This window comes from Streptomyces sp. CA-210063 (assembly GCF_024612015.1).
In the GTDB taxonomy this organism is placed as follows: Bacteria; Actinomycetota; Actinomycetes; order Streptomycetales; family Streptomycetaceae; genus Streptomyces.
In genome coordinates this window covers 115,344-173,014 of sequence record NZ_CP102512.1, presented here as the reverse complement: position 1 = coordinate 173,014, position 57,671 = coordinate 115,344, and the positions used below count along the sequence as shown (strand labels likewise).

Here is a 57,671-nt window from a genome sequence, read left to right as displayed (position 1 = left end):
CGGGCGCCTCGCCGCGCGGTTGCAGGCTCATCACGCTCTGGTCCACGGGCTGCTGGAGCAGGGCATGGGAATCCGGGCGGCCGCAAGGGCACGTACACCCTCCGCATCCCGCTCACGGCCGGGGCGGTCCTGGACGGCTGCCCCGAGCTGACCGCCGCCCACCAACTCGTCCGCGACTTCGGGGACATGCTCACCCGGCAGACCGGCGTCCTGCTGCCCACCTGGATCGACGAGACCCTCGCGGCGGACCTGCCCGGCCTGACCGGCTTCGCCCGCGGCCTCACCAATGATCTCGACGCCGTCACCGCCGGGCTCACGCTCCGCTGGAGCTCGGGCGGCACCGAGGGCGCCGTGAACCGCATCAAAAAGATCAAAAGACAGCTGTACGGACGTGCCGAATTCGAACTACTCCGGAAGATGGTCCTGCTTCAGTGACCGCCCGTGACGGCCCCCCGTGATCGCTGCCAGAGCCCACCGCAAAACGTCACGGCCAATCGCGCGACAGATCTTGCCCGCCCATAGCTCAGCGTCAATTTTTCGCCGACCGTCGAATCGGCTGGCTGGGCTGTGATGTGGGCAGACGCGTCACGTACGTGTCCGTGACGTCGTGAGACGTTGCTCCTGAGCAGGACCGGCCCAAGGGGTGTTCCGTAACTGATCTTTGACATGCGGGTAGTTGGGCAGGGCTGATCCTGGTGGCCTCGGTGGGCTTCGCCGCCAGGGTCGCGTCGTCCTCGCGGGCTGTCCGGTTTGATCGCTTGATGTCCGAGATGGCCCAGCGCCTGATGGGGTTGTGGGCAGACCCTCGGAGGACGCGAACGGCAGAATCCCAAGTCCCCTTGGTACGGTGCATCGATGTCCGCGATCAAGAAGTTCCAGGTCACCTTTGACTGCGCAGAACCTGAGCGTCTCGCTCGTTTCTGGTGCGAGGTGTTGGGGTACGTCGTACCACCTCCACCGGAGGGGTTTGCCACGTGGGATGATTACAGGCGCTCGCAGCCGCCTGAGCAGCGGGATTCTTGGTTCGCCTGCATTGATCCCTCAGGTGTGGGCCCGCGGCTGTACTTCCAGCGCGTCCCCGAGGGGAAGGCCGCCAAGAACCGGGTGCATCTTGATGTGCGGGTCGGCACCGGGCTGGTGGGAAAAGAGCGCCTCGCCGCACTTGAGGCCGAATGCGCACGGCTGGTCCCGCTCGGCGCGGTTCACGTGCGAACGCTGTATGACGGCAATGATTCGTGCATCCCGATGCTGGACATCGAGGGCAACGAGTTCTGTATCGACTGAGCGTATGGAGCGGGAGTCATCCCGTGAGGGCGAGGTTGTGCAGCCGGGCGATGCCGAGCATGGCGGTGTGGACGCCGTCGCCGCGCAGGCGGCAATCGCGGAGGATCTTCCAGGTCTTCATGCGGGCGAAGGCGTGCTCGACACGGGTGGGGACCTGTTTGTGGCTCTTGTGGTGGGCCTGCTGCCAGTCCGGCAGTTCCTCGCCCGCGCGGCGGCGGTGCGGCATGACCAGTCCGGTGCCGACGTAGCCGCCGTCGGCGGTCGTGGCGGCCTTCCGACGGCGGCCTCGGCGCCGGACTCAGCCCAGGCCCGGCAGACGTTGCGGTTGCCCGGCAGCGGCCGACCGACCACCACGACCAGGCGGGTATCGGCGTCGATGACTACCTGGTGGTCGGTCGAGTACCGGTAGTTCTTCGACTGCTCGGCGATGGTGTGGTCCCGGGTGGGCACCAGAGTGCCGTCAACAATTAGCACCGCGTCCTTGGCGAACCGCATACGCGGCTGCAGGGCCAACTGGGGTCCGAGGTGGTCGATGACCCGGTCGGCAGCCGACTTGGACACCCCGAACAGCGGGGCCAGTTGCCGCAGGGTGCGGTGTGTCCGCCAATACGCGGTCACCAGCAGCACCCGATCCTCGAGCGGCAGCTTCCACGGACGGCCCCGGCCAGGAACCTCCGCACCCTCGCGGCAGCAGCGTCACCAACTTGCCGAAAGTGCGCGGGCTCAGCCCAGTGAAAGGCTCTGTCCAGGACGGCACCGACGCCGTGATCACACCAGACACGACCAAGATCATCGCTCCGCGAGATCACTTACGGGACTACCACTTAGTAGGGCTGTGTCAGGTTCGTTCGCTGGTGGCGTGTCCGGTTGAGGAGTTGTGTCGTTGACCGGTTTGTGACGCCCGCCTGGGGAGTTGGATGAAGTCCGGTGCCCCCTGGAGGAGTTCGCGGCGGATGTTTCCGAGCCGTTCGCTCGGGCGGATCAGCGTCGGTGGGGCGGGGTGTGTCTGCGGGGACTGCTGCTGGACGGGCAGCGGAAATCTGTGGAGCCGATGGCCGTCCGGCTGGGTGAGGACGGCAACCGTCAGGCCCTGGCCCACTTCATCAGCACCAGCCCGTGGGAGCCGGCGCATGTGCGAGCCCGGCTCGTATGGAAGGTGGCCTCGGCGGTCGGGCCTTTGGCGGCCTACGCGCGTGATGTGGCCTCACGCTGAGCGTGGATTGTCGGCATGTGGCGCTGCCCCCAGGCACTGAGCGGCGACAGCGCGTCATTCAGCTCCACGCCGCGCTCGGTGAGCGAGTACTCCACCCTGGGTGGGACCTCGCGGTACACCTCGCGGTGCACGATGCCGTCCGCCTCCAGTTCGCGCAGCTGCTGGATCAGCATCTTCTCGCTGACGCCGGGCAGTTCACGGCGCAACTCTCCGGTACGGCGGCGGCCCTCGTGCAGGGCCCACAGGATCAGGCCCTTCCACTTGCCGCCGACGACGTCCATGGCCGCGTCGATACCGCAGATGTACGGCCGATGCTTGGCCATGGTCCCAACTTCCCTTCGATGCTTACCAATTGGTGAGTACCACACAGAATAGTGGGTACTTGCCGAGCCTGGCTGCCCGGGAAAGCATCGAGGCCGTGAACACCCGTCAAGAGGGCCGTGCGCAGGTGACGCGGCCGACGGGTCACGCTTTCTCGAGACAGGAGCACTCCATGAGTAATACGTCACCCGTAACCGTCCTTGGCCTCGGAGACATGGGCCGGGCCCTGGCCGCAGCGTTCCTCTCCGCGGAGCGGGCGACCACTGTCTGGAACCGCACCGCCGCCAAGGCCGATGAGCTGATCGCGCTGGGTGCCGTGCGCGCCGGCTCGGTCGCCGAGGCGGTGACCGGAAGCCCTTTGGTGGTGGTCTGCCTGCTGGACTACGGCATCGTGCGGGAGACCTTGGAGCCGGTGGCGGGGCAGCTGCGCGGCAGGACGGTCGTCAACCTCACCAACGGCACTCCGTCACAGGCGTCCGAGATGGCCGCCTGGGTGGCGGGGCACGGTGGGGACTACCTGGACGGCGGCATCATGGCCGTGCCGACGACTGTGGCGACCCCTGAAGCGTTCATCCTCTACAGCGGCGAGCAGCGGATCTTCGACACGTACCGCGGGGTGCTCGGGGAACTCGGCTCGGCGAGATACCTGGGCGACGACATCGGCCTGGCCTCCCTCTATGACCTGGCACTGCTGAGCGGCATGTACCTCATGTTCGACGGGTTCCACCACGCAGTCGCCATGGCCACCTCGCGGGAGGGAGGCAGTGCGTCCGGCTTCACGGAACTGCTGGTGCCCTGGCTGACGAACATGGCGCGCCTGCTGCCCGCCTTCGCCGCGGAGGTCGACGCCGACCTGGCCACGGCGGCGGAGCCCCGGCTCACCCAGGGCCTCGACGTCCAGGTCTCCGGGCTGGCCAACATCATGGACGCGTCCAGGGACGCCGGTGTCAGCACCACGCCGCTGGAGTCCTCCATGGCCGCACTCGAGGCCCTGCTCGCGCATGGGCACAAGGTATGGAGCGCCCCGGCCTCGGTACGGCAGCTCAGGACAGTTTCCTAGCAGGGCTTGGTCAGGGTGGTATCGCCGTGGGTTCTGGGTGGGGCCGTGGTGGCTGACCTGCGTGCATGTCGTCTGTGCAGGTTGGTTGAGCGTGGTGCAAGTCCAGTGGCTGCTACTTGATGCGGTGGGTCAGGTGGTGTCGGGGTTGGTGAGGTCGTCGTGGGTGAGGGTGACGCGGGTGGCTTTGCCGACTTTGCCGGCGGTGGTGGTGGGTGGCAGGACCCGGACGTGGATGAAGAGACGCGGCCCGTCGGAGAGTTCGGTGGGACCGTTGGCGGTACCACCGAAACATGCCCCGACAGCGGCCGTAGCCGAGTACCTGTCCGATGCCCGGTGGGAGTTGATGGAGCCCGTTCTGTCGGCCTGGCGGGCCCAGCGGAGAGGGAAGGGCCTGGGCATAGGCAGGCCACCCGAGCATGACCTGTGGCGGATCATGGACGCCGTCCTGTAGGTCGACCGCACCGGCATCCCCTGGCGGTACCTGCCGCACGACTTCGCGCCGTGGGAGACGGTCTACGGGTACTTCGCCGCCTGGCAGAAGGACGGTGGCTTCGACCGGCTCAACGGAGTGCTGAGGCGGCTGGTGCGGGAAGCCGAGGGTCGCGACGCCGAGCCGAGCGCGTGTGTGCTGGACGCACAGAGCGTCAAGACCTCCGCGAACGCGCCCACGGCAGGTCAGGGACCCGTAGACGTACGGGTCGATTTCGTTGCCCTTCCTGTCGCTGAGGTGGAAGCAGTGGCCGTTGGCCCACACCGTGACCCAATCAGGCCCATGGCCAACCTGAAACGGCTCGTCCCCAAGCTGCGTCCCGGGCCAAGAACCATCTCCCGCAGAGGAATGAGTGACAACGACGCACGTCTCTTTCGGCAAGATCCGATGGACGTCACCCCAGGGCTCCAGCATCAGATCCAGCGGCTCCTCACCGTCGTTGCTGACCACCAGCCGTGCCGCTCTCCCCGCGAACATTTCCGTCACCCCTTTTTGGCCCTTCGGGCACGCGCGTGACAGCCGCCCGCCTCAGTGCGAACACGGCACGATCCTCACATGCACGATCACCCGAACAAAGCGCCTACGCCCGAGTTACCAAACACCCCTGCTGGGACGAAACGCTCTTTCAGCGAGCATCGGCACCGCACAGAGGCTTGCCGCGTACGGACTCGGGTGCGTCCGGCCATGTGTCGACGACGGTGGCTGGGGCGCTCTTGCCCAGCAGATCGCAGGCCCGGGTCAGGACGGCCGCTTTGCTCAGCGGGAAAGTGATGGCGGACGATGTGTCCCCGAAAGTGCGGACGGCCGAACCGTTGTAGTTCAGCGCGGGGGGCAGCAGGTACCGCACCTCCATGTCGACGATCTGCGCGCCGGTTCGGCCGTCGTAGACGGCGATGTGGTAAGGCACGGTGACGACGATCTCGCGTCCGTAGGGCTGTACGACGCCGATGCTGTCTCCCTTTCCGGCGAGCGGGAGTTCGGTCCAGACGTCGTCGCGAGGCCGGTAGACCGCCAGCGCTCCGGTCAGGGTGCTGGCGACCACGCCGCCGTCCTCGAGTGCCTTCGCCTGCATGAACACGCCTGAGCTCAACAGCACGCGGTGGGCCCACGCGTACCGACCCGCGCGGTAGGGCAGCGCGTACAGGTGTTGGTCGGTGGCGACGAACAGCCGCTTGCGGCCCGGGGCCGCGCTGACGGCGACGACCCGCTCCGTGTCGGGCAGGGTGATCGAGTACCGCAGTTCCGGCTGCGTGGGTCGCGCCAGTGAGTAGACGCGGATCTCGTGGGCCCAGGCCGCGTAGAGCTCCCGGTGTGGATCGTCGAACAGGGTGACCGATGCTCTCTGACCTGCTGGTCCGGTCAGCTCGATGGCCGAGCCGAAGGAGAAGGTGGCGGCTTTGACCTGGCGGAGCCGCACAAGGCCGTCGGTGCTCGCGACCGCGACCAGGCGCAGCCGCGCGTTGAAGGCGGAGGGCTGCTTTCCCGAGACGGGACCCATGTCCACGAGTTGCTGTCTGCCCTTGCGTGCCTGCGGGTCGTACACCCCCATGCGGGCGTGCCCGTAGACGCCTGTGACGTAGAGCAGTGACGAGCTGTCGGGGATGCTTTCGACAAGTTGCGCACCAAGGACGTAGAGGTACCGCCTGTCCGGAGCGGAGAGACTGTAGAACACGAGGCCGCCGCTGCTGGACGGTGTCACCAGGTGCTGTCCGTCGCCGCTCACCGCCAGTTGGGAACGTCCGCTGAAGGAGGACGCGAAGTAGTCCGAGGCGGTGGGGCGTTCAGCGGTCGTGCCTTCACTGGAACCCGAGACCAGGTCTTTCGGGTCGGCGGAGTAGGCGGCGATCGTGTTGGTGGCCGCGAGATATAGGGAGGAACGGGCAGCGCTGTAGCCGAGCATGGCCATGTACGGCACATAGACGGACGTGCGTACGACCTTGGCCGTGTCCGGCGCCAGGGTCAGGAGCCGGCCGCCGGACAGTGCGTAGAAGCACTTGCAGCGTGCGGCGTAAAGGAGGTTCCGTGCGGGGGCGGGAAGGTCGGTGGCAGCGCGTTGCGGACGGGCCGTGGTCCGCCAGTCCCACATGCGCACCGCGGTTGCCGTGCCGATCGCCAAGGTGGAGCCCGAGGTGGTGAACGCGAGCGTTGTCGGCCGGCCGTCATCGGCGAGAAGAGTACGACGGCCGGTCTCGCTGGAGCCGGTGTCCTGGACCTCCACAGTGCCGTCGCGGCCACCGATCGCCAGGCGGGTTCCGTCGGCGCTGTAGGCGACCGCGGTCGCCGGGGTATCGGTGCGCCACTGTGGGCCTCCGTCTCCGGCCGGGTCCCATCGTGCGACTCCCTGGTCGGTGGCCACCGCGAGGGCACCGTCGGTCTGCGGGAATCCGATCGTGTTCACCTTCCGGAGCTCCGTCGGCACGGATACCGGCGAGGCCTTGCGGGCGTCCCACACCCACAGTCGCCGCTTCGAGTCGATCCCGGCGACGTAGCGGCCGTTGTGGCTGAGGGCAAGGCTGTGCAGTCCGGTGGCCTTGGTACGGATGACCTTGCTGATGGAGGTCTCACGGTTGACCGCGGACAGCAGGGCGTCACGGCTCCCCGGCGAGTCCGGGGCGAGGGCACGAGCGGTCAGCGCGTCCACGAGGGCCTGGTCCGGCGTACGGGTCTCCCGTTGGAGCGCCCGATCGGCGAGTTCCTCGGCCTTCGTGGCGATGCGATCGCGGTCGGCGCGTTCCCTGCTCTCGCCGCCGTACCAGAGGCCGAACATGGTGACGATGACGGTGAAGGCGCAGGAAGCGGCGACGAACCGCCGGGGCAGCCGCCGCGAGCGACGCAACGCCTGTGTCACGTCCCGTGCTTCGCGTACCTGGTCACGCGGGGCGGCGATCACCGGGCGGGCGTCCCCGTCACCCGGGGCGAACAGCAGTATGTGGCCGGCGGCGAGCGCGTCGTGGACGGCATCCGCCGGGGCGGGCACGGCGTACAGGCGAGCGGGGGGCCGGATGGCGGCGTGCACGACCACGCGTGGGTCCGCGTCATGGGGGTGCTCGCCCGCACGGGTGAACACGCCGCCGCGCCGACGGTGGAGGGCGCGGGCCAAGGCCACCGCGGCGGCGGCGCCTACCTCGGTTCCGGCGGGGATGGCGGCCGCGACGTGGTGCGGACCGCCGAGCCGCCAGCGCATCCCGTGGCCGCGGGGGAAGTGTTCCTGGGCCCGGCCCCAGGAGAACGCTGCGGCCAGTGACGCCTCCAGGCTCTCCAGGCCGGTGGTGAACAGCATGGTGTCCGCGTCCGGCAGGACATCCTCGGCTGCGTCCTGGACCAGGTCCACGGTCAGGACGGCCGTCCCGTCGGGGGTGATGCCGTCGGCGAGCACCTTGGCCGCGACGGACTCGTGGCGGCGGCGCGGTCCGTGCAGACAGCGTTCCACCAACTCCCCGGCCAGCTTCCACGGCAGCTCGGGATGAGTCGCTCGGAAGCCGGCCTGCTCCACATCGACGAGGAGGGCAGGACCGGCGGTGGCGCTGGGGGAGGGGTGGCGGGCCGCCTCGCACCACACGGCCGCCGCCGCGGTCTCGGCGTCGGCCAAGGCGCGGTCGCAGGGCGTGGCTCCCCGCTCCAGTACCGCTGCCCGTGCGGCGTGCCAGATCGCCCGTGCCATGGGGTGGTTGCGCGTCGGTGCCTTGTCGCGCAGCAGACGCAGGGCCGCTGCGACCGGGCCGTCCTCGGGCGGGCCGGTGAGCGGAGAACCGTCCAGGAGCGGTCCGCCGGACTGCGCGGCGGCGGCAGCACAACCGCGCAGCCACGCGCCATCCCGGCACAGCCTGTCCGCGACCGCGGCAGCGGACAGTGTGAGTGAGCCCGTGGACCGGCCCGTGGCGCAGGTGTCCAGCAGAGCGGTCCACTCCGTGAGGTCGTCCTGGTGCTCTTGGCGCCGGGTCATCGGCACGCCTCCGAAAGCTCATCAGCCCGCGTGCGGGCGTCGGTGAGTGCGCACAGGCGCCGGACCAGCTCGTCGCCGTCGAGTGCCAGAGCGGTCAGGTGACCGGTGGTGCTGCCCAGGACCACCCACTTGCCGTCCGGGGTGAAGCCGCCCGCCGACCAAGCCCCGCCGTAGTGGAGGTCGTCGTCGTCCGGATCCTCCGGGCTGGTGGCCCGGAACAGCTCAGCGCCATCGGGCACCTGCTGCAACAGCGCTGTGTAGTCGGCGCTCACGGTCAATAGCTCGGACTCGTCCGGGGACAGCGCGGTGCCCAGGACGGTCTGGCTGTGCCGTTGGGGAAGCTGCTCGCGCAGGCCGATCTTCGGGCCGTACCGGGCGATGCGTCCGTCGCCGAAGCCGGCGAGGTAGCCGTCCTGGTAGGGGACGGCGGCAGCGAGGTCTCCCAGTCCGTCGTCGGTGCCGACGGCCGCGAAGTTCCGGGTAACGGTGGGGCGTGCGGTTCGGGGGTCCAGGATCTCGGCCCATCCGAGCCGGTGCCCCACGAGCAGCCGGGTGCCGTCCGGCCGCCAGGCGAACGTGCCGACCGCACCCGCGTCCCGCTCCGGCTCGGGGGCGACCTTCACCGTCCGGTGCGCCATGCTCCACAGCTGCACCTCGCCGGCCGAGTCACCGGCGGCCAGGGTCCGGTCATCGGGGGAGAAGGCCAGACGGAACACCGGGCTGTCCGTCCGGTGCAGCGGCCGGCCTTTCGGTCTCATCGCCGGATAGTCGTAGAGGGTGATACGGCCGGAGGCGTCGCCCACGGCTAGGGTCCGCCCCCTCCCGTCCACTGCCAGGGCCAGCGTGCCCTGTGAGCCAGCCCTGCGCAGCACCGTCGTATGGCCGTCGCGGGCCCGGTACCGGATCAGCCGGCCGTCGGCGCGGAGCACGAGGACGCTGCCAGGGAGGTGTGGGTCACCGACGACCGCTCCGACCTGTTCCTGTGCATCCGTGCGCTTTGGCGGGGCGTACAGGAATACCCGGCTGCGACTGGAGAGCGGAGCCGAGGCAACGACCGGTGCGCCCGTGACGGGGTGGACGGCCAGGACCGCGGTGAGTGACTCGGTGGCATCGCTGTAGGCGACCCCCAGGCCACGGCCACCGTCGGACATGTCCAGTGCGGTGACCGTCGGGCTGGCGGATGTGGTGTCGACGGGGGCGCGGTACGAGGGCCATTCACGTGTTGCCGCCAGGACCGTGCGCCCGTCAGCGCTCGCCGAGAGGGCGTAGACGTACCCGTCGAGACTCACGCTCTTCTTCAGCCGCAGGGTTCGGGTGTCGTAGACCTGCAGATCGATCCGGGCCCCGCCGACCACCAGTGAGCGCCCCCTGTCGGTGACGGCCATGGCGGAGACGCTCTTCCGCAACAGCCTCATCGCCTTGGTGGCGGTCAGGAGTGTCTTGGGCGAGGCGTTCGCCCGGTCGGCCGGGTAGACCTGCAGGGCGGGGTCGTTGCCGTCCGTCAGGCGTCCCACCGCGAGACGTCCGGCGGGCAGGAACGCCAGGGAGGTGACCAAGGGGTCGGCCGGCCGTACCTGTACTGGGGACTGCGAGCCGGGCCGGGCGACCGCCTCCACTCCGGCATTCGTGGCCCACGCCACCCGGCCGCCGCCCCCCGTGGCCAAGGCCAGGACCGGTTCGTCGGCGTCACGCAGTACCCGAAGGCCGATGTCGTCGCCTTCACCGAGCACCCCGTACAGAACCTCGCCGCGGTCCGTGCCCAGGACGAGACCACGGCTGTCGGCGCTGAAACGAACCTCGGTCACCGCGCCCGCCCGTGCGCTGGTGCGGGCCCGCACGCTGTGGCCGTCGGACCCGTACACCGTGACCTTCCCGCCTGATGCCACCGCCAGCAGACGGCCGTCGGGGCTGTACTGCACGGCCCCCACCTGGTGTCCGGCGTCAATGACACCGGACAGCCGCAGATCGCCGTAGGCCGCCGACAGCATCGCGGCAGTGGTCACGGGGGAGGCGGGGTCCAGGAGATGGGCCTGCAGGGCTGCGCCTGCGGAGCGGTCCGGAGCCGAGCCGTGGTAGGCCCGGGCCTGGGCGCTCAGGCTCTCCACCCGTGCCTGGGTGCGGGCCTCGGCGCGATCGGCTGCGTTCGCGGCGGCCCACACCCCCGTTGCTGTCGCCGCCACGAGGATGACGAAGGCCACCGGTAGCGCGAGGGACCGCCGCAACAGACCGGCTCGTACCGCGTCGGCCACGCTGGTGACGGCCACCGCTTCCGGACGCCCGCTCGACTGCGCGGCCAGCGCCCGTTCATGGGCCGCGCCTGCCACGAGCAGCCTGCCGTGGTCGATGTCGGCCACCAGTGCGGCCTTCTGATCGATGTGGGTCACCGGGCCAAGCAGCCCGAAGGCGTCGACCTCGGCGCTGAGCACCGCGCGCCGATCCAAGGGGCGCCTGCGGGCCAGCGGGGTCAGGCCGAACAGGAACGCCAGCGCGACCGCGAAGGCCCCTCCTACCGAGGCCCCGCCGATCGGCGTCGTCACCTGCGATCCGTCGGCTGTCCGCACCGTCCAGGTGATCAGGCCCCGGGTGGGAAAGCCCGCCTGGCCCTCAGCCCATTTCAGCGCCGTGGCCACTGCCTCGTCGAAGGCCGGGGCGGTGGGAGGCTGCGGATCGAGCCGCTCCAGTACAGCCGGGCCCTCGGCCTTACGGGGGCCGGGCTCGTAGCGCATGACCAGGGTCAGCAGTGCGCAGGACTCACCGACGGCGATCGTGATGCGCACGCTGCGGCGCCATTTCCGTGGGAGAACGGGAAGCCATGAGCGCCCGGATCGGAGCAGGGTCCACAGGAGACGGCGTAGGCGCGAGGAGCTCATGGGCTGTCATCCTTCTTCCGCTGTCGGCGCGGTCAACACCTTCTGGATGGCCTCGCGCGTCCACGAGTCCGCCGCCCGCGCGAGCGAGCGCCGCAGGATCGCCGTACGCCCCGCCGACGGCAGTTCATCGACCGGCTCGGGCACCATGTACCAGTCGAGCGGCACGGATGCCTTTCCCAGCAGAACGGTCGGTTCCGCGCCGGGCCCGGCGTCCACGCCCCTCAGGGGCAGGGCGAAAGTCTTGTACGGCCGGTCGGCTGCCGAGCGTTGCCCCACCAGCACCCAACCGGCAGGAGAACCGGGCACGCGAGGGCGCGCCGTCAACCGCCAGCGGTCCGCGTCGCGTACAGGCTCCAGGAGGAATTCGAGCTGTGGGGTTACGACGCGGTGGTCCTGTTCGGGGCCGGAGGCCGCCGCGTGCAGCAAAACCGGCTGAGGGACCACGACGGCGTCCTCCGGCTCCGCCGACTCCGGGGTGACCAGCCTTGCGGTGGCGGAGCCGGGAAGACTGAACGTCGCCGTCCCCGCATCGGACAGCCGAACCACTTCCATCTGCCAGCCCTCTGCCCTGACGAGGAACAGTCCCAGGCCGGCCCACGCCTTCGTCCCGCCGTGGCTGTCGACCGACAGCATCTGTCCGCCGCCATCGGGCCGGTCGCTCCAGGTCAGAGTGAGCAGCGGGAGGGAGATCGTCCGTTGAAGACCCGCGGTGACCGTGCCGAGCAGGTCCAGCGCCTTGGCCAACACCCGTACGGAAACCGCGTCGTCCGACGCGAGACTCATACCGGAACCGACGGCCGGCGCGTCCTCCGCCACCAGCGGTGTGTGCAGACCGGTGCCGGTGTAGGAGACGAAGGGGTTCGCGGGGTCGGCGGCGAGGAGATACGTGTTCACGGTGTGTGTCGCCGAGGTGAGCCGAGGATCCCACTGGCCGCTCGCGCGATCCGAGCGGCCCAGCCGCTCGAGCGCGGTCCGCAGCAACCGCAACCCCGCGAGATAGACGGGCAGGCCTTGACTGGCCTCCGCAGCCGTGATCAACCGCCCCCTGACCTCCCGGGGCACGGGCCCGTCCTTCTCCAGAAGAAACCAGGCCGCCAACAGCGAGACGTCGTCGGAGGAGGGAAAGGCGTCGGCGAGCAGGTGCACCCACTGGCGTGCGCGGTCATGATCCGGATGGTCCATCAGGTGGTAGGCGACCGCGCAGCCCGCGGCCGGGTCGCCCCGGCCGGCTTCGATCCGGGCGCCGATGCTGCGCACGACGTGATCGGTGATGGCGGCGGCGGCGCCCAGGCGGCCCTGTGCCTGGTAGTCGAGCAGGGCGCGGGCGTCGGGGTCCGCCGGCCGTACTGTCACGTCTCCCTCACCGCCGTCGGGCTGTGCCGGACTGCGGATCCGCCCGACGCAGTTCGCGGGCAGGGACACGAACCGTGCCAGGTGGTCCTGGCCCTGTGTCACGCAAACGTATGTCGAGCGGTCTTCGCCGGCCGCCGGACGGCTGACCACGTACTCGTCCGCCACCTCGACCGGTCTCAGCAAGGTGCCGTCCGTGTCGCAGACGAACAGACCGGTGCCCTGCAACTCCCGGGCTGTGTGCAGTGCTTCGTCGGGCGGGAGCGCTGCCTTCCGCCTGGTCCCGGGCAGCAGGAACCACTTCAGAGGGGAAAGTTTTGCGGGCCGGTCGGTCGGCACGGCCTGGCCGCTGCCCGGTGCGGGGTGGGGATCGTCGAGGGCGAAGTGCACTGTCAGGGCCTCTGAGCCTTCGTGAGGCACCACCACCGTGGCGCTCACGCGCTCCAGACCCGGAGGCGCCAGCCGTACGACGTAGGTGCCCGGGGGGAGTTCGGTCTCGAACGGCTGGCCGGACACCACGACCGCGCTGCGGACGTCCCCCGATTCCGTGTCCAGGACCTCCGCTGCCACGGGAGTACCCGGCGAGAGAGCGACCACCACACGCGTCAGGGTCATCGGACACGCTCCACTGCGACGGTGAACTCCAGATCCGGCGGAAAGAAGGCGTGGACCCCCGCTGGGAACGGGGCCGTGTAGTGGCCGTCGGGAAAGTCCACGCCCACCGCGTACACACCGGCCGACGCGACGGTCCTCCACACCGGGTCGTCCAGTTCGAGGACCGGCCGCTTGTCCCCGGCGCCGCCGAGGGCCGACAGGGAGACGTCGGCCAGACGGGCGGCGGCGTCGGGGTCGCACCGTACGCCGAGGGGCACCTGCGGCGGGCCGTCGAGGACGTGCAGGACCGAGTTCCCGTGCACATTCAACCCCGGCACCTGCACCGGCGGTGCGGTACGGGTCAGTGTGTACACGGCCTCATAGAGGTCCAGGCTGGTCACGCGCCACCGGCCGTCGCGCGTGGAGGCGGCGCGTCCCGCCAGCGCGTCGAGGAGAGCCCGGGTGTAGTCGCTGACTCGGTGCTGGTCCGCGTACGCGCTGCCTCCGGACAGGGCCGCCGGCATCACGGTGAGATCGCTGCGCCGCTCGGGACCGTCCTGGATGTCCAGCAGCGGCAGTGTGTGCGTCTCCCGGAGGCTGGACAGCCGGGCGGTGCGTTCCCGGCAGGAGTCGAGGAAGTAGTACTGGTATCCCGCGCCGCAGGTTCGCATGCCCTGGACGAGGCTCTGCAGGTTGACGGCTGCGTCCAGGATCCGGTTCCTGCTGCGCGCGAAGTCCTCCAGCAGCAGCAACGGGCTGCCGTTGTCGAGACCGTGGCCACTGAAGTAGAAAAGGGCGACGTTGGACGAGTGGCTGTTGCAGCGGCTCACCCACCGGTCGACCGCCCGCTGCACGGCATCCGCCGAGGGCACCTCGACCTCATGGGACCGCCCGTCGGGGTCCAACACCTCGCCCGGAGACAGGAGAACGTCGACGCTGCCGGGCCCCGCTACGGGATGGCGCAGTTCGTCGATGACCCAGCGGGCGAAGGCGAGCGCAGACAGGGGAGGGGAGGTGAGTTGTCGGGTGACCATGGTGTCGTACGGGACGGGATCGGAGCCTCCGCGCAGGTGCCGGTAGGTGCCCACCCCGATGACCAGCGCGTGTACCTGAGGTCCGTCCTGGGCGGCGGTGTCGAGGAGATAGGTCACCGCCACCCGTCCTCGTCGGCGGGGGCCTGCGGCCCGGACCTCAACGGTCCCAGCCGCTCGCCGAGGCGGGCGTAAAAACTCGGAGCCAGGAAGTAGGCACTGTGGGCGCGCAGCCGCCCGGACCGGAAACTGTGGTCCTCCACGCCTTCGAAGACGGGTTCGGCCCGGAACGACAGCAGGTCGTTCATGTCGTAGACGTTCATCCACCTGCGCACCGCAGGCGGCCTCGGCAGCTTGAGGCCCGCCGTGCCGGGGACGTCCGGGGGGTGTGGCGAGAACAGGCTCAGCTCTTCGAAGAAGGCGACCTGCGACCCGGCGGTCACCAAGAGGTCGACTGTGAGGTCCTCACCGGCCAGCGGTCCGGAGAGCAGGTCATAGACGATGTTGCCGCCCATGCTGTGGGCGACCAGGACGAAGGGATCACGCGGACCGCGCAGGGCGTTCGCCTCCCGCAGGACATCCGCGATCTTCCCGCCGATACCGGCGCCCGCTCCGTCGGGCGGCCGCCGCCGATAGTAGGTCAGGACGTCGCCGAGGAACTCGGTGATGCGCGGCGCGAGTTCGGCTCGCAGCCGGTCGGCGACCGGCGACGTCGTACGGTCCGCCAGCGTCTCCCGGATCCGTACGACGCCCTCCTGCACCGCGGCACGGACCTGCCCCACACCGAAGCTCTCCCGGCTGGACCCCGATTCCTCTTCCTGCTCGATGTCCTCCAGCGCCTGGCACAGCCGGACAGCGAACTCCTCGTCGTCGCCGACCTCCGCCAGCCAGGCCGGGGCCGACTCGACCAAGGACGGTGTCAGTGCCGAGGCGGCCGCGAGCTCCTTCGCCCTGTCCGGTGACGCGAGGAGCGCGGCGGTCCACAGCAGATCCAGTGCGTCACCCATCGATGTTCGTGCTGTCGTGAGGAGCCGTTCGTGGATCCGGGCATCGTCGGGTACGACCTGGGCGACGATGTACGACAGCGGGCCGTCGCCAACGCCTTCCCCGAAGCGCTCGGCGACCCGTGCGCTGTTCGGCACGCTCGCTCCGCCCCAGGCCAGGGAGGCGCCGTCACCGCCCCAGTACGGTTGGAGAATCTCGGCCGGTCCGCCGTCCGCGCGTGACCATCCCGCCGTCACATACTGCTCGAACAGCGCCTGCCGGACCCTTGCTTCCTCCACATGCGGGCCGTCGATGCGATTGGCCACCCCATGGACAAAAACCAACGGCATCCGTGGCCCCCTCGCCCCCCATCCGAGCACTTGCGACCCGGAGAAGGACACCGTACAGATTCAGCCTCACTATGTGATGAGTTTTCGCGATAGTCATAATGATGAGGCGATTCCGGCGAAGTCGGCGTCATACAGAGGGCGTTGTGGCCGTGGCGATGTGGTACGGACCGTTTCATACCTCCGGCCGGAGTTGCTCCTGATCGAAGACGACCAGTTCGATCCCCTTGGCCGCGCATGCGGTCCGGGCTGCATTGCGGGTCTGCTCACGGATCTGGGTCGAGGCGCGGTGATGGTGTAGCTCGACATCTGCTGGTCGGATCCGTCTTCCGTGCCTCGAATCCGTCACGGTCTGTAGCGGTCACGCAGTGGGGTGGAAAATTCCGTCGCCTTTGACCAAGACTTCTGGAACGCTGACCGCTATGGACGTGAACCCCGTTGACCTGGCGCGACGCGTTGCCCATGACCGTTTCCCCGATGCGCTGGCCGTGATTCTTGCCGGGTCGACGGCCGCCGGGCGAGCCACTGCCAGTAGTGACCTGGACCTTGCGATACTCATCGGAGACGGCGGCGAGACTCGCCGGGAGACGATCCGGTTCGAGGGCCGTGTCGTGGAGTTCTTCGTCCATACCCGAGCCGGTCTCGTGGACCTCTTCGCTGCGGACGTTGCTGCGCGTCGTGCGGTCCTGCAGAACATGTATGCCACCGGTCTCGTCCTCGTCGATACAAATGGTGAGGCCAGGCGTGCCCGGGCTCTGGCCGAAGCGGACCTCCGTGCGGGTCCGCCGGCGCTGGAACCGCAGACAGTCGAAACGAAGAGGTATGGGCTGACGGACGCGCTGGACGATCTCGCCGACACGAGTGACCGATTCGAGCGTCTTGCGGTGGCCGGGGTCGTTCTCAATGCTGCGGCCGATCTGCTCTGCGACTACCACCACGCCTGGATCGGCGGCGGGAAGTGGCTGCCACGGCGTCTTCTGGAGGCGGACGATCAGCGCGGGGCCGCCCTGCTTGAAGGGCACCTGCACCTGTGCGAGTCGGGAGACCCGACGCCGATGATGGACGCAGTATCGGAGATCCTCGACCTTGTCGGCGGGCCGCTTCGTGAGGGCTATCACCGGACCTGGCGCGGCGTCATTGAATCGGTTTCTGCTCCTATCGGGCGTTGACGGAAGCTGAGGTCAGGACGGGGAGGGTGCCCACTGATCAGCTGGCATCGGCACGTTCGGCCTGGGCTCTGGTTTGGGCGAGGCGGTAGGAGTCGGTGCCGGTCTCGATGATGTCGCCGCCGAAGGTGATGCGGTCGACGATGGCCGCGCAGAGCCAGTCGAGTTCCATGTAGCCGAGTTCATCAATGCATAAAAGGTCGACGCGTCCGTAGCGGGCGATGGTCTTGGCCAGCTGCTTCTCGTCGGCCGCCTCGACCAGCTCGTTGACCAGCTTGGTCACCAGGACGTACTTGACTCGCGGCCTCGGTCCCCAGTGCGATGAGCAGACGGGACTTGCCCGTGCCCGAGTCGCCTATCAGGCAGAGCGGGTGGCCCTTGCGGACCCATTCGCAGTGGCGAGGGTGTTGATGGCCGCGGCGTCGATGTTGGGGTTCGCGTCGTAGTCGAAGGCCCGCAGTGACTTCTCGCGCGGGAAGTCGGCGGCCTTGATGCGCCGCTCCGAGCGTCGGCGAGCCCGGTCGTCGCACTCGGCCAGCAGCAGTACCGCCAGGAAGCCCCGGTACGACATCTGCTCGCGGGACGCCGCCTCGGCGAGGTCGGGGAACTGGCCGCGGATGGTGGGCAGCCGGAGCATCCGGCATGCCTGGTCGATGGCGGTGGTCGCGGCTTCCTCGGTCAGCCCGCGGTTGGGTTTGGCGTTCATGTCGCTTCTCCCTTGCTCGAAGCACTCCCGCCACGGCGGCGTCGCAGCAGCTGGTCATAGGCGGCAACCGACGGCAGCGGCCGGGTGTCGGGCGGCAGGTGGGACAGCCGCCAGTCGGCGAGAAAGGTGACGGTCGCCCGTGCCGGCCCGACCGCTCCGGGCTCTGGCGGTGAGGGAATGGGCTGGTCCGGCAGGTCGCCCGCGGCGATCTTGCGGGCCCAGCGCGACGGCGTCTGCTGTCAGTGCCCCGGCCCGCAGCGCGGCCGCAAGGCCGGCGACCAGATGCTCGTGGCTCATGTGCCGGGCCATCAGAAGCACCTGGATCAGGGCTTTGGTGCCTTCCTTGTCGCCGTGGGCCGCGCGGGCCGCATCCCACCAGTCGTCATGGAGAGGCGTGAACCGGCCGGCCGAGCGAGCCTGTTCCAGAGCTGTTGACCCGGGGAAGGCGCCCGGCTTGCGGACCAGGGCTACCAGGTAGTGATCGAGCACCAGGCGGGAGCCGCCCTGGGTGCTCAGTCTTTCGTGCCGGGCCACTTCCCTGCCGTAGTCGAAGACCACCAGTTCGGAGGCGTGCAGCAGCACTCGGAGAGTCTTGCCGATCAGCCGGACCGGCACCGAGTACCGGTTGGGGCCCACCGTGATCTGTCCGTAGCGGTCGACCCGTGGGGTGAACCAGCGGCCCGTTTCGAACGGTTCGACGGGCAGCGGCTTGAGCTGCGGCTGTTCGACCGCGAGTGCCTCTACACCACCTACTGCAAGGCCTGGGGTCATCACCGGATCGCTTCCTGGGCCGTGGTCATCGCGACCGGCATCACCGAGGACGGCGGCAGGGAGGTCCTCGGCGTGGTCCCGAAGGACGCCGGAGAGATGGTCGCCGCGACGATCCGCACGATCTTCGCCCAGCCCGGCCAGAGTGCGGTGAGGGCCCAGGTCGATACCGTCACCGACACGCTCGGCAGCCAGTTCCCCAAGGGCAAACAGATCCAGTCGACGACCCGCTGGAGCGGATCAATCGGCCGAGCACATACCCGCCCTGGCCGACACGACTGAGGGCCGCGAGTGATCACGTCGGGGTTTTCCGGCGTGGCTGGTGGGGTCCGTCATGCGGGCCACGGCACGGTGACGGCGGTGACGACATGTCGAGCATCAGCCCCAGCGTGCCAGCGTCCGGTGAACCTGCTGATCCGGTCTCCGGCGACGACCGGTCCGGGCACGGTCAGGTCGGCCGTGAAGGTATGACGTTCCGGATCGGGCGTGATGATGCATTCCGTGAAGTCCAGCCAGCGGCCGGTCAATGGAAACCACGCTTTGTAAACGCTCTCTTTCGCGCTGAACAGCAGCCGGTCCCAGTGGATGTGAGGGTGGGTGACGGCCAGCCGGGTCAGGGTCATTCGCTCCTCGGGCAGCGCGGTCAGCTTTCCCACGCCGTCGGGCAGAGCGGCGTGCGGCTCGGCGTCGATCCCGATCGATGCGAAGGCATCGCGATGAGCTACCGCCGCCGCTCGGTAGCCGTCACAGTGCGTCATGCTGCCGATCACTCCGTCCGGCCACTGCGGTGCACCCTTGGGGCCCGGCAGGATCGGTCCGGGGGGCACTCCAATCCGTCTCAGCGCGGTGCGTGCGCAGAGACGGACGGCGGCGAACTCGCGGCGGCGCTTGTCGACTGCGCGGGCCACGACGGCCGCCTCCTGCGGGTGCAGGTCGATGTGCGGTGGGTCGGTGAACAGCTCGGAAACGGCGACACCGGATGGAAGGAGGGCGTTCAGTAATCCGGTGCCGCCAGCTCCGGTGATCACGAGTGACCGCCCGCTTGCTTGGTGTGACGAATGTCGCAAATCTTGTCCACTGCATCCTCCGAATTCGACTCACCAGGGGGTGGTGGGGGCCCCAGCATTCTTCGGTGTGCGCTGCACGAATGACCGTCTTGTCCGGTCCTTGAGCGGCGGTTGGTCACGCTCGGTAAGGCGAAAAGTAATCGCAAGGCGCTGTGGACGGGACAGATCCACTGGACTACGTTCTGTATGCAACGAATGACACGGGGGAGTTTTCTGATGCAGACGAGTGTGAGTTCTGGCCCGTTATATCACCGAATATGGGGGCCAGGCAGGCGGCACGGCTACGCGCAGCTCCCCGGTCACCACCCCTCCGGTTCTGCCTCGTGACCGCCCGGCACGTCGTTCTGGGCCTGCCGACGCTCGCCACCGGTGGCCTCTCCGAGAACTGGCTGTTACGCGAGTCCGGCGACCTGCACTGGTCGTTGATCGGTGAGTTCTTCGGCACCTCGGTCAACAAACTCGCCGACGCCGACGGCACCCGATTACTTCCGGCCTTCGTCCGGGTCCGGCACACCGCGAGCGCCTCGCTCGCCTCTTTCGCCGAGCTCGACGAAGGCGAGATGAGCGGTGAACTGACCAGACTGGACGACCGGCGGTTCCTGTCCGACATCCGGTTCGCCACCGGTACGGCGCACGTCGACGTCCGGCTGCTCACCGTCTTCGTCCGCCGCTCGGACCGCAACTGGCTGGTTCCCGGAGTCCCACAACTTCCCGGCCGCCTGCCGGCCCGTGAACCGGACGCCGACCAACTGGCCTTCCTGCACGACTTCCAGGCGCGGAGCGGGCGCCACCTGGACGGTCCCGGGCTGCACACGGAGCGTTACGAACTCAACCCGGTCGTCGACGTCAACGCCCTCGGCCTGCTCTACTTCGCCTCTTACCCGCACATCAACGACCACGGCGAGCGCCGGTACCTGCACTCGCTGGCGCCAGGCGGCGAGTGGGCCACCGCGGCCGCCACCGTCAGCCGCGACATCGTGTATCTGGCGAACTGCGGCGCTGAGGACACCGTGCGATACCGGCTCGACGACCTGCGCCTGGAGGACGGTCACCGGGCGGTGCTGACCTCGACGCTGCTGCGCGAGGACGACAACAGGCCGCTGGCCCAGATCGAGACGGTCAAGGCACTGCGCGGGCCCAGCGTGTTCGGCCGACTCTGGGGTGACACCGTCACCCCCCGCGCCGCGACGGCCCCGCCGGACCCGGCGCCCACGCCCGACGACCTGGACGCGGTCGTGCTGCAGCTGCTGGAACGGGCGCTGAGCCGGCCCGCCGGCTCTCTGACCGCCGACGACGACCTGCGGCGGTACGGCCTGGACAGCGTCGCGCTGGCCGAGGTCGTGGCGCTGGCCCACGACGAGCACGGCCTGCAGATCGATCCCAGCGCCATGTTCCAGGCCTTCACCGCCGCCGCCATGGCACGGGTGATACGCGGCGAGGACCGCGAGCCCGAACCGGTCGCGGTCACGGCGGCACCGAAGCCGGACGCCTCGGCGCCGATCGCGGTGATCGGCATGGCCGGACGTTTCCCCGGGGCGGACAGCGTGGGCGAGCTGTGGGACCTGCTCGGCCGCGACGAGGACGCGATCCGCGACATCCCGATCGACCGCTGGGACACCGCCGCGCACCCGGATCTGGTGGGACGGGCGGCGCTGCTCGACGACATCCGCCGCTTCGACCACGAATTCTTCGCCGTCAGCCCCCGCGAGGCTGCGCTGATGGACCCCCAGCAGCGACTCATGCTGGAGGTGGCGTGGGCAACGGCCGAGGATGCCGGACAGGATCCCACCACGCTGGCGGGCAGCCGGACCGGCGTCTACACCGGGGTGTGCCACTCCGACTACGCCGCCGTTCTGGCCGAGCACGCCGGTCGCGACGAACCGCACCTGAGCGTCGCGGTCTCCCCGTCGCTGGTGGCCAACAGGGTCTCGTACGCCCTGGGCCTGCGCGGTCCGAGCGTCACCGTGGACACCCTCTGCTCGTCGTCGCTGGTCGCGGTCGCCCAGGCCATCGCGGCGCTGCGGGCCGACGAATGCGACCAGGCCATCGCGGGCGGCGTGAACGTGCTGTGCGACCCGGGACGGCACGCGGCGTACCAGCGGGCCGGTGTGCTGAGCCCACGTGGACGCTGCCACACGTTCGACGACGGCGCCGACGGCTACGTCCGCGGCGAGGGGGCGTGCGCGTTGCTGCTCAAACCCCTCGACCGGGCGCTCGCCGACGGCGACCGGGTGCACGCGGTGATCCGCGAGGTGGCGGTCAACCACGGCGGGCAGGCGCAGTCGTTCACCGCGCCCAACCCGGAAGCCCAGGCCGACCTGTTGGTCAGCGCGTACACCACGGCGGGCGTCGACCCCACCACCGTCGGCTACATCGAGGCGCACGGCACCGGTACCCGGCTGGGCGACCCGATCGAGGTGTCGGCCATGGTGGCGGCGTTCCGCCGGCTGTACGACCGGAGCCGGCACCCGATGCCGGACGCGCCGCACTGCGGCATCGGCTCCCTCAAGACCAACATCGGTCATCTGGAGGCCGCCGCCGGTATCGCCGGAATGATCAAAGTCATTCTCGCGATGCGTCACCGGATCCTGCCGGCCACCCGCAACGTGCGCCGGACGAACCGCATGATCAACCTGTCCCGGTCGCCGATGCGGCTCCAACTGGAACAGGCCGCATGGGAGCCGCCGCCCGGCGGCGGCCCCCGCCGGGCCGGGGTCAGCTCGTTCGGCATGGGCGGCACGAACGCGCACGTGGTCCTGGAGGAGGCACCGCCCGCCGCCGAGGCGCTGCCGGCCGGACGGGTGGCGGTGCCCGTGTCGGCCCGCACCCCGCAGGCCCTGCGGGACGCGCTTGTCGCGCTGCTGAACGTGGTGCGGTCACCGCAAGCGCCCCCGCTCGCCTCGATCGCTCGGACGATGAGCACCGGCCGGGCCACGCTGGCCTGCCGCGTCACCGTCACGGCGGCCGACCTCGGCGAGCTCGCGGACGCGCTGGCCGCCGCCGTCGAGGCCGAGCCGCCCACCGGTGATGCCGATACGTTCACCGGTGGCGCCGAGCCGTTCACCGGCGACGCCAGGATCGAGGACCCGGTGCCGGTCGCCCCCATCGTGTCGCTGCCGACCTACCCGTTCCGCCGGGACCAGCACTGGGCGGCGCCCACCGCCGCCCCTCAGTTCCTCACCGCGGACTGGCAGGACGCGCCGCCACCCGCGCCGGCTCGGCGCGGCCGCTTCCTGGTCCTCACGACGGACCCGAGCCTGGCGCCGACGCTGTTCGGCGACGACGCCGTCGCGCATCGCCCCGGCGATCCGCTGCCCGCCGTACAGGGCCTGGCCGGCGTCGCCGATCTGGTCGACTGGGAAGAACCGGGCGCGCTGGTCACCGAGCGGATCGAGGTGCTGCGCGAGGTACTCAGCCGGTATCCGCGGACCGGGCTGCGCTGCCTCCACATCAGCGGCGCTCGCCGCTCGGCGCCGGCTGGCTTCTACCGTGCCGTCTCCGGAGAACTGCCCACGGTGATCTCCCGTACCGTCCGGGTCGACGGTGACTTTGCCGACCTGGCCGCCGCGGTCGCGGCCGAGAGCACGGCCGACGACCAGGAGACCGAGATCCGGTACACCGGCTCCCGGCGGCGGCGCCGCGTGGCCGGGTTCGCCCGGCCCGGCGAGTTCGACCCGCTGACCGGTCTGGACCGGGGCGCCGTTCTGATCACCGGGGGCACCGGCGCGATCGGGCTGCGCCTCGCCGAGCACCTGGCCGACCGGGGCGCGCGGCACCTCGTCCTGATCGGCCGCTCCGCGCTGCCCGCCCGCAACCGTTGGGCATCCCTGGTCGCCGAGCCGTCGACCGACCCGCTGCTGCGCACGCGCCTCACCGCCCTGCTGGCCCTCGCCGAGCGGGACGTGAAGCTGTCCGTCCACACCCATGCGCTGAACGACGTGGCCACGCTGCGCCGGCTGATCAACCGGCATCGAAGCCGCGCCGAGGGGATCGCGGCGGTCTTCCACTGCGCGGGGGTGATGCGCCGGCCACGGTCCTTCCTGGCCAAGACGGCTGACGAGATCGATGACGTGCTACGCCCCAAGCTGGCCGTCGAGACACTGTGGGAGGCGTTCGGCAGCCGGTTGCCGCGGCTCATGGTGCTGTTCTCCTCGATCGCGGCCGGGTCGCCCCGGCTGGCCGGGGGCTGTCTGGACTACGCCGCGGCCAACAACGTCCTCGACGACTTCGCCGAGGCGCACGCGGAAGAGCCCGGGTGCGTGGTCCGGTCGCTGCGGTGGCCGCTCTGGCGGGACGTCGGGATGGGCGAGCGGCGCACCAGCGCCGGGAACGAGCTGGGCATTCCCGACCTGGCGGAGGCCGACGCGCTGCGTCTGCTCGACCTGGCGCTACGGGTGCCTGGCGAACCGATTCTGCTGCCCTGTCTGACTGGCCGGACGGCCGTGCCGGCCGACGAGCTGTTCCGGGCGCCGCGGCGTGCCCCCGAGACGGCCCCTGCGCCGGTCGCCGCCCCGGCGGAGGAGCGGGAGCCGGCCGGCATCGAGCCGGTCACCGCCCCGGCGGATGGGCCGGAGCCAGCCGGCTTCGACTGGCTGGCCGACGTGGTGGCCCGGACCACGCGCACCGAACGGTCCCTGCTGCGGCCCGACACCCACCTCGTCGACCTCGGCGTGGACTCGCTGCTGATGGCCGAGTTGGTCCGCGATCTCGAGGCGGCGCTCGGCGACGTCGTGGATCCCAGTCTGCTCCAGGAACATCCGACACTGGCCCGGCTCGCCGCCGCGCTCACCGCCGCAGGGGTGCCCGCCCAGGCCACCGGCCCGGTGACGTCCGCGACCCCGGCACGGACGCCCGCCGCGGACGGTGTGCCGGTACGCACGCTCGCCCCGGACGGCGCGCCGATGCGGATCGCGGTCATCGGGATGGGCTGCCGGCTGCCCGGCGCCGCCGACCCGGGACAGCTGTGGCAGGCACTGCTCGCCGGGCGGGACATGGTCGGCGACGTGCCGGCGGACCGGTGGGACACCACGGCGCTCTACCGGCCGGACGGCGGCCCCGGGTTCAGCCAGAGCCGGTGGGGCGGCTTCCTCGACGACGCCGCCCTGTTCGACCCGGGCTACTTCGGCTTCGACGACGAGACGGCACGGCAGCTCGACCCCCTGGTGCGCAAGACGCTGGAGGTCGCCGTCGAATGCGTCCACGACGCCGGGTACGCCGACGAGGAGTTACGCGGCCGCCGGGTCGGCGTCTTCGTCGGCGGCCGGACCGGCAACCACCGCGAATACCTGCGGCCGCTGACCCGCGAGTCCATCGTCGGGATCAACCAGAACTACATCGCGGCGCACGTGTCGCACTTCCTCGACCTCGCCGGGCCGAACCTCGTGGTCGACAGCGCGTGCTCGTCGGCGCTGGTCAGCGTGCACCTGGCGGCGCAGAGCCTGATGCTGGGCGAGTCCGAGATGGCGCTGGCCGGCGGCGTGGACCTGCTCCTGGACGAGGAGCCGTATCTGATGCTCAGCGCCGGCAAGGCGCTGTCACCCACCGGACGCTGCCGCACCTTCGACGAGTCCGCCGACGGCTTCGTCCCGGGAGAGGGCGCCGGGCTGGTGATGCTGAAGCGTCTCGACGACGCCGAACGCGACGGCGACCGGATCCTCGCGGTCATCGAAGCGTCCGGTGTCAACAACGACGGCCGCACGATGGGCCACACCACCCCGAACGGGCACGCCCAGCGGGCGCTGATCACCGATGTGCTCGCCCGCGGCGGCATCGACGCGCGCACCATCGGATACGTCGAGGCGCACGGCACCGGCACGATGATCGGCGACCCGATCGAGTTGCAGGCGCTGACCGCCGTCTACCGGCAGCACACCGGCGACCGGGAGTACTGCGGAATCGGCAGCGTCAAGAGCTCGATGGGCCACCTGCTCAGCGCGGCCGGGATCGCCGGATTCATCAAGGCCGTGCAGACGCTCCGGCACGGGCTGATCGTCCCGACCCTGCACTGCGAGCGGCCCAATCCGCGGTTCGCGTTCGCCGAGTCACCGTTCTTCCCCGCGCGTACGACGACCGAACTGCCCTCCGGCAGCCGCGTCGCGGTCAGCGCCTTCGGATTCGGCGGCACCAACGCCCACGTCGTCCTCGGCCCCGGCGCGCCCGAGGGCACCGGCCGGGCTCCGCTCCCGCCACCGGAGTACCGGCGTCGCCGGTTCTGGCCTCGCCGTGCCGAGATCCGTACGAGTTCCGCCCGCCCAGCCGCGAGACCGGTCCGGTCGGCGCGCCTGGATCTCACCGTCACGCCGGTCGCGGCCGCCGCGCTCGACCGTTCCCACCGCTGAGCTGCGACCACGGGGAGACAACACGTGGACCGTCTGGCTGTTCGCTGCCTTCTTCGGCTGACCGGGGACAACCCGATCGTCGACGATCACCGCGTACACGGGGTGCGCACGCTGCCCGGGGTGACCTTCCTCGACATCGTGTACCGCCTGCTCGGCGAGCGCGGTATCGAGCCGGGCGGCGCCGGGCTCAGCGACGTTCTCTTCGTCGAGCCGCTCACCACCACCGAGGACTTCGACCGGGAGGTCACGGTCCTGCTCGAACCGGACGGCGACCTCACACGTGTCACCGCGACCAGCCGGCGCGTCCACGACGGCGCTCCGGCCGACGACGGGCAGACCACGCACCTACGGGCCATCCTCCGCGTCGGCCTGCCGGCCCTGACCGGATCGCCGAGTCCGGCGGGAGCCGCACCGCCGCGCGACATCGGCGAGGTCTACACGATCGGCAGGTCGGTCGGGATCGAACACCGTGACTTCATGCGCTGTCACGGCACGATGCGGGTAGAGGCCGGCACGGTGCGGGCGCAACTCGCCCTCGGCGCCGAGGCGCGGGCCACGGCGGACGACTTCATGCTGCACCCGGCCCTGCTCGACGGGGCGACCATGCAGGCGTACACGCTGGCGTTCGCCGAGGCCGGAGCCGACGAGCGGCCGCTGATCCCCCTGCACATCGGAGAGTTCCGCGCGGTGCGGCCGCTCGGCGACACGTGCACGGTGGCGATGCGGCTCACCCCGGCGGGCCCGGCCGCCGACATCGTCAAGGCCGACATCGACCTCTACGACGCCTCGGGCGCGCCTGCCGCCCGATTCACCGGCCTGGTCCTCAAGCGGGTCCGCTCCACCGAGGCGATCACCCGGCTCACCGCCTCGGCGACCGCGGCACCCGAGCCCGTGGCCACTCCGACGCCCGCGTCGGGCGCCTCGCTGCGCGCCGAGATCGTCGAGCTGGTCCGGCAGGTCGCGGCCGACCCGGACCTACTGGAGGTGGAGGGTGACCGCGGCTTCTACGACCTCGGTCTGGAGTCGACGGACCTGCTCTCCCTGGTCCGCTCCTTCGAGGAGCGGTGGAACATCACGCTCTACCCGACGCTGCTGTTCGAGTACCCCACCGTCGACGCGGTCACGGACCACCTGGCCGGCCTGATCCCGGACCGGCGGCGCACCGAGGCGCCGCCGTCCGACGACACCCCGGCGACCGCCGCTTGCCTGACCGGCACATGGCAGCCGGCGGCCTGGCCGGACCCGCCGTCGACCGGGTCCCTGCTGGTCATCGGCGACGCCCGGCTGCGGCCGGATCAGATCACCGCCCGGCGCGGCCCGGCTTTCCGGCGGCTGGGGGAGCGGGAGTACGAGCTGCGCCCCGGCGCGCCGGACGATCTGCGAGCCCTGCTGGCCGACCTGCCCGGCGCCCCGGACGCGGTCGTGCACCTCGGCCCGCGGGCCGGCGACGACCTGCCGGAGGGCGTGGAGACCGCGTGCCGGGAGATGCTGGCGCTCGCCCAGGTGCTGCTGGACGCCCCGGTGCCGGTGGTGCACGTCGCCCAGCCGCTGGTCGCCGCGGCGGTGGCCGGAATGGCCCGCACCATCCGCCTTGAGCAGCCGCGCCTGGCCGTGACCGCGGTGGAATGCGCCGGCGACCCCGATCCCCGGGCCGTTCTCTGCGAACTGTCCGGCCACGGCGAGACCTGGGTCCGGCACGACGGCGGCCGACTCGTGCGTCGCTACCGCGACGCGGCGCCCGGCGGCACGCGGCCGCTCCGGCCCGGCGGTGTCTACCTGATCACCGGTGGCGCGGGCGGCCTGGGCCGTGCGCTCGCCGCGTCCTTCACCGCACAGGGCGCCACGGTGGTACTCGCCGGGCGTACCACGCCGAGGGAGTCGCCGAACGCCGAGTTCGTACGCGCCGACGTCACCGTGGCCGCCGACGTCCAGGCCCTGGTCGACGGGATCCTCGCCCGGCACGGCCGCCTCGACGGGGTGGTGCACGCCGCCGGGGTCCTCAGGGACGGCCTGCTGGCCGGGAAGTCACCGGACGACCTGTCGGCGGTCCTGGCGCCCAAGGTGCGCGGCACGCTGCTGCTGCATGACGCGACCCGCCATCTCGGCCTGGACTTCTTCGTCGCCTTCTCGTCGGTGACCGGTGTCGCGGGCAACATCGGACAGGCGGACTACGCCGCAGCGAACGCCTTCGTCGACGCCTGCGCCCGTGAGTACGGATTCACCTCGGTCGCCTGGCCGCTGTGGGCGGACGGGGGCATGCGCACCGACGCGGCGACCGAGGCGGTGTTCCGGCGGCAGGGCCAGGTACCGCTGCCCACCGACGCGGGCCTTGCGATCCTCGACGCGATCCGGGACCACCGGGGCAGCGAGGTCGTCGTACTGCACGGACGACCCGACCACGCCCGCCGGGCTCTGGAGCTGCGCGAGCCGGAGACCAGTTCCGTGGCCACGATCCCGGAACCATCTGTGGCCGCGGTCCGCTACTCCTCCGCGACGACCGTGCGGGAACCCCTCGCGGCACCTGCGGGCGATCCGCAGCCGTCCGGCCGGGACATCGCCGTGATCGGCGTGGCGGGCCGCTATCCGATGGCTCCGGACCTGGACCGGTTCTGGGCGAACCTGCTCGACGGACGCGACTGCGTCACTGAGATCCCGGAACGGCGCTGGCGGCTGGCCGGCTTCTTCGAACCGGAGCGGGCCGCCGGGCGCTCGTACAGCAAATGGGGCGGCTTCCTGGACGGGATCGACGAGTTCGACCCCGCGTTCTTCCGGATCACCCCGCGCGAGGCCGAGGGCATGGACCCGCAGGAACGATTATTCCTCCAGACCGCGTGGCACGCGTTGGAGGACGCCGGCATCCCCCGCGCCGCGGTCGCCGGCCGGCCCGTGGGCGTGTTCGCCGGCGTCATGTTCACCCAGTACCAGATGCTCGGCCTCGGCGCCGAGGAGCAGCTGCCGGTGCTGCCGACGTCGTTCACCTCGTCGGTCGCGAACCGGGTCTCCTACTTCCTCGACGCGCGCGGTCCCAGCCTCGCGCTGGACACCATGTGCTCGTCGTCGCTGACAGCGCTGCACCTGGCCTGCGAGAGCCTGCGCTCCGGAGAGAGCGAGCTGGCGCTGGCCGGCGGCGTGAACCTGATCGTCCACCCGTACAAATATCTGCACCTGAGCCAGGTCGGGTTCGTCTCGACGGACGGGCGGTGCCGGGCCTTCGGCGCCGGTGGCGACGGGTACGTCCCCGGTGAGGGCGTCGGTGTCGTCGTCCTCAAACCCCTGGCAGCCGCCGTGGCGGACGGCGACCGCGTGCTCGCGGTGATCAAAGGCAGCGCGGTCAACCATGGCGGACGCGCCGGCGGCTTCTACGTCCCGAACCCGGCGGCGCAGGCGGACGTGGTCCGGCAGGCGCTGCACCGCGCCGGCGTGGACCCGGCCACGGTGAGCTACCTGGAGGCGCACGGCACCGGCACCGCCCTCGGTGATCCGGTGGAGATCTCCGCGCTCAGCCAGGTCTTCGGAACCGGCGGCACCCGGCTCGGCTCGGTGAAGTCCGGCATCGGGCACCTGGAGTCCGCGGCCGGCATCGCCGGACTGACCAAGGTGCTGCTGCAACTGCGGCACCGCACCCTGGTGCCCTCGCTGCACGCGCGACCGGCGAACGAGGCGATCGACTGGGAGCAGTCCCCGCTCAGCGTCCAGCAGGACGCCGGCCCGTGGCACACCACCGGCGACGTGCCCCGGCGCGCCGGCATCAGCGCGTTCGGCGCCGGGGGCAGCAACGCCCACCTCGTCGTCGAGGAGTACCCGCAACCGGCACCGGGCACCGGAGACGGCCCACAGGTGGTGCTGCTGTCCGCGCGCACCCCGCGGGCCCTGCGCCTGCTCGCCGAGCGCTACGCCGAGCTGCCCGCCGGGGACCAGCTGGCGGACCTGGCCGACGCGGCCGGGCTCGCCGGCGCCGACCGGGACGCCTCCTTCGAGGAGCTGGGCCTGGACGCGGACGATCTGCGCCGGCTGATGCAGGCCGTGGCCGCCCGCAGCGAAGGGCAACCACCCCGGGTGGACGCCCAGTCGAGCCTGTCCGGCCTGGCCGCGGCGCTGGGCGGCACCGTCTCGCTGGCGGACATCGCCCACACCACGCAGGTCGGGCGCGACGCGATGACCGAGCGGCTGGCCGTGGTGGCCGCCGACGTCGAGGAACTCCGCGCGGCGCTGCGGGCCTTCCTGAACGGTGACGAGTCGCGCGTCCACCGGGGACGCGCCACGGAGCCGGTCGACACGCCCGCCTCGGCCGACCCGGACACGCTGGCCGCGGCCTGGGTGAACGGCGCCGCCCCGGACTGGGGCGTGCTGCACCGCGAACGGCGGGCCCGCAAGATCTCCCTGCCCGGCTACCCGTTCGAGCGGGTGCGCTGCTGGGTCGGGACGGGCACCGACGGAACCGGAGCCACCGGCCCGGGCACCGCTGATGCGCCCGGCGTGACCGTGCCGCGCCCCGAGCCAGTGTCCCCGGGCGCCGACGTTCCACGGTGGGAGCCCTGTCCCGCCCCCGAGCCGGTGACACCGGACGGTCCGGTCGTGGTGCTCTACGCACCGGAACGGATGACACTGGCCGCCGAACTGGCCTCCCGGAATCCCGGCGCGCAACTCGTCGAGATCGGTGGCCCGGTGACCGCGGACCCACGGGTGGTCTACCTGCTCACCGGGCCGGCGCCCACGGCCGGATCCGAAGCCGCGCGGGTCGCCGGCGGGGAAGCGGCCGGGGTCCGGGCGCTGGCCGCGTACGCCCGCCGCTGGGCCCGGCTGCCCGAGATCGACTGGATCGTGGTCACCGCGGGGGCGGCCGCCCCGCCTGGACGGCGGCTCACCGACCCGTACGCGGCCGGGGTCCACGGCTTCGCCCGGGTCCTGGAGAACGAACACCGCAGGTGGTCCGTCGCCGTCGTCGACCTCGACCCGGCCCATCTGACCGCGGACCTGCCGGCCCCGGCGCGGCGCGGAACCCGGATCGCCTACACCGGGACGACCGCGCACCGGCAGGTGCTGGGCGAGGCCCCCGCCCCGCACGGCCCCGAGCTGCTGCGCCGGGGCGGCCGCTACCTGATCGTCGGTGGCGGCGGCGGTATCGGCCTGGCCCTGGCCCGCAAGCTGGTCGTGGAGTGGGACGCGGAGGTGGTGCTGGTCGGCCGCCGGGAGCGTCCCGACCTCGCGGCCGAGCACCGGATCCGCTACTTCCGCGCCGACGCCTCCGACGCCGGGCAGCTCGCCGCGGTACTGCAGCAGGTCGGCCAGGTGCACGGGATCATGCACGCGGCGATGGCGCAGCGCTCCCGTCTGGTCCGCGACCTCTCCGACGACGACCTCGCGGAAAGCCTGGCGGCCAAGTCCGGTGTCGCCGCCGCTCTGGTGGACACGATCGGCGCATCGGAACTCGACTTCCTGCTCTTCTTCTCCTCCGCCCAGTCCTTCCTCGGCGAGCCCGGCCTGGGCAACTACGCGGCCGGATCAACCTTCCTGGACGCCTACGCGCACACCCTCGACGAACGCCTGCCATACCCGGTCCGGACCGTCGACTGGGGCTTCTGGGGCACGGTCGGCTCAGTCGCCACCGAGACGCACCGCGCCGAACTGACCGCCGCCGGATTCCACTCCATCGCCCCCGACACCGGCTTCACCGCGCTGACCGAGGCGCTGCGCCGGCCGGCTCCGCAGCTCCTTGTGGTGCCCGGCACCGCCGCACTGCGGGAGCGGATGACCCCCAGCGAAGGGACGACACCGGCCGTGACACCTGCCGACGGGCTGTTGACCAGCGCCGACCTGCGGGTCATCGACGACTTCCACGCCGTCGACCAGAAAATGACCGCCCTCGCCCGCAGTGCACTGCTGGCCGTGCTGCACGAGATGGGCGCCTGGGACGGACCCGACCCGGATGCGGCTGAGGTCGCCCGCCGGGTGGGTGTCACCCCCCGCTACGACCGCCTGCTGTACACCCTGCTGACCATGCTCGCCGATGACGGCGTGCTCACCGTCCACCAGAACCGGTTCCGGCCGGATCGGGCCGCGCTGACCGAGGCCCTCGCTGGTGGGCACGCCGAGCGCCTCGGCGAACTGGCCGCGGCCAATCCGGCGTCCGCGGTCTTCGTCGAGCTGCTGCGCCGCTGCCTCGACCGCTACCCGATGCTGCTCCGCGGCGAGTTGCTCGCCACCGACCTGCTGTTCCCCGCCTCGGGCACCTCCGCGATGGAGCGGATCTACCGGGACAACCCGATCAGCGACCTGTACAACGACGTGCTCACCGCAGGGCTGCTGGAGCACGTCAGCCGCCGCCGGGAGCAGCTGCGCCCCGGCGAGCGGATCCGGATCGTCGAGGTCGGCTCGGGCACCGGCGGCACCACCGCCGGTCTGCTGCGCGCCCTCGCTCCCCACGGCGAGCACCTGGAGTACTGGTACACGGACCTGTCGGCGGCGTTCCTGGCTCACGGCCGCCGAGAGTTCGGCGCGCGGTACCCCTTCGTGCGGTTCAAGCGCCTGGACCTCGACACCGACCCGGTCGCCCAGGGCTTCCCCGCGGACGCCTTCGACCTCGCCGTCGGCGCGAACGTCCTGCACGCCACCTCGGACGTGAGCCGCGCCGTGCGGCACCTGCGCACCATGCTGCGCACCGGCGGGCACCTGCTGCTCAACGAGCTGACCACGGTCACCCTGGCCGCCACCGTCACGTACGGACTGTTCGACGGCTGGTGGGCACACACTGACACACACCTGCGGCTGCCCGGATCACCGCTGCTGAACGTGGCCGGCTGGAACGCGGTGCTGACCGGCGTCGGCTACGACAGCTTCCGGGCCCTGCCCACGGACGGCGAGACCAGCCGCAACTTCCAGCACGTCGTCGTGGCCGCCGCCGAACCGGCACCGGCACCCGGGCGGGTCACGGCGCAGCAGGCCCTGGCACACGACGGCGCCTCGTTCACCGCCGAGCTGCTGGCACTGACCTCAGAGGCCTCCGGCATCCCCGTCGAGGATCTCGACCTGGACACCGAGATCGGCGACTACGGGTTCGACTCGGTCAGCTACAGCCTGCTCGCCGGGCGGCTCAACGACACCTTCGGTTTCGACGTGACGCCCACCCTGTTCTACGAGACCGCCACCCTGCGCGCACTGGCTGCCCGGCTCGACCGGGACTACGGCGCCACCGTGCGGGAACGGTATGCGCAGGCCGTACCGGAGACGGCGGAAGCCGAGGCGCCGCCGCACCCTGCGCCGCGGGCATCAACCGACGACCCGATCGCGGTGATCGGGATGGCCGCGCGGCTGCCCGGCAGCCGCGACCTGGACGACTTCTGGAACCACCTGGTTGCCGGGGACGACCTGGTCACCGATGTGCCCGCGGACCGGTGGGACTGGCGATCCCTGCCCGCCGACGTACCTGCTCGGCGCGGCGGCTTCATCAGCGACGCCGACATGTTCGATCCGCTGTTCTTCGGGATCTCGCCGCAGGAAGCCGCCGGCATGGACCCCCAGCAGCGGCTGCTGTTGGAGGGCGTGTGGACCGCGCTGGAGGACGCCGGACTGCCGCCCGGCACGCTCGCCGGTCGGTCGGTCGGGCTGTTCGTCGGCGCGGGATCCAGCGACTACGACGAGATCCGGCGCCGCTCGGACGTGCCCGTCGACGCGCACGCGGCCACCGCGACCGCGCACTCCATCCTGGTCAACCGGGTGTCCTATCTGCTGGATCTGCGCGGGCCGAGCGAGCCGGTCAACACCGGCTGCTCCAGCTCCCTGGTCGCGATCCACCGCGCCGCCGCGGCGATCCGCTCCGGGGAGTGCGACATCGCGGTCGCCGGAGGCATCAACCTGATCCTGTCGCCGCACAACCACTTGCTGCTCAGCCGCACCGGCATGCTCAGCCCGTCCGGCCGGTGCCAGGCGTTCGACGCCCGCGCGGACGGGTTCGTCCGGGGAGAAGGGCTGGGCCTGGTCGTGCTGACCCGGGCCGGCGCGGCGGGTCGGCACCGCGTTCGGGGGCTGCTGCGCGGCTCCGCGGTCAACCACGGCGGCCGGGCCCGTTCACTGACCGCGCCCAACCCCTCCGGGCAGGCCGCGATGATCGTGCGCGCCTACACGGAGGCTGGCGTCGACCCGGCCACCGTGGGATACCTGGAGTCCCACGGGACCGGCACCGAGTTGGGCGATCCGGTCGAGATCAACGGGTTGCGGCTGGCCTTCGACGAGCTGGCGCGCCGTCACGGCGGGCTGCCCGGCGAGCCGTTCTGCGGGCTGGGCGCGGTCAAGGCGAACATCGGGCACCTGGAGTCCGCCGCCGGCATCGCCGGGCTGCTCAAGGTCCTGCTGGCGATGCGCCACGGCATCCTGCCGCCGGTGGCCGGACTCGGGGAGCCGAACCCGCACCTGCGGCTGGAGGGCAGCCCGTTCCAGCTGATCCGGCAGGCGACACCCTGGCATCGCCCGCCGGGCGGCGGCAGGCGCCGCGCCGGGGTCAGCTCCTTCGGCTACGGCGGGGTGAACGCCCACGTCGTGGTGGAGGAGCCGGAGGAGCCGGCGGTCCCGGCGGTGTCGGCGGGTCCGCTGGTGTTCCCGCTCTCGGCCCGGACCCCCGAGGCTTTGCGCCGCTACGCGACCGCCTTGCGTGCCGCCGTGGACTCGGACGTCGAACTGGTGGACGTGGCCCACACACTGCAGCACGGCCGGGACGCGATGACCGAGCGGCTGGCGGTGACCGCCGCCGACCGGCCGACGCTCGTCGCGGCCCTCGGCGCGGCGATCGACGGCACCGGCCACCCCGCGCTGGCCCGCCCCGATGGCGTCACACCGGCCGACCGGTGGGTGGCCGGAGCCGAGGCCGTCTGGCCGGACACCGGCGGCACGCTGATCCCGCTGCCCACCTACCCGTTCGAGCGACGCCGGTGCTGGATCGGCGCGCGGCCGGAGGAGCCTGGCGCACCCGGTGAGCCCGTGGGCGCCTACGCGCCGCGCTGGCAGCGCATCGCGGACGTGGGCACCCGCCCGCCGGCCGACGGACCGGTCTGGCTGCTCGGCGGCGGCGACTACCCGGCGAGCGACGTGCACCGGGTCACCTCCACATCGCTGGAGTCGCTGCCCACGCCCGCCGTCGTGCACGCGGTCGTCACCGGCGGCGAGCCCGCGGTCCGGGAGCTGTTCCGGGTGATCCGGCATCTGCAGACCCGGCCGGCCGGCGCGGGCGAGCTCACGCTGACCGTGGTCACCCGCGCCGCCGCGGCGGTGGACGGGCCGATCACCGACCCGGTCGCGGCGGCGGCGCACGGACTGGTGAAGTCGGCCCGCCGGGAGTGCGAGAGGTGGCGGATCAGCGCGATCGACGTCGGCCCCGGCGACGCCACCGCCGTCGCCGCCGCCACGCCGGGCGACTATGCGCTGCGCGCGGGCCGCTGGTACCAGCGGGTGCTCCGGCCGCTCGACGACACCGGTACCCGGCCGGTGTTCCGCGGCGGCGGAACGTACGCGCTGGTCGGCGGCGCCGGGGACGTCGGCCTGGACCTGGCCGAGCACCTGGTCCGGGAACACCGCGCAAGGGTGGTGCTGATCGGCCGGGCCCGCCCGGAGGGCGCCCGGGCCGCCCGGATCGCCGCGTTCGACCCGACCGGCACGTCCGTGGAGTTCCACCAGGCGGACGCTCGCGACGCGGAACGGATGCGGGCGGTGTTCGACCGGGTCGGCGTGATCCACGGAGTGGTGAACGCGGCAACGGTGGCGCGGGACCGGTCACTGGCGGCGCTGGACGAGGACTGGTTCGCCGAGGGGCTGACCGCGAAGACCGGCACCACGCTGGCGGTCGCCGAGGCGATCGAGGGTCGCGACCTGGACTTCTTCGCGATCTTTTCCTCGCTGCAGTCGTTCCTGGGCAATCCGGGCCAGGCCGCGTACGCCGCCGCCTGCACGGCCCAGGACGCGATCGGGCAGGCACTCGCCGCCCGGCTGCCCTTCCCGGTCCGCGTCCTGAACTGGGGGCCGTGGTCGGGCTCGGCGCTCACCGAGCGCCACCGGGGCCGGCTGGCCGCGGCCGGTCTTCATCCGCTCCCGCCCCGCACGGGCATCGAGGCACTGGCCGGCGTGCTCGGCCGAGAGGAGGTTCAGGTGGTGGTCGTGTCGGGTACCGAGCAGGCGCTGGCCGGAATCGGCGTGCGGACGCCCGGCCCGGAGCCGGCTCCGCCGGCTGTCACGCCGGCCATTCCGCAGCCCGTTGCGCCGGGCTCCGAACCGTGGCGTGCGGCGGTGGCCGCCGATCTGCTGGCTCTGGTGCGCGGCGTGGCCGGGCTGAGGGGGGACGAGCTGGCCGAGGGCGACCAGCTCAGCCGGTTCGGCTTCGACTCCATCATGTACACCAAGCTCAGCCACCAGGTGAATGTGCGCTGGGACCTGGACGCGACCCCGGCGGCGTTCTTCGGGGTGGCCACCGCCGGCGAGCTGGTGGCGAAGATCATCGAGGAGTACGGGGAAGAGCTGGCCCGCCACTACCTTCCTGCGGCACCCACCACTCCGGTCGCCGCTCCGGCTTCGGCTTCCGGACTCCTCCCGTCTTCCGCGCCCGTCCCGTCCTCCGGGCTCCTCCCTGCCTCCGGGCCCGTCCCGTCCTCCGGGCCCGTCCCGTCTTCCGGGCTCCTCCCTGCCTCCGGGCCCGTCCCGTCTTCCGGGCCGGTCGCGGGCACCGGAGCCGCCGGGGTGGCGGAGCCCGCCCGTGTGGACGGCGTTGCCATCGTCGGCATGGCCGGTCTGCTGCCCGGCTCGGACGACCTGGACGAGTTCTGGGCCCACCTGGCCGCCGGCGACGACCTGGTCACCGAGATCCCCGCGGACCGCTGGGACTGGCGGCGCATCCACGGCGACCCCGAGCCGGGGGAATTCCGCACCACCGCCCGCTGGGGCGGGTTCTTGCGCCGAGTGGACCTGTTCGACGCGGACTTCTTCGGCATCTCGCCCACCGAGGCGGTCGCGATGGACCCGCAACACCGGCTGGTGCTCGAAGCGACCTGGACGGCCATCGAGGACGCCGGTATCCGGCCCTCCGACCTGGCCGGCACCGACACCGGCGTCTTCGTCGGCAGCAGCACCTACGACTACTTCGAGCTCCAGCACGCGCTGGGGGTGCCGCTCGACGGGTACAACACCGTCGGCCGGGCGCACGCCATCCTGTCCAACCGGGTGTCGTACCTGCTGGACCTGCACGGCCCGTCCGAGACGATCGACACCGCCTGCTCGTCGTCGCTGGTCGCCGTGCACCATGCGGTGGAGGCGATCCAGCGGGGGGAGTGCACGGTCGCGCTGGCCGGCGGCGTCAACGTGATCGCGTCGCCGACGCTGTTCGTCGACATGAGCCAGGCCGACATGCTCAGCCCGGACGGCCGCTGCCGCGCCTTCGACGCCCGCGCCAACGGCATCGCCCGCGCCGAGGGAGTGGGTGTCGTGGTGCTCAAGCGGCTGAGCGCGGCCCTCGCGGACGGAGACGTCATCCACGGCGTACTGCGCGGCAGCGCGATCAACCACGGTGGGCGCAGCAACTCGCTCACCGCGCCGAACCCGGCCGCCCAGGCCGCCTGCATCGTGGCGGCGCACCACCGCGCCGGGACCGACCCGCGCACGGTGACCTATGTGGAGACCCACGGGACCGGCACCGAGTTGGGCGATCCGGTCGAGATCGAAGGCCTCAAGACCGCCTTCCGGCGGCTGTACGCCGATCACGGTACCGACGGCACCGGGCACCGGGTCGCGCTCGGCGCGGTGAAGAGCAACACCGGTCACCTGGAGGCGGCCGCTGGCGTGACCGGTCTGATCAAGGTGCTGCTCGCCATGCGGCACCGCGAGCTGCCCGGCAATCCCCACCTGGAGACGCTCAACCCGTACCTGCGTCTCGACGGCAGCCCGCTGCACGTGCTGCGCGACCGTGAGCCGTGGCGGCGCGTCACCGGCCCGGACGGCACCGAGGCGCCCCTGCGTGCCGGGCTGAGCTCGTTCGGGCTCGGCGGTGTCAACGCGCACCTTGTGCTGGAGGAGTTCCGCACCCGGCCGAGCGCCGGTCGTACCGGGCCGTACCTGTTCGTGCTGTCCGCCCGCGACGCCGAACGGCTGCGTGGCAACGCCGAGAACCTGGTCCGCTGGGCGCGGGACGCCGACGAGGTGGACCCGGCCGCCCTGGCCTACACGCTGCAGACCGGCCGGGAGGTCTTCGCCGAGCGGCTCGCCGTGGTCGCGGACGACCTCGCCGGGCTGGTGAAACGCCTGGAGGAGTGGCTGGCCGGTGTGACCGCCGACGGCGTCAGCGCGGGCGACGGGCAAGGGACCGGCACGGCGCTGCTGCTGGACGGCCCCGAGGGACGCCAGTACCTGCGCACCGTGGTGGCGGCCGGCAAGCTCGACAAGATCGCCAGGCTGTGGGTGGACGGCGTTGCGATCGACTGGGCCGAGCTGTGGTCGGGGGAACCGATCCGCCGGGTTCCGGCGCCGACCTCCGCCTTCGCCCGGCAGAGCTACTGGATCACCCCCGGGCCACGATTCGACCAGGCTCAGGCCGCCGCGGCCGGGCTTGCCGGAATCGATCAGGATCAGGCCACCGACACATGGCCCGAGCCCGCGGCGGGCGTACCGGCACCTCCGTCCGAGCAGGCATCCCCGTCTGTGCCGGCACCCCCGTTCGAGCCGGTGCCGACACCGGCCGGAACGGATACCGAAGGTGACCCGGAGGCAGCTGTGCGCGACCACGTCCGCACCCTGCTCGCCGCGCACCTGGGCATGGCACCGGACCGTCTGCCACCCGACCGGGTGCTCTCCGACGTCGGTGTGGACTCGCTGGGCCTGCGCCGCCTCAGCCGCCGCCTCGGCGCCGCCTACGGCGTAGACATACCCGCCCGCATGTTCGGCGTCGGGCAGACCGTGCGCGCTCTGGCCCGGGCCGTGCACGACACGTACGGCCCGCTGCCCGCGGCCGCCGTGCCCGAGCCGACACCCACCCCGGCCGCCGTGCCCGAGCCGACACCCACGTCGGCCCCCACCCCGGCCGCCACCAACGGAGTCGGCGCCCTGCTGGCCGGGCTGCGCGACGGATCGGTCACGGTCGACGACGCGCTGGCCGAGCTGCGGCAGGGGGGTGTCCGATGAGCCCGGCACTGCGCGACGTCCTCGCCGCGGTCGCCTCCGGTGAGCTGCCGGACGAGATCGCCGAGTCGCTGCTGCGCGGCCTGACCGCTCCGGCGCCGGAGCCGGGGCCGTACCCGCTCAGCCGCGGCCAGGCGGCGCTCTGGGCGATTCACGCGAGCCGGCCCGGCACCACCTCCTACAACCTGCCGCTGGGGCTGTGGCTGGGCGACGGGATCGACCCGGACGTGCTCACCCGGGCCCTGATCGCCGTCGTGGAGCGGCAGCCGGGTCTGCGGATCGCCGTCCGACTGGACGGGACCACGCCGGTGCAGGAGATCACCGAGCGACCCGCCGAGGTGGTCCGGCTCGACCTCGGGCATGTCACCGACGGGGAGTTCGCCGCGCGCATCCGGCGCCTGGTGCACACCCCGTTCGACCTGGAGCACGACCCCCTGCACCGGATGTGGCTGATCGCGGCGCCCGGTGGCCGGACACTGCTGCTCCTGGTGTTCCACCACATGATCACCGACGGGATCTCCAGCCACCTGCTGCTGCGCGACATCGTGGCCTGCCACGACGCACTGGCCGGTCGAGGCGTTCTGCCGCCGGTCGAGCCGGCCACCTCGTACCGTGAGTTCGTCCGTCGCCAGCAGGAACTGCTCGACGGGCCGGAGGCCGAGAAGCACCGCCGCTGGTGGCTCGACCGGCTGGCCGGTGCCTCCAGCGGTCCGGTCCTCGACGCGATCACCGATCGGCACCGGGTCGAGCCGCCCACCGCCGACACCGGCGCGATGGTCCAGTTCCGGCTGCCGGAGGCGACCTGGGCGGCCCTCCGCCAGGTCGCCGGAGCGGCCGGACTGACCCCGTTCAGCGTGCTGCTGGGTTCCTTCGCCGCACTGCTGCACCGGCACTCCGGCCACCGCGACATCAGCGTCATGGTGCCGACCGACGGCCGGATCTCCGAGCGGTTCGACCGCACCGTGGGGTACCTGATCAATCCGGTGGTGGTACGGGTCGACTGCGACCCGCAGCGTAGCCTCGCCGAGCTGATGACCGCCGTGCACGACCACATGGCGCAGGCCGAGGAGCACAGCTCCTACCCGTTCGCCGCCGTGGTCGGTGACCTGCGCCGCGCCGGCGGCGCCGCGGTCTCCTTCGACATCGGCTTCTACCTGCAACAGGGCGTCGGCGGCGACCAGGACATGGCCGCCGGGCAGACCGTCTTCCAGGACGCCCTCGAACTGACCCAGGAGGGTGAGAACCCGCTGGTCGTCGAGGTGGTGGTGCGCGGGTCGGAGGCGTTGGTCTACCTCAAGTACGACCGTGACCTGTTCGACCCGGCCACGGCCGAGCGGCTGGCCGAGCACTACCGGCTGCTACTGGAATCCGTGGCCGCCGATCCGCGCCGGCCGATCGGCGATCTGCCCCTCATCACCGCGGCGGAACGTGCCCTCGTCGACCGGGCCAACGACACCCGTGCCGCCCGGCCGCGCGACGTGACCGCGGCCGGCCTGGTGCTGGCCCGCGCGGCGTCGGCCCCGGAGCGCGTCGCGGTGGTGGACGCCGACGGTGCCATCAGCTACGGCGAACTGGCCCGGCGGGTGCACGCACTGGCGCGTACCCTCGGCGAATCCGGCGTGGGCCGCGGCGACCTGGTCGGTGTGCTGTCCGGCCGGCGAGCCGCCATGATCGTGGCGATGCTGGCGGCGCACACCGCAGGCGCGGCCTACGTAACGCTCGACCCGGGCTTCCCGGCCGCCCGCCTCGCGCACATCTGCACCGACGCCGGTCTCGCCGCGGTCCTCGTCGACCCGGCGTACGCCGACCGCCTGCCGGCCGGGACACCCGGCGCCCGCATCCCGCTCGGTGACCCGGGCGACGCCGCCCCGGGCTCGCCGGTCGCCTGCCACGACGACGATCTCGCTTACGTGCTCTACACCTCCGGATCCACCGGCCGGCCCAAGGGCGTCGAGGTCACCCACGGCAACCTGGTCAACTTCCTCACCGCGATGGCGAACCGGCCCGGGTGCGCCGCCGACGACGTGCTGCTGGCCGTCACCACGGCCGGGTTCGACATCGCCGGCCTGGAACTGCTGCTGCCGCTCACCCAGGGTGCGACCGTCCACATCGCGCCGGCCGAGGTCACCCGAGACGGCTTCGCGCTCGCCGGCCTGCTCGACAGCAGCGGCGCGACCATAGTGCAGGCCACACCGGCCACCTGGCAGATGCTGCTCGCCGCCGGCTGGAGCGGACGGGTACCCCGGCTGCTCTGCGGCGGGGAGGCGCTGAGCGCCGAGCTGGCGGCCGACCTGCTCGACCGCTCCGGCGAGTTGTGGAACATGTACGGACCGACCGAGACCACGATCTGGTCCTCGGCGCTGCGGGTACGCCGCGACCGGCCGATCACGGTCGGCACGCCGATCGCGAACACGACGTTCCACCTCGCGGGCCCGGACGGCGGCCCGGTCCCGTTCGGCGCCACCGGGGAACTGCTGATCGGCGGTGACGGCGTCGCCCGCGGCTACCGCGGCCGCCCCGAACTGAACGCCGAGCGTTTCGTCGAGCAGGACGGGCAGCGGCGCTACCGCACCGGAGATCTGGCCCGGTGGACCGAGACCGGCGAGCTGCTGCTGCTCGGTCGCGCCGACCGGCAGATCAAGCTGCGCGGGCACCGGATCGAGCTCGGCGAGATCGAGGCGGCGATCCGGCGTACCGGGGCGACCGGCGAGGCGCGGGTGGTCCTGCGCGAAGAGCGGCCCGGGCATCCGCGCCTGGTCGCCTTCGTCGTCGCCGAGCCCGCGCCGGCCGCGACGATCGCCGGGCGGATCGAGGAGTGGCTTCCGGCGTACATGATCCCGTCCCGGACGGTGCCGATGACCGGCCTGCCGATGACCCCGAACGCCAAGGTCGACGCGGTCCGGCTCGCCACCGCCTCCCTGGACGAACTGATCCGTGAGTTCGGCCACGCCGAGAGGCCGCGGGAGCCCCGGCCGAGCGACAGCGGCCGGTTGCTGGCCACCCTGCGGGAGCTGACCGCAGGTGTCGCCGGGGTGGCGCCGCAGGACATCCCGGTGGACCGGCCGCTCGGCGAGGCGGGCTTCGACTCGGTCGGTTTCACCCGGCTCGCGATGGCGGTCCGCACCCGCTTCGGCGTACCGATCAGCCCCACGCTCTTCTACGCGCACCCCGCGCTCAGCTCACTCGCGGCGCACATCGGCGCCAGCAGCCCGGACACCTTCACCGAGACCGAAGCCGAGACCGAAGCCGAGCCCGAAGCCGAGACCGAAGCCGAGCCCGAGCGGGCCCGGGCGGCGGCCACCGTCCGGGCCTCCGGGCCCGCCGTACCTCCTGAGGACCTCGGCTACCCGCCCGTGGCGATCATCGGCGTCGGCGGCCGGCTGCCGGCCTCCGGGTCGCTGCACGAGTTCTGGACCCACCTCGCCGAGGGGCGCGACCTCACCGCGCCGTACCCGCTGGAGCGCGGCTTCTCCGCCCGGGTGTTCCCGGAACGCTTCCGCGGCTCGTTCGTGCGCGACGTCGACGCCTTCGACGCGGGGCGGTTCCGGATCTCGCCGCGCGAGGCGGCCCAGATGGATCCGCAGCACCGGCTCCTGCTGCACGCCGCGGACGAGGCCCTGCTCGACGCCGGGCTCGTGCCCGCGGCACTGGCAGGCAGCCGTACCGGGGTGTTCGTCGGTCTCAGCGGCGCCGACTACCTGGGCCTGTTGGGCCCGGGCTCGCCGGAGATGGGCGATCACTTCCTGATCGGCAACGTCGCCTCGATCGCGGCCAACCGCATCTCCTACGTGTACGACCTGCACGGCCCCAGCGCGGTCTACGACACGGCCTGCTCCAGCTCCCTGGTGGCCATCCACCGCGCGGCCCGCGCCCTGCACATCGGCGACTGCGAACTCGCCCTGGCCGGCGGCGCGAACCTGCTGCTGTCCCCGCACGGCTTCACCGGCCTGCGCCGCGCCGGAATGCTCAGCCCCGACGGGCGGTGCAAGACCTTCGACGAGCGCGCCGACGGCTACGGCCGGGGCGAGGGCGTGGTCCTGCTGGCGCTCAAACTGCTGGAGCGCGCGATCGCCGAAGGCGACCCGGTGCACGGCGTCCTGATCGGCTCGGCCGAGAACCACGGCGGCCACACCCACTCGCTGACCGTGCCCAACCCGCAGGCCCAGCGCGACGTCCTGCTCGCGGCGCACCGGGCGGCGGCGGTGCCGCCCGACACCATCGGCTACATCGAGGCGCACGGCACCGGGACGCCACTCGGCGACCCGATCGAGGTGGACGCGCTGCGGGAGGCGTTCGGGCAGCTCTACCGCGACTGGGGGCTGCATGTCGTGGCGGGACGCACCGGGCTCGGCTCGGTCAAGTCCAACATCGGCCATCTGGAGGCCGCCGCCGGCGTCGCCGGAGTGGTGAAGGTGCTGCTGAGCATGCGGCACCGCCTGATGCCCGGCCTGGCCGGCCTGGGCACCCCCAACCCGATGATCGACCTGGCCGGCAGCCCGTTCCGGCTCCAGGCCGAGGCACAGCCGTGGGAGCCGCCGGACGGCATGCCGGCACGCGCCGGCGTCAGCTCCTTCGGCATGGGTGGCAGCAACGTACACGTCGTCGTGGCGGAAGCGGAGAAGCACTGATGGGTAACAGCACCGAGGACAGCGCCGCCCGGCTGATCGTCCTGTCGGCCGGCGGCCGCGACCAGCTCGACCGGTACCGGGCCGAGCTGGTCACCTGGCTGCAGGCGCACCCGGAGGCGCCGCTCGACCGGATCGAGAGCACCCTGCGCACCGGCCGCGAGGAACTGGCCGAACGCCTCGCCGTGGTCGTGACCAGCGTCGCCGAGCTGACCGAGCGGCTGCGCGACGGCACCGGGGTGGTCACCGGCACCGCCGGGCCTGCCACCGGCGACCCCGTCCAGGCCTCCGATCTCCACGAGACCGCCCGGCTCTGGGTCGCGGGCACCCCGGTCCGCCGGCCGGAGCAGCCCGGTCGGCGTCCGGCCCGGCTGTCGCTGCCGCAGCCGCCGCCGGTGACCCGCCGGTACTGGATCAAACCGCCCGCCGCCCTCACCGCCGAGCCGGCCGAGCGGCTGCTCACCGGCGACGAGTTCTTCCTGCGTGACCACGCGCTGGGGCAGGTGCGCATCCTGCCGGCCGTCGCGGCCCTGGAGTTCGCCGTCGCCGCCGCCGCCCGCGCCGGGCACGGTCGCGCCACCGGCGTCGAGAACGTCCTCTGGGCCCGGCCGGTGCTGTTCACCGGCGAACCAGTCCGGGTACAACTGCGCTTCGCGCCCGTCGCCGACGGTGTCGCCTACGAGCTGCGGCGAGTCGACGGCACCCCGGACGGCGAGCTGTGTTCCACCGGAACCCTGCGTTTCGGCGCCGCCGCACCGGCCCCGTCCCTCGACCTGGCCGCGATACGCGCCCGCCTGCCCCGGACCGCCTCCGCCGACGACTGCTACGCGGTCTTCGCCGAGCTCGGCGGCGGGTACGGACCGAGCCTGCGCGGGCTGCGATCCATGCGGTCCGTGCAGGGCGAGGCACTGGCCGAGATCGCCGTCCCCGACGCCGCGGACCTGCCGTTCGACGACTTCACCCTGCACCCATCCCTACTGGACGCCATGCTGCAGGCGGCGCTCTGGACCGCCGCCGACCCGTCCGCGCCCCGGCCCCGCGAACTGCCCTTCTCCATCGACCGGGTGGAGATCCTAGGGCCGCTGCCGGAACACGGGTACGCCCATGCCGTCGCCACCGCGACCGGCCACGACATCGCACTCGCCGACGCCGAGGGCCGCATCGCCGTCCGTCTGCACGGCGTGGTCACCCGCGCCGTCAGGGATCCGGCCGACGCGGTGGACACCCACCTGCTGGCGCAGCGCTGGCAGGACGCCCCCGCTCGCCGCGGCGCCCTCGCCGCCGACCGCACGGTGATCCTGGGGAGCGGTGAGGACGAGCCCTTACCGGATTCCGGCCCGCTCGTGGTGGTCCGCCTCGGCGACGACGACCCGCTGCCCGGCCTGCTCCGGCTCTTCCGGACCTGGGCCGCGCAGCCGAACCGGCAGCCCATCCGGGTGCTGCACGTGTTCCGCCCGTCCGGTGCGGCCGCCGACGCCCGCCTGCTGGCTCTGGACGGCATGGCGCGCAGCATCGCCAACGAGCACCCGGACTTCCGCGCCGCGGTGATCACCACCGATGGCGCCGACCTGCGGGCGGTCGCGGACGCCGAGGCCGCGGCGGACCACGAGTTCCGGGTCCGGTACACCGCCGCCGGCCGGCAGGTGACCCGATGGGAGCCGATCGCCCCCGCCCCCGCACCGGCGCCGCTGACGCCTGCCGGGACGGTGCTGGTCACCGGCGGCGCCGGCGCGGTCGGCCGACACCTCGTCAGCCACCTGGGCCCGTCGGCCCGGTATGTGCTCACCGGCCGCTCCGCCGACGCCGACCTGACCGCCCTGCGCGCCGCCGGGCTCGACGTTCACTACCTGCCCTGCGACTTGGGCGCGCCCGGCGCGGCCGAGCGGCTGGTCGAGCGCATCCACCAGAAGTTCGGCCCGTTGCGCGGGGTGCTGCACCTGGCCGGGGTCACCCGTGACTCGTTCCTGCTGCGCAAGACCCACGAGGACATCGCCGCGGTGCTGGGGCCGAAGGTCGACGGCACCCTCGCACTGGACCGGGCCACGGCCGCGGACCCGCTCGACTTCTTCGTCTGCTTCTCCTCGATGTCCGGCGCGGGCAGCCCGGGCCAGGCCGACTACGCGTACGCGAATCGTTTCCTCGACGCGTTCGCGGCCTGGCGTCGCGGCAGCGACCGGCCCGGCCGCAGCCTCAGCGTGCTGTGGTCGCTGTGGGCCGACGGCGGCATCCGGATGGACGCCGACGACACCACCCAGGCCCGCATCGCCCGCCGCGCCGGGCTCCGGCCGCTGCCGACCGCGGACGCCCTGCGCGCGTGGGACCGGGCGCTGGGCCACGACGGCGATCACGTGCTCGTGGCACACGGCGAGCTGGATCCCATCCGCGGCCTGCTCGACGCACCGGCGCCGGTTCCGGCACCGGCGCCCACGGCCGCCACCGGGCCGGACACCGCGGCCGCCGAGGACTTCCTGCGCGGCGTGCTGGCCGAGGTCCTCGAGTACCCGCCGGAGGACATCGAGGCGGACACCGCATTCGAGCAGTACGGCATCGACTCGCTGTTGATCATGGAGCTGACCCGGCGGCTCGAGGACCACTTCGGATCACTGCCGAAGACCCTCTTCTTCGAATACCAGGAACTGCGCGGGCTCGCCGGCTGGTTCGCCGAGCAGCACGGCGGCCGCCTCGCCGAACTCACACAGGCACCAGCACCAGCACCGGCACCGGTCGTCCCGCCGGTCGCGCCGACCGTGGCGGCCGTATCGGAAGCCGCCCCGAGCGGCGACCGTCCCACGCCGCCCTCCGCGGACGTCCCGGAGCCCATCGCGATCATCGGCGTCGCGGCCCGGTTCGCCGAGTCCGACACCCTCGACGAGTTCTGGGCCAACCTGCGAGCCGGCCGTGACCTGATCACCGAGATTCCGGCGGACCGCTGGGACTGGCGCGACTACGACGAGGCCACCCCGGCGGACCGCGCCGCAGCGTACAGCCGGTGGGGCAGTTTTCTGCGCGGCATCGACCGGTTCGACCCGCTCTTCTTCGGCATCTCCCCGCGAGAGGCGGAGATCATCGACCCGCAGGAGCGGCTGTTCCTGCAGACCGCCTGGCACGCCATGGAGGACGCCGGGCTCACCCGGGCCGACCTGCGCGCCCGCCGCGTCGGTGTGTACGCCGGCGCCATGTACGGCCTCTACCAGCTCCACGAGGCCGCCGACGGCCGTATCGGCGCCTCGTCGCACGCGTCCATCGCCAACCGGGTCTCGTACACCCTGGGCGTGACCGGCCCCAGCCTGGGCGTGGACACCATGTGCTCCTCGTCGTTGACGGCCATCCACCTCGCCGTGCGTGACCTGCGCTGCGGTGAGGCCGAAATGGCCCTCGCCGGGGGCGTCAACCTGCACGTCCACCCGTACAAGTACCGATTCCTCGGCCAGGGCAGCTTCACCTCCAGCGACGGCCGTTGCCGCAGCTTCGGCGCGGACGGCGACGGCTACGTGCCCGGCGAGGGCGTCGGCGCGGTGCTGCTCAAGCCCCTGTCGGCCGCCGTCCGCGACGGCGACCACATCCACGGCGTCATCCTGGGCAGCTCCGTCAACCACGGCGGCAAGACCAATGGCTTCACCGTGCCCAACCCGGTCGCCCAGAGCGACCTCGTCGAGCGGGCACTGGCCGAGGCCGGGTCCGCCGCCGCCACACTCGGATACCTCGAGGCTCACGGCACTGGCACCGCACTCGGCGACCCGGTGGAGATCCGGGCCCTGGCCCGCGCGCTGGGCGCCTCAGGCCTGCCCCGGGGCAGCCTGCCGATCGGCTCGGTGAAGTCCAACATCGGCCACCTCGAGTCGGCCTCCGGCATGGCCGGGCTCTGCAAGGTGCTCCTGCAGATGCGGCACGGGGAACTGGTGCCGTCGCTGCACGCCGACCCGGTCAACCCGAACATCGACTTCGACTCCACGTCGCTGCGGGTACAGACCGAGGTGGCCCCGTGGCCGCGCCGGGACGGCCTGCCGCGCCGAGCCGGGATCAGCTCGTTCGGCGCGGGCGGAGCCAACGCCCACCTGGTCGTCGAGGAGTACGTTCCCGGGCCGGCGCCGGCCGCCGCACCGGGCCCCTGGCTCTTCCCGCTCTCCGCCCGCACCCCGGAGAGCCTGCGCGCGCTGGCCGAGCGGCTGGCCGACGCCGTGGAGAACGGCCTCGCCGACCGGCTCGCCGACGTGGCATACACGCTGCAGCACGGCCGCGAGGCCTGGGCCGACCGCATGGTGGTGCTCGCCGCCACGGCGGACCAGCTGGCCGATCGGCTGCGCGCGGGCACCGGAACCGGCGTCTGGACGGGCAGCGTCCGCGGCCGTGGTGCCTCCCGTGCCGCCGCGCCGGCCACCACGGACCCGGTCGGCCTGGCTGCCGCCTGGACCGTCGGCGCGACCGTCGCCTGGCCCGGCACGGGGCGACGGCTGCCCCTGCCCGGCTACCCGTTCGAGGAGCTGCGCTGCTGGCTCACCGAGCAGATCTGGGCGCCGCCGCCGGCGGCCGGCCCGGCCACGCATCCGCTGCTGGACGAGATCGAGCCGGCCGACAGCGTGGACGGCCTGACCTACCGCACCGCCTTCGCCCCCGAGCACCCGCTGATTGACGGGCACCGCGTCGGCGACCTGCGCCTGCTTCCCGCCGCAGCGGTCCTGGAGATGGCCCGGGCCGCCGCCGCGCACGCCGGGTACCCGGTGCCGGTCCGGCTGCGCGACGTCCGGTGGCTGCGTCCGCTCGTGGTCACCGAGGCCACGGCCTCCGCCCGGACCCGGCTGCGCCGCGACGGCGCCGGCCTGGCCTTCACGCTGCTCGGCGACACCGGCGACCGGCTGGCCGAGGGCGTTGCCGAGGCGTTGGCCGACGATGTGCCGGAGCCCGTACCGGTCGAGCTGATCCTGGCCGCCCTGCCGCACCGGCACGACGGCGCGGACCTCTACGCCGACCTGGCCGGAGCAGGCCTGGTCTACGGCCCGGCACTGCGCGCCGTCGAGTGGATCGCCTCCGGCGCCGACGAGGCGCTGGCAAGTCTGCGCGTGCCCGCCGAAGCCGCCCGGTTCGCCGGCTGCGCCCTGCCACCCGCGCTGATCGACGGTGCCCTGCACACCTTCGCGGTGCTGCGCGACCGCGCCGGCGGCCCGCCGATGGTGCCGTTCGCGCTCGCCGCCGCCGAGGTGTTCGGGCCGCTGCCCGAGCAGGTGTACGCCCATGTGCGTGCCGTCGGCCCGGACCGGTACGACCTGACCCTGACCGACCTGGCCGGCAACGTTCACGTCCGGCTGCGCGACCTGTCCCTGCGCCCGGCTCCCGCACCGCGGACGTCCGGCACCGGGCCTGCTGTGACCACCGGGCCTGCAGTGACCGCCGGCCCCGCCGTGACCGAGGGACCGGTGGACGACCTGATGTACCTGCCCCGATGGTCCCCGGCGCCGGCCGAGCCGTTCACCGCGCCGTTGACCGCGCCCGGCTCGGACACCTGGCTGATCCGTCCGTCCGCCGCCGCGCCCCTCGCCGCCGCCCTCGCCACCCGGCTCGGCGGTTCCGTCACCGAGATCGAGCCCGAGCACTTCGTCGCACCGGCCGGGCGCCCCGGCCACGTGATCGTGCTCTCCGGTCCGGCGCAAGGGCGCACCGACGACCCCGCCGCCCTCGACCTCGCGCAGGAGCGCGGCGTCCTGGCCCTGTTCCGCGTCGCCAAGGTGCTGCAACGGTCCGGCGCACCGGTACGGCTGACGGTGGTCACCGAGGACGCGCTGAGCACCGGCACCGAACCGGTCCGCAACCCGTACGCGGCGAGCCTGCACGGGCTGGCCCTGTCCCTGGCCCAGGAGCATCCGCGCTGGCGGGTGGCCGTGGTCGACCGCTCCTCGGCCGACCCGATCTCGCCGGATGTCCTCGACGTGCCGACGGGCGGCCCGTACGCCCTGCGCGCCGGTGTCCTGCACCGGCGGAGCCTGGTCCCCGCCACCACGACGACGACGCGCGAGGCGATACGCCACGGCGGGGTCTACCTGATCCTCGGCGGTGCCGGAGGACTCGGCCTGGAGCTCACCGAGTGGCTGGTGCGCGGCTACCGGGCCAAGGTCGTGCTGGTGGGGCGCAGTGAACTCGACGCCGACCGCTGCGACCGGCTGCGCCGCCTCGACCCGGCCGGCGAGCTCGTCTCGTACCGGCGGGCCGACGCCACCGACCCGGCGGCGCTGGGCGAGGTGGTCGCGGCGGTCCGCGCCGAGCACGGCGCGCTGCACGGGGTCGTGCACGCCACGATTGTGCTGCGCGACCAGACCGTCGCCACGATGACCGAGGACACCTTCCGGGCCGTTCTCGACGCCAAGACCCGTACGTCGGTGGCCCTGCACCGCGCCCTGGGCGCCGCCGTCGGGCTCGACTTCGTCCTGTTCTTCTCCTCGGCGGTGGCCCTGTCGGGCAGCGCCGGGCAGGCCAACTACGCCGCCGGATCGACGTTCGAGGACGCGTTCGCACACCACCTCGACGACGTGCTGGCGGCCCGCTCGGCCGTCATCAACTGGGGTTACTGGGGCACCGTCGGCATCGTCGCCGACGACCGGCACCGCGAGCGCCTGGCCCGGACCGGGATCCACTCCATCACCCCGGCCGAGGGCATGGCAGCCGTGCACGACGTGCTGGGCCGTACCGATCGGCAGGTCGTGGTGATCAAGGCTACTTCCGCCGTGCTCGCCGCCGCCGGAGTCGAACGGCCCGCCACCGAGCAGGCCGGCGACGAACTGGCACCCTCGGCGGCAGCGCTGCCGCCGGTCGCCCGGCTGCTGACCGAGAGCGACCAGGCGCGTCTGGACAAGGTCGTGCTCGGCTGGCTCTGGGAACTGTTCCGGGGCGAAGGGGTGTTCCGGACCGGCGGCGAACGATGGACCGCCGACGAACTGCGGCGGCGTCTGCGGATCGCCGACGGACAGTCCCGGCTCTTCGCCGAACTGCTGCGCGTGCTCACCGTCGCCGGTTTCCTGTACGACGACGGCAGCGCGCTGACCGCCACGGACCGCCCGGCCCCCACCGACCCGGAGAACGAGCTGGTCGCGCTCTGCGAAGGGCAACCCGCGCTGAACCGCATCGACCGGCTGCTCAGGCCCTGCATGCACCACCTGTTCGGGGTGCTCCGCGGCACCGCCCGCGCGACCGAGGTGTTGTTCCCCGGCGGATCCACGGAGCTGGTGGAGGGCGCGTACCGGGGCAGCCCGGTGGTCGACCGCGCCAACGAACTCGTGGTCGCCGCCTTGCTGGACCGGGTGGGTCGGCTCGGCGGACCGGTCACGGTCGTCGAGGTCGGCGCCGGAACCGGCGGCACCACCGCGAGCCTGCTGCCCGCCTTGGCCGCCACCGGCGCGGAACTGACGTACGTCTACACCGACATCTCGCCCGCCTTCCTGCAGCACGGCCGGCAGAGGTTCGCCGAGCGCTACCCGATGGTGCGCTTCCAGCAGCTCGACATCTCCGGCGACCCCCTCACGCAGGGCTTCCCGCCCGGCGGCGCGGACATCGTGGTCGCGGCGAACGTCCTGCACGCCACCCCGGACCTGACGCACACCCTGCGTGCGGTCGCGACGCTGCTCAAACCCGGCGGGCAACTGGTGCTCAATGAGGCCACCAGCAACGTCGTCACCGCCACGCTCACCTTCGGTCTGCTCGACGGCTGGTGGCTGCACCGCGACACCGGCCTGCGCCTGCCCGGTTCGCCGCTGCTGTCCGGACCCGGCTGGCGCACAGCGCTCGACCTGGCCGGATTCGCCCGCAGCCGGGCGTTCCCCGCCGACGAGGGGCTCACCCAGCACGTCGTCGTCGCGGAGACCGGCCCGGCCTGGCCGGCGCCCGTCGCCGCACCCACGGCGGAGCCGGCGTCGGCGCCCGCGGCCGAACCGGCGCCCGCGCCACACGCCGGCGGCGCGGACCGGCTCGTGGAGGCCGCCCGTGAGTATGTCAAGGACGCGTTCGTCCAGGTGCTCCAGGTGCCCCGGGACCGGCTGTGGCTGGACGAGACGTACGAGAACTTCGGGGTCGATTCGCTCACCGTGCCCCGGATCGCCGACCTGCTCGCCGAACGCATGGGCGATCTGCCGACCACTCTGCTGTTCGAACGCCCGACCATCCGTGAGGTCGCCGACTACCTGGTCGAGCGGTATCCGGACAGCGTGCGGGCCCTCGTACCCCACCAGCCCCGGCCCGCGCCGGCCGTGGTCACCGAGCGTGCCGGACGGCCGGCGGAGACGGCGCCCGCCGCGGACACCCGGATCGCCGTCATCGGCGTGGCCGGCCGGTACCCGCTCGCCGACGACCTCGACGCGTTCTGGACCAATCTGCGAACCGGGCGGGACTGCATCCGCGAGGTGCCGGCCGGGCGCTGGGATCTGCCGGTGGCGCCCGAGGTGAACGGCACACCGGTCAGCCGGTGGGGTGGCTTCCTCGACCGCATCGACGAGTTCGACCCACGGTTCTTCCAGATGTCGATGCACGAGGCGGAGCTGACCGACCCGCAGGAGCGGCTGTTCCTGCAGACCGCCTGGCACACCCTTGAGGACGCCGGCTACCCGCGGATCCGGCTCCGGGGCAGCCGTGTCGGGGTCTACGTCGGCGTCATGTACGGCCACTACCAGCTCTTCGAGGACGAGCGCGGCCTGGCCGGCGGGATGGGGTACGCGTCGATCGCCAACCGGGTTTCGTACGCCCTCGACCTGCACGGCCCGAGCCTGGCGGTCGACACCATGTGCTCGTCGTCGCTGACCGCCATCCATCTGGCCTGCGAGGCACTGGCCGGCGGAAGCGCGGACTACGCGCTGGCCGGCGGCGTCAACCTCACCCCGCACCCCCGCAAGTACCGGCAGCTCGCGGCCGGCGGCTTCACCGGCGAGACCGGCCGGTGTCGCAGCTTCGCGGCCGGCGGCGACGGCATGGTTCCCGGCGAGGGCGTCGGCGCGGTCCTGCTCAAGCCGTTGGCCGCGGCCGAGCGCGACGGTGACCGCATCCTCGGCGTGATCCTCGGCAGCGCGGTCAACCACGGCGGCAAGACCGGCGGGTACGCGGTGCCCAGTCCCGGCGCCCAGAGCGAGGTCATCACGAGCGCGCTGCGGGCCGCGGGCGTCGAACCGGCCGGCGTGTCCTACGTGGAGGCGCACGGCACCGGCACGGCGCTGGGTGACCCGGCCGAGGTCGCCGGACTGGCCCGGGCGTTCGGCGACCGTCCGGCCGGCTCGATCGCCATCGGCTCGGTGAAGTCGTCCATCGGGCACCTGGAGTCGGCGGCCGGCATCGCCGCACTGACCAAGGTGCTGCTGCAGATGCGCGCCGGGGAGCTGACGCCGTCACTGCATGCCGAGCACCTGAACCCGGCCGTCGACTGGGCGAACGTCCCGTTCCGAGTCCAGCGGGAGACAGCGCCGTGGACCGGCCCGCAAGCGTTGCGCGCCGGCGTCAGCGCCTTCGGCGCCGGTGGCTCCAACGCCCACTTGGTTGTCGAGCAGTACCGGGCCGAGCCACGGCCCGGCGTCGTGCCGGTGCCGGCCGTTTTCCCGTTCTCAGGGCGCGACGAGCAGGCGCTGCGCCGGGTCGTCGAGCGGATGCTGAGCCGTCTGCGCGGCGAGCCGGGCGCGACCGGCCTGGCGGAGATCGCCGCGGCCGCCGGGGTGCCGGTCGGCGCCGTCGACGAGCCGCTCGACGAACTGGGCCTGGACCCCGCCGCGATTATGCGGCTGACCGGGCGGGACACCGCCCTGCACCCCGGCGCCGTGCACAGCGGATCGACCCTGCGACAACTCGCCGCGGCCCTGCCGGACGCGGCGGACATCGACCTCGGCCGCCTGTCCTACACGCTGCAGATCGGGCGTGAGGCGATGGCGCACCGGCTCGCCGTGGTCGCCCACCGCACGGACGAGCTGATCGACCAGCTCGACGCCTTCCTCGCCGGGCGGCCTGCGGGCTGGACCGGTGTGGTGACCACCGAACCGGGCGCCCCGGTCGCGCCGAGCGCGGATCCGCACGACACCGCCCGCCGCTGGGTGCACGGCGAGGTGATCGACTGGGCGGGCACGCCCGGCAGCACGCCGGAACCGCTGTCACTGCCCGGGTACCCGTTCGAGCCGGTCCGCTGTTGGATCCGTGCCGCGGCGCCGCCGGCCGCCACGCCGCCGCCCACCCCGCCGGCCGGCTCCTCCGGTTCCGCGCTGACCACCGTGCTGCGGCTGGTCAGCGGGGTCAGCGGCTACCCGGTGACAGACCTGGACCCGGCCGCCTCGTTCCACGATCACGGCTTGGACTCGCTGGCGTTGCTGAGGCTGGCAGGTGACGTCTCCGCGGCGTTCGAGGTTCCCGTCGGCCCCGACCAGTTGCTGGCCACCCCGACGGCAGCGTCCCTGGCCGACTGGCTCGCCCGCGAACACCCGCGGGACGTGCCCGCGCACCCCGGGACGCCGGAACCGGACGACCCGGTGGTCATCGTCGGCATGGCCGGGATGCTGCCCGGCTCCACCGACCTGGACGAGTTCTGGGCCGCCCTGGAACGCGGCGGCGACCTGTTCACCGAGGTACCGGCCGACCGGTGGGACGCGGGGGAACATCACGGCGACCCGGCCGCGCACCCGGAACGCACCCGGGTGAGCCGGGCCGGCTTCATCGGCGGCATCGACCGGTTCGACCCGCTGTTCTTCGGCATCTCCCCGCGCGAAGCCCGCTGGATGGACCCGCGCCAGCGGCTGCTGATGCGTACGGTGTGGGCCGCGCTGGAGGACGCGGGCATGGACCCGGGTGATCTGGCCGGCAGCGACACCGGGCTCTTCGTCGGCGTCGGCTCCTCCGAGTACGCCGAACTGATCCAGCGCTCCGGCGCCGCCACCGACGCCTACTCGTCGACCGGCCTGGCCCCGTCGATGCTGGCCAACCGCATCTCGTACCAGCTCGACCTGCACGGTCCCAGCGAACCTGTGGACACCGCCTGCTCCAGCTCGCTCGTCGCGCTGCACCGGGCGGCGGAGGCGCTGCGCCTCGGACGGTGCGGCACCGTCATCGTCGGCGGCGTCAGCCTGATGCTGTCCCCGGTCACCTTCGCCTCACTGGAACGCGCGGGGATGCTCAGCCCGGACGGCGTGGGCCGGGCCTTCGACGCCGACGCGGCCGGCTACGTACGCGGCGAGGGGGTCGGCGCCGTCGTCCTCAAGCGGCTCAGCCGGGCGCGCGCCGACGGCAACCCGATCCTCGCCGTACTGCGCGGCACCGCGGTCAACCACGGCGGCCGCGCCAACTCGCTGACCGCGCCGAACCCGCGGGCGCAGGCCGACGTGATCCGGCAGGCCCACCGGGAGGCGGCGGTCGACCCGGCGACGATCGGCTACCTGGAGACGCACGGCACCGGCACGGTCATCGGCGACCCCGCCGAGACCAACGGGCTGCGCGAGGCGTTCGCCGACCTCTACCAGGACTGGGGTCACGACGCGCCCGACAAGCCGCACTGCGCGCTCGGCGCGCTGAAGAACACCATCGGCCATCTCGAACCGGCCGCCGGCATCGCCGCGGTGTTGCGCGTTCTGCTGTCGATGCGGCACGGCCGGATCAGCGGCGACCCGCACGGGCCGCGGCCGAACCCGCATCTGGGCCTGGAGGGCACCCCGTTCGAACTCGCGACCGGGCCGCGGGAGTGGGCGCCGCCCGCACCCGGGGTGCCGCGCCGGGCCGGGGTGAGCGCCTTCGGGTACGGCGGAGTCAACGCACACGTCGTACTTGAGGAGTACCCGGCCGAAGAGCCGATTCCGGCGCCGGGACCGGTCGTGTTCGTCCTGTCCGCCCGAGACCCCGAACGGCTGCGGGCGTACGTGCGGTCCTTCGCCGACCGGCCGGACCGCTGGGCGCACGACCTGGTGGGCACCGCCTACACGTTGCAGACCGGGCGCGGGGCCTCCCCCGAGCGGCTGGCGTTCGTCACCGACTCCGCCGAACACGCCGTCGCCACGCTGCGACGCTTCCTCGCTGGTGACACCGTCGGCATGCACACCGGGCGGGTCGAGCGGGACGCGGACCGCACTCCGTACGACGGCCGAGGCGACGAGGAGACCGCAGCCGCCTGGGCCCGAGGCGCACAGGTGGACTGGCATCGCCGGTGGGCCGCCCCGCCGCGCCGGCGGTCGCTGCCGACCTACCCGTTCGCGCCGGAACGGCACTGGTTCACCGACGGCACGCCTGCCCGGCCGGTCAGTTGCTTCACGGCGACCTGGCAGGACGAGCCGGTCCCGGCGGCCGGCGAGCACCCGGGCCGGGTGCTGGTCCTGGGCGATCTACCGGTGCCCGGCGCGGTGCACGTCCGCGCCGGCACGGAGTACCGCGACGAGGGCTCGGTGATCACCATCCGGCCCGGCGAGCAGGACGACTACGCACGGCTGCTCGCTGAGACGCCGGCCCGGATCGTCCACCAGTGGCCGCTGCTCGCACCCGGCCGCGACGACCTGGGGATCGAGGCGATGTTCCGGATCGCGAAGGAGCTGACGGCCGGCGGCGCCCGTACCCCGATCCGGATCCAGGTGCTGGTGCCGGAGGACGCGCTCGCCGAGGCGTGGGGCGGGTTCGACGCGTCGTTGCGGGCCGCCCTGCCGGGAACGACGTTCAGCGTCGTCCGGGTCGACGGTGCGGGCGACACCTCCGAGCTGCTCGCCGAGATCGCCGCGCACCGGCTGTCGAGCCCGGCCGTGCGGCTGTCGGCGTCGGGCCGGACGGTGCGGGCGCTCAGCGAGATCCCCGCCCGCCCGGTGCTGCCCTCGCCGCTGCGTGACGGCGGTGTCTACCTGATCACCGGAGGCCTCGGCGGGCTGGGGGTGCTGCTGGCCCGAACGCTGCTGTCACGCGGCGCCCGGGTGGCGCTGACCGGCCGCTCGCCGGCTGCCGAGCGGGCCGAGCAGCTGGCGGAGCTGCGCGCGCACGGCACCGTCGAGTACTACCAGGCGGCCGTGGAGGACCGCGACGCGATGACCCGCGTCGTGGCCGAGGTGATCGCCGAGCTGGGCGGCCTCCACGGGGTGTTCCACCTGGCCGGTACCGCGTCGCGCAACCCGCTGCCCGGCAAGGACGTCGACGAGCTGCGGGCGCACCTGCGCGCCCGGATCACCGGAACCAGGGTGCTCGACGAGGTCACCCGCGACCTGCCGCTGGACCTGTTCGTGCTCTACTCCTCGCTGGCCGGGCAGCTCGGTGACTACGGCCTGGTGGACTACGCGGTCGGCGCTCGCTACCTCGACGGGTTCGCGGAATTCCGGGAGCGGGACCGTCTCGCCGGCCGCCGGCACGGCCGTACCGTGTCGGTGGACTGGCCGATGTGGCGCGCCGGCGGCATGCACGTGGACACCGAGGACGAGCGCCGCTACCTGGCCGGCACCGGCTTCCGCTACCTGGAGACGGCCGAGGGCGAGCAGGTGCTCCACCTGGCGCTGCGCCTGGACCGTCCGCAGGTGGCCATCCTGCCCGGTGACCCTGCCCGGATGCGCGATCTGGTCGCCGGGATGCGCCTGCGCGACGACGGCGTGCCGGCCCTTCCGGCGCCGCCGCCGACTCCCGCGCCGGCCCTCCCGGCGCCGCCGCCGACTCCCGCGCCGGCCGTCGCCGTCTCCCCGGAACTGGCCACGCAGCTCCGGGAGCTGATCAGCGAGATCCTCGGGATCACCCCGTCCGCTCTCGACCCGGACGCCGGCTTCGGCGAGTACGGCCTGGACTCCTTCGGCCTGCAGAACCTGGCCGCTGCGTTGGCCACCCGCTACGACGTGACCGTGCCGACGACGACGCTGTTCGGTGCCAACACGATCACCAAGCTCGCCGCGCACCTGGCGGACGAGCTGCCTCCGGCGGCCCCGGCGGCCCCGGCGGCCCCGGTCGCTCCGCAAGCCGAGCCCGCTCCCGCGTGGTCCGAGTCCGCGCCAGCGTCGTCCGAGTCCGCGTCCGCGTCCGCCGAGTCCGGCCCCGCGTGGTCCGAGTCGGCACCCGCACCCGCACTCGCACCGGCCGAGCCCACGCCCGCACCGGTGTCCGTGCCGGACGGCGTGTCCGTGCCCGCGAGCGGCTCGCGGTCCGCGGATCCGGTCGGTCACGAGCCGATCGCGATCATCGGCCTGGCCGGGCGGCTGCCCGGCGCCGACGACCTCGAATCGTTCTGGCGGCACCTCGCCGACGGCCGGGACCTGATCACCGAGACGCCCGCCGACCGATGGGACTGGCGGGAGGTCGCCCGCCGCTTCGGCGGCACCGCTCGCTGGGGTGGCTTCCTGACGGGCGTGGACCACTTCGATCCGCTGTTCTTCCGCATCTCACCGGCCGAGGCGCAGGCCATGGACCCGCAGCACCGCCTCTTCCT

General features: G+C 72.5%; 15 protein-coding genes and 6 pseudogenes (2 of these 21 cut by a window edge). 11 read left to right on the top strand and 10 right to left on the bottom strand.

Annotated features, from left to right (window positions below; genetic code table 11):
• Together JIX56_RS00575 and JIX56_RS00570 are read left to right on the top strand one after the other, a co-directional pair.
• Positions 1 to 426: pseudogene (locus JIX56_RS00575) on the top strand (transposase); its annotated part reaches 365 nt to the left of the window's first position; the annotation flags it as partial.
• Between the two features lie 429 nt (positions 427 to 855).
• Positions 856 to 1,284 (top strand): VOC family protein, encoded by a 429-nt coding sequence (locus JIX56_RS00570; protein ID WP_257536773.1) that lies wholly within the window; start codon positions 856 to 858, stop codon positions 1,282 to 1,284.
• A gap of 16 nt (positions 1,285 to 1,300) precedes the next feature.
• Here JIX56_RS00570 and JIX56_RS00565 read toward each other — a convergent pair.
• A pseudogene (locus JIX56_RS00565) lies at positions 1,301 to 2,065 on the bottom strand (transposase).
• 132 nt (positions 2,066 to 2,197) lie between these two features.
• Between JIX56_RS00565 and JIX56_RS00560 the strand changes: the two are divergent.
• A pseudogene (locus JIX56_RS00560) lies at positions 2,198 to 2,482 on the top strand (transposase); the annotation flags it as partial.
• Here the strand turns inward: JIX56_RS00560 and JIX56_RS00555 are convergent.
• Positions 2,470 to 2,820, bottom strand: coding sequence for a winged helix-turn-helix transcriptional regulator (locus tag JIX56_RS00555; protein ID WP_030042927.1), 351 nt, complete (start codon positions 2,818 to 2,820; stop codon positions 2,470 to 2,472). The pseudogene JIX56_RS00560 and the gene JIX56_RS00555 overlap by 13 nt on opposite strands.
• 170 nt (positions 2,821 to 2,990) lie before the next feature.
• Between JIX56_RS00555 and JIX56_RS00550 the strand changes: the two genes are divergently transcribed.
• Together JIX56_RS00550 and JIX56_RS47580 are read left to right on the top strand one after the other, a co-directional pair.
• On the top strand, positions 2,991 to 3,878 hold the full coding sequence (locus JIX56_RS00550; protein ID WP_257536771.1) for an NAD(P)-dependent oxidoreductase: 888 nt from the start codon (positions 2,991 to 2,993) through the stop codon (positions 3,876 to 3,878).
• Positions 3,879 to 4,221: 343 nt separating this feature from the next.
• Positions 4,222 to 4,560, top strand: a pseudogene (locus tag JIX56_RS47580) (transposase); the annotation flags it as partial.
• Between the two features lie 433 nt (positions 4,561 to 4,993).
• Here JIX56_RS47580 and JIX56_RS00540 read toward each other — a convergent pair.
• From JIX56_RS00540 to JIX56_RS00520, 5 genes are all read right to left on the bottom strand, one after another.
• Positions 4,994 to 8,311 (bottom strand): WD40 repeat domain-containing protein, encoded by a 3,318-nt coding sequence (locus JIX56_RS00540; RefSeq protein WP_257536769.1) that lies wholly within the window; start codon positions 8,309 to 8,311, stop codon positions 4,994 to 4,996.
• A complete protein-coding gene (locus tag JIX56_RS00535) occupies positions 8,308 to 11,088 on the bottom strand; it encodes a WD40 repeat domain-containing protein (protein ID WP_257536768.1) in 2,781 nt (926 codons plus the stop codon). The genes JIX56_RS00540 and JIX56_RS00535 overlap by 4 nt, the downstream gene beginning before the upstream one ends.
• Before the next feature lie 99 nt (positions 11,089 to 11,187).
• Complete coding sequence (locus JIX56_RS00530) at positions 11,188 to 13,146, bottom strand: hypothetical protein (protein WP_257536767.1); 1,959 nt, start codon at positions 13,144 to 13,146, stop codon at positions 11,188 to 11,190.
• A complete protein-coding gene (locus JIX56_RS00525) occupies positions 13,143 to 14,276 on the bottom strand; it encodes a caspase family protein (RefSeq protein WP_257536766.1) in 1,134 nt (377 codons plus the stop codon). The genes JIX56_RS00530 and JIX56_RS00525 overlap by 4 nt, the downstream gene beginning before the upstream one ends.
• Positions 14,273 to 15,466 (bottom strand): hypothetical protein, encoded by a 1,194-nt coding sequence (locus JIX56_RS00520; protein WP_257536765.1) that lies wholly within the window; start codon positions 15,464 to 15,466, stop codon positions 14,273 to 14,275. The genes JIX56_RS00525 and JIX56_RS00520 overlap by 4 nt, the downstream gene beginning before the upstream one ends.
• A gap of 443 nt (positions 15,467 to 15,909) precedes the next feature.
• Between JIX56_RS00520 and JIX56_RS00515 the strand changes: the two genes are divergently transcribed.
• Positions 15,910 to 16,656 (top strand): nucleotidyltransferase domain-containing protein, encoded by a 747-nt coding sequence (locus tag JIX56_RS00515; protein ID WP_257536764.1) that lies wholly within the window; start codon positions 15,910 to 15,912, stop codon positions 16,654 to 16,656.
• 37 nt (positions 16,657 to 16,693) lie between these two features.
• Here the strand turns inward: JIX56_RS00515 and JIX56_RS00510 are convergent.
• Positions 16,694 to 17,290: pseudogene (locus tag JIX56_RS00510) on the bottom strand (ATP-binding protein).
• A 123-nt stretch (positions 17,291 to 17,413) separates the two neighbouring features.
• A complete protein-coding gene (locus JIX56_RS00505; protein WP_257551538.1) occupies positions 17,414 to 18,130 on the bottom strand; it encodes a Mu transposase domain-containing protein in 717 nt (238 codons plus the stop codon).
• Here JIX56_RS00505 and JIX56_RS00500 point away from each other — a divergent pair.
• Positions 18,098 to 18,343, top strand: a pseudogene (locus JIX56_RS00500) (IS256 family transposase); the annotation flags it as partial. The gene JIX56_RS00505 and the pseudogene JIX56_RS00500 overlap by 33 nt on opposite strands.
• A gap of 116 nt (positions 18,344 to 18,459) precedes the next feature.
• On the opposite strand, the gene JIX56_RS00495 reads toward JIX56_RS00500, so the two are convergent.
• Complete coding sequence (locus JIX56_RS00495; protein WP_257536763.1) at positions 18,460 to 19,155, bottom strand: 4'-phosphopantetheinyl transferase family protein; 696 nt, start codon at positions 19,153 to 19,155, stop codon at positions 18,460 to 18,462.
• Between the two features lie 362 nt (positions 19,156 to 19,517).
• Between JIX56_RS00495 and JIX56_RS00490 the strand changes: the two genes are divergently transcribed.
• The 4 genes in view from JIX56_RS00490 to JIX56_RS00475 are tightly spaced (at most 24 nt apart) and all read left to right on the top strand, a layout consistent with a single transcriptional unit that may run on beyond the window.
• Positions 19,518 to 25,532: a beta-ketoacyl synthase N-terminal-like domain-containing protein gene (locus JIX56_RS00490; protein WP_257536762.1), complete on the top strand. Its 6,015-nt coding sequence runs from the start codon at positions 19,518 to 19,520 to the stop codon at positions 25,530 to 25,532.
• Positions 25,533 to 25,556: 24 nt separating this feature from the next.
• Positions 25,557 to 38,678: an SDR family NAD(P)-dependent oxidoreductase gene (locus tag JIX56_RS00485; RefSeq protein ID WP_257536761.1), complete on the top strand. Its 13,122-nt coding sequence runs from the start codon at positions 25,557 to 25,559 to the stop codon at positions 38,676 to 38,678.
• Positions 38,675 to 43,303, top strand: coding sequence for a non-ribosomal peptide synthetase (locus JIX56_RS00480; protein ID WP_257536760.1), 4,629 nt, complete (start codon positions 38,675 to 38,677; stop codon positions 43,301 to 43,303). The genes JIX56_RS00485 and JIX56_RS00480 overlap by 4 nt, the downstream gene beginning before the upstream one ends.
• Positions 43,303 to 57,671, top strand: partial view of an L-histidine N(alpha)-methyltransferase gene (locus JIX56_RS00475; RefSeq protein WP_257536759.1) — the 5' portion only. It continues 4,771 nt past the right edge of the window; the window shows 14,369 of its 19,140 coding nt (coding positions 1–14,369); the start codon lies at positions 43,303 to 43,305; its stop codon lies off the right edge, out of view. The genes JIX56_RS00480 and JIX56_RS00475 overlap by 1 nt, the downstream gene beginning before the upstream one ends.

Excerpts from the sequence above, each read along its gene's own strand:
- JIX56_RS00570 (WP_257536773.1), top strand. The coding sequence starts at position 856 with ATGTCCGCGATCAAGAAGTTCCAGGTCACCTTTGACTGCGCAGAACCT.
- JIX56_RS00555 (WP_030042927.1), bottom strand. The coding sequence starts at position 2,820 with ATGGCCAAGCATCGGCCGTACATCTGCGGTATCGACGCGGCCATGGAC.
- JIX56_RS00550 (WP_257536771.1), top strand. The coding sequence starts at position 2,991 with ATGAGTAATACGTCACCCGTAACCGTCCTTGGCCTCGGAGACATGGGC.
- JIX56_RS00540 (WP_257536769.1), bottom strand. The coding sequence starts at position 8,311 with ATGACCCGGCGCCAAGAGCACCAGGACGACCTCACGGAGTGGACCGCT.
- JIX56_RS00530 (WP_257536767.1), bottom strand. The coding sequence starts at position 13,146 with ATGACCCTGACGCGTGTGGTGGTCGCTCTCTCGCCGGGTACTCCCGTG.
- JIX56_RS00515 (WP_257536764.1), top strand. The coding sequence starts at position 15,910 with ATGGACGTGAACCCCGTTGACCTGGCGCGACGCGTTGCCCATGACCGT.
- JIX56_RS00505 (WP_257551538.1), bottom strand. The coding sequence starts at position 18,130 with ATGACCCCAGGCCTTGCAGTAGGTGGTGTAGAGGCACTCGCGGTCGAA.
- JIX56_RS00480 (WP_257536760.1), top strand. The coding sequence starts at position 38,675 with ATGAGCCCGGCACTGCGCGACGTCCTCGCCGCGGTCGCCTCCGGTGAG.